This is a genomic window from Roseateles sp. P5_D6 (assembly GCF_054049415.1).
Genome location: NZ_JBFUMK010000029.1, coordinates 1 through 57,671, shown reverse-complemented (window position 1 = coordinate 57,671; position 57,671 = coordinate 1). Strand labels below are relative to the sequence as shown.

The following is a 57,671-nucleotide window of genomic DNA, read 5'->3' as shown; positions in this document are numbered from 1 at the left end:
GGTCAGCATCACCAGCACCGGCGCCACCCAGCTCAGCAATGCCAATGGCAACACCCTGACCCTGGGCACGCTGACCACCGGCGCGCTGACCGTCAGCGCCAACCATGCCGACCTGGTGCTGGGCAGCGGCACCGTCGGCGGCAACCTCAGCGCGACGACGAACAACGGCACGCTCACGCAGAGCGGCGCGCTGACGGTGACGGGCAGCAGCAGCCTCAGCAATGGCAGCGGCGACATCACGCTGACCTCGGTCAACGACCTGCAGGGGGCTGTCAGCGTCACGACGACCGGCACAACGCAGATCAGCAATGGCAGCGGCAAGGCCCTGACCCTGGGGACGCTGAGCGTGCGCGACCTGACGGTCAACACCAGCGGCGCCAACCTGGGCCTGGGCAGCGGCACCATCAGCGGCAACCTCGGCGCGACGACGACCGGCACCGGCGCCATCACGCAGAGCGGTGTGTTGACGGTGACCGGCACCAGCGGCCTCAGCAGCGGCAGCGGCGGCATCACGCTGGCGGCGGCCAACGACCTGCAGGGCGCGGTCAGCCTCACCAGCACGGGCAGCAGTCAGGTCGTCAACGGCAGCGGCAAGGCCTTGACCCTGGGCACGCTGAACACCGGCGCGCTGACGGTCAGCACCAGCAATGCCGACATCGACCTGGGCAGCGGCACGGTGGCCGGCACCCTGAGTGCCACGACGACGGGCAGCGGCACCCTCACCCAGAGCGGCGCGCTGACAGTGACCGGCAGCAGCGGCCTCAGCAACGGCAGCGGCAACGTCAACCTGACGTCGGGCAACAACCTGCAAGGTGCGGTCAGCGTCACGACGACGGGCACCACGCAGCTCAGCAATGCCAGCGGCAACGCGCTGACCCTGGGCACGCTCAGCACTCGCGCCCTGACGGTCAGCACCAGCAATGCCAATCTCGGCCTGGGCAGCGGCACCGTCACCGGCAACCTCAGCGCCACCACCACCGGCACCGGCGCCATCACGCAGGGCGGTGTGCTGACGGTGACCGGCACCACGGCCTTGAGCAATGGCAGCGGCAACATCACGCTGACCTCGGCCAACAACCTGCAGGGTGCCGTCGGCATCACCAGCACCGGCACGACGCAGATCGCCAATGGCAATGGCAACGCGCTGGTGCTGGGCACGTTGAACACCCACGCCCTGACCGTCTCCACCAGCAATGCCAACCTGAGCCTGGGCAGCGGCGCAGTCACCGGCAACCTCAGCGCGACGACGACGGGCGCCGGTGCCATCACGCAGGGCGGCGCGCTCACGATCAGCGGCACCACAGCCTTGAGCAACGGCAGCGGCAACATCACGCTGACGTCGGCCAACAACCTGCAAGGCGCGGTCAGCCTCACCACCAGCGGCACCACGACGCTGGGCAACGGCGGCGGCAACCCGTTGACGCTGGGCACGCTGAACACCGGCGACCTGACCGTCAGCACCACGGCCGGCGGCGCGCTGAACTTGGGGCAAGGCAGCATCAACGGCACGCTGAGTGCCAGCAGCCACGGCGGCGCCATCAGCCAGACGGGCGCGTTGTCGGTCAGCGACATCGCCACGCTGGATGCCACCACGGCCGGCAACATCAGCCTGCCCAACACCAGCAACCAGTGGCACGGCCTGAACCTGGTCGGCAACTCGCTGGACCTGCGCTCCGGCGGCGATCTTGAAATCCTCAGCCTGACCCAGCCCGCCAACCGCGCGCTGACGCTGTCGGCCGGCGCCAACCTCATCCTCGGTCCGGTGGCCAGCATCAACACCGGCACGGCCGACCTCACGCTGATCAGCGGCGGCAGTTTCACCATGGGCGGCGTGCTGGCCGGCCACAACGTCGAGCTTCAGGCCCAGACCGGCCTCAGCCTGGGCCAGAACATCACGGCCAGCGGCACGCTGAAGCTGACGACGGCCAGCGGCGACGTCAACCAGACCGGCGGCAGCCTGCTCGTCACCGGCACGACGGCGGTCTCGGCCGGTAGCTCGGTCATCAGCCTGAACCAGCCGGGCAACCATTTCAGCGGCGCCGTCAGCCTGAGCGGCGGCGTCACCGGCGTGACGGACAGTGCCGCGCTGGCGCTGAGCACGTTGAACACCGGCGACCTGACGGTCACCTCGACCGGCAACCTCGGCCTCGGCCAGGGCAGCGTCGCCGGCACGCTGAACGCGACGAGCAACGGCGGCGCGATCACGCAGACCGGTGGCCTGACGCTGACCGGTGCGACGACGCTGAACGCCGGCGCGGCGGACATCACGCTGAACCAGGCCAGCAACGATCTGCAGGGCGCCATCACCGCCACGGGCGGCGCGGTGTCACTGCGCAGCGCCAACAACCTCAACCTCTTCGCGCTGGCTCAGCAGCCCAACAAGGGCCTGGAGCTGGAGGCGGGCGGCACCCTCATCCTGCCTGCCGGCACGAGCAATATCGACACCGGCACCGAGGCCTTGACCCTGTCCAGCGGCGGCGTGTTCAGCACCTTCGGCACGCTCAAGGGCGGTGCCGTTACGCTCAAGGGCCAGTCGGCCACGCTGGCGCATGACATCACGGCCACCGGTGCCCTCGCCGTGACCAGCACCAGCGGTGTCATCAACCAGACCGGCGGCCGCATCAGCGCCGCGGGCACGAGCAGCTTCGATGCCGGCAGCCAGGCCATCACGCTGGACGCGGCGACCAACCAGTTCACTGGCTTGGTCTCGCTGACCGGCGGTACCACCCAGATCAGGAGCCAGGGCGCGCTGGGGCTGGGCAGCCTGGCGACCGGCTCGCTGCAGATCCTGGCTGGCGGCGCACTGGGCTTTGGCACGGGCAGCATCGGCGGCGCCCTCAGCGCCACCAGCAGCGGTGCCGTCACGCAGGCTGCTGGCGGCTTGAGCGTCACCGGCACCGCAACCCTCAACGCCGGCGGCGCCGACATCACGCTGGGCGATCTGGCCAACAGCTGGACCGGCGCGGTCGCGCTGACCGGCAGGAATGCCGTGCTCACCGGCAGCAGTGCTGTCACGCTGGGCCATGTCAATGCCACCTCGCTGACGCTGACGACGGGCGGCGCCGTCAGCCAGGGCGCGGGCACGACCATAGCCCTGACCGGCGCCCTGAGCGTGGACGCGGGCGCTTCGGCCATCACCCTGGCGAACACCGGCAACCAGCTGGGTGGCATGGTCACGCTGAAGGGTGGCGCCACGCAGCTGCGCACCACCAACGCGCTGACGCTGGGCACGCTGGACACCGGCGCGCTCACGGCCAACAGCGCTGGCGCCATGAACCTGGGCCACGGCACTGTTGCCGGCAATCTGGCCGCCACCAGCGGCAATGGCGCGATCACCCAGGCCGCTGGCGGCTTGAGCGTCAGTGGCACTTCCAGCATCAATGCGGGCACGGCCGACATCACGCTGGACGACGCGGCCAACAGCTGGACGGGCGCGGTGGCGCTGACCGGCCGCGACGTGCGCCTCACCGACACCAGTGCCGTCGACCTCGGCGCAGTCAGCATCCACTCCCTCGTGCTGAAAGCCGGTGGCGATGTGACCCAGAGCGCGCCGCTCAGCCTGACCGGCGCCTTGAACGTGGATGCGGGCAGCGCCGCCATCACCCTCAACAACACCAGCAACCAGCTCGGCGGCCTGGTCACGCTCAAGGGCGGCGTCACGCAGGTGAAAACCGCGGCCGGCCTGACCTTGGGGCCGTTGACCACCGGCGACCTCACGGTGGGCGCTGCCGGCCCGCTGAACCTGGGCCAGGGCAATGTCACGGGCAACCTCGTGGCCAACAGCGGCAATGGCGCCATCAGCCAGTCCGGCGCGCTGCACGTGACCGGCTCCGCCGCCTTCACCTCCGGCAGCGGCAACATCACGCTGGCCAACGCTGGCAACCAGTTCCTCGGCGCGCTGAGCCTGACCGGCAATGCGGTGACCCTCTTCAACCAGCCCAGCCTGAGCTTCGGCGCGCTGAGCTTCAACAGCCTGGACGCCACCAGCAACGGCAGCATCACGCTGGGTAGCGGCACGCTCAGCGGCGCGTTGACCGCGCGCGCCCTCGGCGGCGCCATCACGCAGATCGCCGGCGGCCTTACCGTCGCCGGCAACGCGACGCTGCAGGCGACGACAGGCATCACGCTGACCGATGCGGCCAATCACCTCAACGGCGTCGTCAGCCTGAGTGGCAGTGCCAGCGCGGTCACGAACGCCGGCGGCCTGCGCCTGGGCACGCTGGCCACTGCCGGCCTGACGCTGAATGCGGCCGGCACGCTGGACCTGGGCAGCGGCTCCGTCGGCGGGACCCTCACGGCAGTCAGCAGCGGCGCCATCAGCCAGTCGGGTGCCCTGTCAGTGAGCGGCGGCACCAGCCTGAATGCGGGCAGCGCCGGCATCTCGCTCGGCCAGGCCGGCAATGCCTTCGCCGGCAGCGTCGACCTGCGTGGCGGCACCACCGTCATCACGGGTGCCGGCGCGCTGAGCCTGGGCAGCCTCAATGTCGGCGGGCTGACGGCGTCGGCCTCCGGCGCGCTGCGCCTGGGGACAGGCACGGTGGGGGGCAACCTCAATGCCGGCGGTGCGGCCATCACCCAAGTCTCCGGCGGCCTGGCTGTCAGCGGGGCGTCCACGCTGAGTACCGGCAGCGGCAACATCGATCTTGCCGAGGCGGGCAATGCCTTTGCCGGCGCGGTCAGCCTGGTGGGGGGCGATGTGACCCTGGCCAACAGCGGCGCCCTGCACCTGGGCAGCTTCGCGGTGCATGACCTCAAGGCCAGCGCCGGTGGCGACCTCGACCTCGGTGGCGGCACCGTGAATGGCGAGCTCACGGCCACCACGCGTGGCAGCAGGATCAGCCAGTCCGCGGCGCTGACGGTCAACGGCGTGGCCAACTTCGTCGCCGATGGCGGCCTGGCCACTCTGGTGCTGGACCAGCCGGGCAACCAGTTGCTGGGCGGCATCGCCATGCGCGGAGTAAATGGCGGCAGCTTCGCCAGCGCCGACATCAGCAGCGCGCTGGACCTGAGCTTCAGCGGCGATGTTCAGACGCTGAAGCTCAGCAGCGGCGGCCTGCTGACCCTTGGCGGTGGCCGGAGCACGACGCTGACGGCCGCGGCCCACAGCGGCATCGTGCAAACCGGCGCGCTGCAGGTCAGCGGCCTGACGACCCTGATCGCCCAGGGCGGCACGGTCATGCCAGTCGACATGGTCCATGCTGGCAACGACCTGAACCGCGTGCAGTTGCAGACCCAGGCCGGCGGTAGTCTCGGCCGTGTGCAGCTGCGCGATGGCGACGGCAGCCGGCACGACGGCCTGCAGTTGCTGGGCGACGCGGCCAGCCTGGAGATCACCTCAGCCGGTGCGCTGGACTTGGGCGGCGGCCGCTACGGCAGTCTGATGGCTGACACGAGCGCCACCGGCGCAGCCTTCACGCAGAGCGGCGCTCTGGCGGTCAGCGGCCCGGCGACGCTGAAGGCTGGCGGCGGCGCGATCACGTTGATCCGCCCCGACAACGACTGGGGCGGCCTGGTGCAGCTCGGCGGCGGCACAGTGCAAATCACCGCCGCCGGCGCGCTGACCCTGGGCGATATCGCCACAGACAGCCTGAGCGTGAATTCGGCCGGCGCCCTCAACCTGGGCCAGGGCGTGATCGGCGGTGCCCTGCTCGCAAGCAGCGGCGGCAACGCCATCACGCAATCTGGCGCACTGCAGTTCGGTGGCATGGCCACGCTCAACGCCGGAGGCGCGGACATCGCGCTGCCCCACGCCGGCAATCAGTTCCTCGGCGTCATCAACCTCGCCGCCCGCGACGCGACGCTGTTCAGCCTGCCCGGCCTCAGCCTCGGCACATTGGCTCTGCGCAGCCTGGACGCGAGCAGCAACGGCGGCATCATCCTGGGCACCGGCAACCTGAGCGGCGCGCTGAGCGTACGAGGCGCCACGATCACTCAGATGGCGGGCGGCCTCGCCGTGGCGGGCGGCAGCACGCTGCAGGCAGCGGGCGACATTACGCTGACAGAAGCGGCCAACCAACTGGGCGGCCTCGTGAACCTTAGTGGTGGCACGACGGCCCTGAGCAATGCCGGCGACCTAAGTCTGGGCAGCATCGCGACCGGTCCCCTGACGCTGGAGGTGGCCGGCGCGCTGAACCTCGGCGGCGGCCAGATTGACGGCGAGCTGAAGGCGGTCAGCCGCGGGCTACTGACCCAGACCGGTTCGCTCGCGGTCAGCGGCGCAGTCACGCTGGACGCTGGCGCCGCGGCCATCAGCCTCGGCCAGGCCGGCAACGCCTTTGCCGGCACAGTCATCAACCTTACCGGCGGCAACACCCTGCTCATCAACAGTGGCCCGCTCAGCCTCGGCCTGCTGGACGTGGGCGACCTGACGGTCGCCTCGAATGGTGTGTTGCGGCTTGGTAGCGGCACGGTCCGCGGCGAACTGAAAGCGAGCAGCGGCGGGGGCGCGATCGGCCAGGTCGCTGGCGGCCTCAGCATCGCCGGCGCGTCGACACTGGACGCAGGCAGCGCCGCCATCCAGCTCAACGAGGCCGCCAATGCCTTCGGTGGCCCGATCCATCTGCTGGGCGGCGATGTGAGCCTCGTGGCCAGCGGCGCGTTGCGCCTGGGCAGCTTCACAACGCGCGATCTCAAGCTGAGCGCCGGCGGCGACATCTCGCTGGGCGGCGGCCGCGTCAGTGGCGATCTGACGGCACTGATCCGGGGAACGACCCTCACCCAGACCGGTGCGCTGTTTGTCGCAGGCTCGAGCGATTTCATCGCCGACGGCAGCCTCGTGAATCTCGTGCTGAACCAGCCCGGCAACCAGTTGCTCGGTACGGTCAGCATGCGCGGAGTGAACGGCGGCAGCTTCGCCAGCGCCGACATCAGCAGCGCGCTGGACCTGACGTTCAGCGGCGATGTGAAGACGCTTACGCTCAGCAGCGGCGGCCTGCTGACGCTGGGCGGCGGCCACAGCGACAGCCTCAGCGCCGCGGCGGCCAAGGGCATTCTGCTGACCGGGCCGCTGCAGGTGAGCGGCCTGACGACGCTGATCGCCAACGGCGCGGCCGTGCCCGTCGACCTGGCCACCCATGGCGCGGGCAACGACCTCAACCGTGTGGAGCTCAAGGCCCAGGCCGGCGCCAGCCTCGGACAGGTGCAACTGCGCGATGGTGATGCGGCACGCCATGACGGTCTCAAGGTCACGGGCGATGCCGCCCAGCTCGAGGTCACGTCGGCCGGCGCGCTGGACCTCGGTGGCGGCAGCTACGGCAGCTTGGGCGTGGACACCGCGGCGACCGGCGCTGCCGTCACGCAAAGCGGCGCGCTGACGGTCGCGGGCCTCGCGACCATCAAGGCTGGCAGCGGCAATGTCACGCTGACCCGGCCCGACAACAGCCTGGCGCACTTCGCGATCGACAGCGCCGGCATCGCCAGCCTTGTCAGCGCGGCCGACTACAGCGTCAACGCGAGCAATGTCTCGACCCGGCTCGAACTCGGCGGGCCCGGTGCCATCAGCCTGGTGGGCCCGCTGTCGGGTAGCGGCGAGCTCGTCATGAGCGGCAGCGGCAGCCTGACGACGACGACGGCCCAGAACTACAGCGGCGGCACGCGCATCAACTCGGGCACCGTGGTGCTGTCGGGGCCCTCGGCCCAGGCCGGCAGCGGTGCGGTGCAACTCGAAGGCACAGGCCAGCTCGATCTGCGCGACGGTGCCGTCATGAGCGCGGAGCTGGTGGCCAATGGCGGGCGCGTGATCAACACCGCGGGTGCCGGCACGCTGGCCGGTGCGGTGACACTGAAGGCGGCCGTGACGGAGTTCCTGCCCGGCACCGGCGGGCTGACGATCAGCGGCTCAGTAGCCGACGGCGGTGCCGGCTTCGGCCTGCGCCTGGCCAGCAGCGGCACACTGACGCTGGCCGGCAGCAATCACTACAGGGGCATGACCGACATCGCCTCGGGCACCCTGCGCGTCACCGGTGAGCTGCCCTCGGCAAGCGCGGTGCAGATCGCAAGCGGTGCGCTGTTGGCCCTGGGCAAGGATCAAGCCATCGGCTCGCTCGCCGGTGCGGGCCGCGTCGAGCTCGGCAGCTTCACACTGGGCACGGGCCTGGATGGCACGAACACGAGCTTTTCGGGCAGCCTCACCGGCAGCGGCGGCCTGACCAAGCTGGGCAGCGGCCGCTTCGTGCTGGGCGGCAGCGGCGCCCACACCGGCGCGACACGCGTGGCGGCGGGTGAACTGGTGCTGGCGAGCAGCACCGCGCTGAACGACGTCACGGCCGTGAGCGTGGAGGCGAACGCCACGCTGACGGTGCAGCAAAGCCTCAACCTCGGCTCGCTCGCCGGCGCCGGCACGGTGGACGTGCAGGCGGCGCTGCTCGGCGTCGGCAGCAATGGCGGCAGTACGCGCTGGGATGGCGCCATCATCGGCAGCGGCGGCCTGGCCAAGCTTGGCACCGGCGTCTTCACTCTGGCCGGTCACAACACGCTGGCGGGCGACCTGCAGGCCAATGCCGGCACGCTGCAGCTCGAAGGCGCCGGCGCTGTCAAACCCTTGGCTGCCGGCGCAGCAACAGCGCCGGTCGTGCCGACCTCGGCTGGCGTCAACGTGGCCGACGGCGCGACGCTGGAGTTGCTGACCGACGTCGACCTTGGTGCGCTGAGCGGTGCCGGCCAGGTGCAGCTCAATGCCAACACGCTGGTCCTGGGCGCCAGCGGCCGCAGCAGCCGCTTCGACGGCGTCATCGGCGGCGATGGCGGCCTGAGCAAGGCGGGCAGCGGCACGCTGACGCTGGGCGGCGCCAACCTCTACACCGGTGCCACGCGGGTCGACGGCGGCAGCCTGGTGCTGGATGCGGAACAAACCCTGGCGGTGGCCAGCGCTCTCGTCATCGAGGCGCCGGGGCAGGTGCAGGCCAATGCGCGCCAGACGGTGGCCTCTCTGAACGGTGGCGGCAACCTGGTGCTGAACGGCGCATCCCTGGCGGCCGGCGCCGATGGCGCCGACGGCCGCTTCGACGGTGTCGTCAGCGGCAGCGGTGGCCTGGTCAAGCAGGGCGCCGGCATGCTGACGCTGACGGCCGCGCACCGCAACAGCGGCGCCACCGTCATCGAGGCCGGCACGATCCTGCTGACCGGCAATGGCGCCCTGGGTTCGGGCGAGATCCAGAACCAGGGCGAGCTGCGGCTCTCGCGCAGCGACGCGCTGACGCTGGACCAGGCCATCAGCGGCCGCGGCAGTCTCGTCATCACCCAGGGCCAGGTGACGCTGGGCAGCGCCGCCAACAGCTACGGCGGCGCCACCCAGGTGCTGGGCGGCGGCCTCATCACGACGGCGGCCGAGCGCCTGTCCGACGCCAGCGCGGTGCAGGTCGCCGCAGGCGCCCAGCTGCAGCTCGGCGGCAACGAGACCATCGCCTCGCTGCAGGCCGCCGGCAGCGTGCGCCTGGCCGGCAACCTGACGACGCGGGCCGAGCAGGTCTACACCGGCAGCCTGACCCTGGCCAATGCGGCCGGGCTGACGCTCACCGGCACGCTGATCGACGCCAGCCGCAGCAGCAACCAGTTCGGCAGCGCGCCGCTGGGCCTGAGCGGCGGCCAGGCCCTGGTGGCCGCCAAGGACAGCCTGCAACTGGGCGACRTGACCCTGTCGAGCGGCGGCCGCATCGAGGCGGGGCGCCTGGCCATCAACGGCAAGCTGCAACTCACGGGCGGCAGCCTCGCGCTGGTGGCCCAGGCCGCGCCTGACGACGCCAAGGCCACACTGCAGGGCACGGCCCAGGTGCCGGTCGCCGGCCAGCCGCTGGCGGGGGCCGAGGCGACCGTGCAGCAGGGCAGCGCGAGCGCCATCACGGTCGCCGAGGGTGCCTCCCTGTCGGTGCAGGCCGCCGGTGGCGGCTCGGTGCTGCTGGCCCAGGATGCCAACAGCTTCAAGGGCCAGCTCTCGGCGCTCAGCGGCGCGAACTACAACTCCGCCTGGGCGCCGAATGCCAAGGGCGGCCAGGCCGTGCAGTCCGAGGTGCGCGTGTCCGGCCAGCAGGTGGGGGTGGGGGGCAGCGGCATCGAGGCCGACCTGATCTACATCCGCGCCGACCAGCTCGCCACGGCCGGCGACGCCAAGCTGGTGGCCCGCATGCCGTTCGACGAGATCGTGCTCGGCAGGGCCTTGTCGGCACCGGGCATGGTGCTGGAGCTGGCGCCCGGCGCCTTCGGCACGCCCGGCAGCTTTGGCGCCGTCAACGGCCAGCCCATCCGCATCGAGGTGGGTTCCACTGCAACGGGGAGCCGCACGACGGGACCGAACGCCGGCTATCTGACCGTGCTGCCCAAGGCCGGTGCGCAAGGCTCGACAGCGGTCGTGCTGATCGGCCCCGAGGTGGGCAGCCAGCCCACCACCGGCGGCACGGCCTATCGCTTCTTCCATGATGGGGCCAGTCAGGCAACGGAGATCCCGGTGGTCTATAACGGAGTCCTGCCGCTGACGCCGGCGGCCTCTGGAGCCCTGTCTTCCATCAATGGCGACGCCGAGGACGCCCGCCGTGCCCGCTTCCAGGAGACCGTGCGCACCGAGAACGTGACGGTGCGCCTGCGTTCCGGCGTCATCGCCGAGGTCGGCCCCGGCCGGCCGTCCACCCAAGGCAGCGAGGGCGCCAAGCCGCCCGAACTGTGCGACCCCGCCGCCCAGCCTGCGCTGAGCTGCAAGCCTGCGAGCCCATGACCGTGCAGTCCGAACCCCCCATGTCCCCCCGCCTCGCGCGCCGCCGCTTCCTGTGGGGCTCGTTGCTCGGCGCAGGACTGGCCGTGCGGCCCGTCGCGCGGGCCGCCGCGGACTCTCAGCTGCCGAGCACCGAGATCCGCCTGGCGCTGCTGCTGGGCAACCGCAACTATCCCCAGCCCTTCGACCTGCCGCCGATCCCGAAGAACCTGCGCGACCTGGAGGCCGTGCTGGAGCGGCGCGGCTTCAAGGTCACGTCGGCGCTGGACCTGGACCTGCCGGCAGCGCGCCGTGCGCTGGAAGTCTTCATCGCCGAGGCTGCAGCGAGCCCGGCGGATGCGACCGTGTTCTTCTACTTCAGCGGCCACGGCGTGCAGGTGGACGCGTCCAACCTGCTGCTGCCCGCCGGGCTCAACCCTTCGGCCAAGGGCGAGCTGCTGCAAAACAGCAGCATGCAGCTGCTCAGCGACGTCGTGCGCCGCCTGCCCGCGCGCCGCGAGGGCATGATCATCGCGGTCGTCGATGCCTGCCGCACCGGCCTGCGCGCCGGTGAGCTGGTTGGCCTGAACCAGGTCGAGGCGCCACCGGGCTGCCTCATCACCTTCTCCACCGGGGCCGGCAAGCCGGCCATCGCGCCGGCCGTCGAGACGCAGAACACCTTCTACACCGGGTCGCTGGTCAAGCTGATGGGCAGCGTGTCCGACCAGACGACCTTCCCCGAGCTGATGCAACTGGTGCGCAGCGACGTGCGCGAGACCATGCTCAACCACCCGGTGGCCGCCATCCGCCAGCTCGCGCAGGACCCCTTCATCGCCGACCACACCCGCGTGCGCCTGAACGTGGAGCCCAAGCGCGCAGGTGCCGTGGCGCCGGCGGCGCCCGACATCGACGAGGACGCGGTGCTGAAGAAGCTGGAGCAACTGGCCTGGCCCGCCGAAGTGGTGCAGGTGGCCGAGGACTTCCTGAAGGCCCGGCCCGAGAGTCCCTTCGCACCTGGCGTGCAGGTGGCACGTGACGGCGCGCGCAGTGCGCTCAAGGCACTGCAGCGCAGCGACGTGCGCTTGTACCGCTCGGCCTTTTCCTTCAACCCGGACATGCCGGCCGAGCAGCGCCAGGATCTGCTGCGCTGCGGCCGCGGCGACAAGGACGCCGCCGCGCGCATGGCCTGGCGCGTTCGTGGTCAGAACACTGGCGGCTATGGTTCCTCGGCCGCGCAATCGCGCTACGAGGGCTGGATGCAGTTCGCCGTGGCCCTGGGCAACGGCATTGCCAGCTACGAGCTGGCCCTGCATTTCCGCAACACCGGCCAGCCGCTGCTGGCGTCGCAGTTCGAGGCGCGTGCCCGCGACCTGGGCTATACGCCGCCGCCCGACCTGGACAACGTGCGCAAGTAGGGCCGGGGCAGCAGCCTTACTTCACGGCGCCCTTCAGGCCGGCCGCAGAGCCGCCGACCGAGCTGATCAGGTCGGCGCCATTGATCAGCGTGTCCATGTTGGCGTACTGCTTCACGGTCTCAAGGAGGGTGCGCGGGGCCAGGACCGGGATCTTCTCAAGGTCGCCGACGACGCCGCGGGCCTTGTCGATGAAGGCCTCGAACTCCTTGTCGCGCTGCTGGGCCTGTTCGATGGCGGTCTGCGCCTTGGTTTGCTCGTCGTGCAGCTTCTTCAGCACGGCAGCCTGCTTGGTGATGCCCTTGAAGTCGCCGGCCGCCTTGACCACCTCCATCTTGTCCTGGGCTTCCCGGGCCTTCACGGCGAGCTTGTCCAGCACGGCGCGGGTGGCCTGGATCATGCCGCGGCGCTCGGTGCACATGCGGGAAGCATCGTCCAGATGCTTGGGCAGGCCGGCCGTCTTGTTGGCGATGCTGCCCAGGTGGGTCTGGATGACCTTCAGATCGGCCTCCAGATTGGCCAGGGCGCGCTTTTCCAGGTCGTACTTGCCCTTGATGTCCCGGCCAACCTTGACCAGGGCGGTCAGCCCGCCGAGGCTGGCGAAGGCGACACCCAGCGCGGCAATGGCAGGCGCCGCGGCGCCAAAGGTGACGATGGTCAGTGCAATGGCGGCGGCGGCGGCGCCGAGGATCAGCACGCCCTTGATGACGGCGCCGGCCACGTGGCGGAACTTCTTCCAGCGGATGTCGCTCTTGATCTTCTTCTTGGCCTCGACCTCGGCATCTTTCTCGATCTTCTCGGCCCAGACCAGGATCTGCTGCTCGACGGTGTTCTTGACCGCGTCCTTGAGGTAGTCGTTGTATTCCTTGATCTTGGTGTCGAGCGACTTCTTGCTGCCCGACGCCGCCTTGATCTGCTCCACGAGCTTGAGCGGGTCGGTCTCCGTGGTCATGTCGTTGTAGGCCTTCTTCATCGCGTCGATTTCCTTTTGCATGGAACTCAACGGCAGCGCAAAGCCCTCGATCTGCTTCTTGAACTTCTTGCGCATCTCGGCTTCGAAGTTCTTGGCGATGTAGTCGAACTTGACTCGCTCATGGGCCTCGTCGCTGCCACTCTCGAATTCGTAGGTGGCCTCCAGCTTGGGCGGCTTGAGATCGTCCGTACCCGGGATGTCCTCGGTGATGGTGATCGTCTTCTTGACCATGGTGGTGTCTCAGTCGGAATGAAATGGCAGCGGCGATGCGCATGCAAGGCGCCGCCATGTGTGACTGCGCCGGTCCGGAAGTTCCCCGGCTGCTTACCGCGCGCGGCGCTGCACTTCGATGTTGGCCGCGATGACGATGCGCGGCCGGTCGCCCTGGTAGGGCTCCACCGAGTGCCTCAGCCAGCCGGGGAAGATGGCCAGCAAGCCGGTGCGCGGTGTGACGCTGAAGGTCGTCGGGATCAGCTCCGCGCCCGGCATGGAGCGGTGCGAGCCGATCGGATTGATCCAGCTGATGCGGCCCGAGGCGGCGTCGTCGCAGTCGCCCGCGTCGACGTAGTACACGGCCGACCAGTGCGCATCCACGTGATCGTGGACCTGCACATAGTGCCCGCGTTCGAGCACCGTCGCCCAAGCCTGCAGCATGAAGCGGGCTTCGTAGTCCACGCCGCTGCCGACGCGGGCATGGACGCCGCGCACCTGTTCGATGAGCGTGCCGAAGAAGGCGTCCAGGGGCTGCACGCGCCGTGCCGGCAGATCCGCCTGGGAATGCCAGCCGCCGACGACGCTGCGTTGCACACCTTCGCCGAGTTCGCGCTCCAGCAGGATCCATTCCGCCAGCTCGGCGTTGGCGGCCTCGTCCAGCACGCCTTCCACCAACGCCAGCGGCACGGCGAACAGCTGCAGCAGCTGGGCTGCTGGCCCCCGATCCGGTGCAGGCGTCATCGTCGATGTCCCGCCGGGCGCGGCTTCAATCCTTGTAGACCAGCATGCCCTTTTCCTGCATCCAGGAATAGGCGGCGGGGTAGGCTGACTTGCCCTTCTTGCGAACGTCGGCATTGCCGTTGTTCACGGTGGCATAGAACTCCGCAAACCATTCGCCGGGGGCGCGGTACTGGTACATCGAGACCATCTTCTTGCGCGTGGGGGCGGCGAAGCTCACCCAGCCGTCGTCGCCCAGGCCGGAATCCAGATAGACGCGGCCGTTGTGCGCCACGGGATCGGGGCCGAGGCTGAAGAAGGCGTTGGGCTGGATGCCCTGGCGGACGACCTTGAAGAAGGCCTGGCCCAGGTCGAGCGCGTCCTTCAACACCGTCATCTTCTGCCCGCGGGCCGCAACCTTCTTCATGGCCTCGGACTTGGGGCCGAAGAATTCGAAGGTGGCGGTCGCGAAGTCCTGCTTCAGGCCGACGTCATTGCCTTGCAGCTTGGTCGCCTGCACGGTGTTCAGCCAGCGCAGCAGCTCGGGCTTGGCGTCGTCGGCCATGTCGAGCCTGGACTTGAGTTCCGCAGCCAGGGACGTGACGAGGTCGTCCAGCTCCGTCACGACGGCGGCCAGCGTCTTGTGGCCACGCCACTGGCCGCCGTCCATGGAGTCGGTCAACGCCTTGCCGTTCTTGGTCGCGTGGACGGCGTGGCCGAGTTCATGGCGCACCATCACATCGAAGCACTTGGTCCCCTCCAGCGGATCGCCAGCCACCGCGTTGAGGTAGTCCTGATCGAAATTGGCATCGTCCTCGCCGAAGTCGAACTGGGCAAGCTGCGTCTCCGGGATGTAGGTGCCGGACGTTCCCTTTCCCGGTACAGCGTTGAGCTTCCACTTCTCGGGCAGATGCTCGGCAGGGAAGGTCGCCAGGATGTCCACGGCCTTGTCGAGGACGTGCGGTGGCACGGGTGCCGGCGCTTCCCCGTTGTCGTCGGTCTTGACGCTGTCCAGCGAGCAGGCGAAGGCCTTCTCGAACACCTTCTGGCGCAGCGCCGTGTCCGTCTTCGGCGCCGACCGCAGCGCGTTCAGCAGCTCCTTCTTCACGCCCTCGGTCGGCTTGCCCTTGACGGTCTCGAGGTAGTCCATCACCTCGCCGCGGAACTTGGGTTCAGCCAGCTTGCCCGCCAGTTCGCCCTTTTCCATGGCTTCCTGGACATTCTTGAGTGCCGGCGGCAGCACTTCCGGCACGGGAGCGTCCTTGCCTTTGGGCTCGCTGCCCTTGACGGGCGCCTGCGCCTTGGGGCCTTTCGGCGCCTCCTTTGGCGCCTCCTTCTGCAGCCGGTCGATCAGCCGCTCCAGCGGCGCCAGCGCTTGCACCAGCGGCTCGGCGTGCGAGCGGGCCAACTGGCTGTCGGTGCGCACCTTGAAGGTGATGTCCAGGGCGCGCTTGGCGCCGTCGCGCACCTTGACGAGGTCTTCCAGAGCGTCGGTGTGCTGGCAGCCCTGCACTTCCTTCAGGTGCATGTCCAGTAGCGCGACAGCATCCTTCTCCTCGGTCATCCCGTCCTTGGTCGAGCCGATGGCTTCGAGCACTTCGCGGAGATTGGTCTTTCCCATGACTGAGCTCCTGTGATCCGTTGGATGGAGGCGTTCAGGCCGTGATGGCCGTGCGCAGCTGGCTCAGGGCACCCAGCAGCGGCGTGCGGATGTCTTCGGCCAGTTCGCAGACATCGGCGACGACGTCGTCGTCGGCCAGCCACCGCTGCAGCTCGTTGACCTGCTGCAGCGTGGCCGGCTCGGCCGTCAGGTTCTTGATCACCGCCTGCAGCTCGATGATGGCCTTGGCGGAGCTGGCATGCTTGGCATTGGCCACCTTGGTGGCGACCGACTTGAGCGAGTTCACTGCGGCCGCGCGGCGGGTCTTCCATTCGTCCATGGCCTGGGCGGCACTCTTGCCAGAGCCTGGGCTGCCGCCGCTGCCCTTCTTCAGCAGCACTTCGATCGCGTCGAGCACCTTCTCCGAGTCGGCGAATTTGCCGGCCTTGGACAGCTGGGTGATGCCGGCCACCAGCTCCTTGAGGCGGGCGGCGTCTGCGCCGGCCAGCCCGGCCTTGATGCCCGCCTGCAGGCCAGCGAAGCGCTTCATGAAGCTGGCCTGCGCGCCGCCAGACGCCTTCTCGGTCGACGCGTCCGCGTCCTGCTCGTCCTCCTGCTCGTCGGCCCCGTCATCCTCGCCACCGGCAAGCAGGGCCTCGATCTCGTCGAGCTCGGCGTCGGCATCGCCATACTTGTCGGCCTTGGTCAGCTTGGCGATCTCGGCCATCAGCTCCTTGATGCGCGCCGCCGAGGGGCCGCGCAGGCCGGCCTTGATGTCGGCATCCAGCGCGGCCATGCGTTCCACGAACTCCTCGCGGCCGAGGTCGTCCGCGGCATCGGCCGGATCGGCCTTGAGCAGGTGTTCGGGGATGTCCTCGCCTTCGGTCTCCTCGACCTCGCCGGTCGACTTGCGCACCCGCATCTTCAAGTTGAGCTTGAGCAGCTTCTTGAGCCAGAGCTGCACCTTCTTGAGGGTGGTGCCGGCCAGGCGGTCACTGACGAAGGTGAGGGCGTTCTTCTCCCACACCACGACGGCCTTCATGTCCTTCAGGATCTTGAAGGGCGCTTCGCCGGGCATCAGGCCCTTGAGGAGCTTTTCCTGCGCGGGGCCGACCGCATAGGCCAGGGCCAGGCTGGCACTGGTCTTGCCCAGCACGATCACGAACCGCATCGGCCGTGCGTTGGGCTGGGGCTTGCGCAGCAGGGCGATGGCCGTCAGCAGCTTGCTCTTCAGCAGCTTGGTCTGCTTGGCGACCACGGCGCTGCTCGGGCCGCTGGCGGACTTCTGCGCGGCCAGCTCCTGCGTCTTGGCGTCCAGCGCCTTGCGGGCCGCCGTGACGGCCGTGTCCACGTCGGCACGGTACTCCTTGGCCGCCTTGACGATGGCCGCTGCCGCCGTGAGCGGCTCCTTGGGGAAGATCTTGTCCTTTTTCGCTTCGCTCTCGAAGCTGGTCGCCGCGGTCTCCACCGTCTGCGCCTGGCTCAGCAGCGCCTTGATCTTGCCCTTGACGGCCGCATCGAGCTCGGCGGCGCGGGCCTTGGCGTCATCGGCGGTCTTGAGCTTGTCGGTGCCGTAGGCATCCCAGTCGAGCGCGAGATGCTGCTTGGTGAGTTCCTTGAGCGCGTCCGGCAACTTGGTGGCCGGGGCTTTCGCGGCCTTGGCCAGCGCGGATTTCTGCTTGTCCCAGTAAGCGACGCCAAGCGTCTGCGGCAGATTGACCTGAGCCATCATTCCCCCTAGTAGGCGGTTGATTGAAAAGAGTGGCCGAGGCTCCCGGCATCGGCGTCATGCTGCACCGGGAGCTTCGATGAATGCGTTGCGGCGCGTGTCTGGCGTGCTGACTCCAAGCGTCGGGGTCATCACTGCCCTTGCGATCAACTCAGTGACTTCAACAGCGCTTCCAGTTCCGCATCCACGTCGGATTCGCTGTCTGCGGCGGCAGATTCGGCCGCCGGGCTGTCGTCGTTCAGGCTCGCGAGCAGCGCATCGAGGTCGTCGCTGTCCGATGCCGCTGGTTCGGGTGCGGGCGCGGCGTCATCCGAATTCAAGCCGGCGAGCAGAGCGTCCAGGTCGCTGCTGTCGTCCGGGCTGTCCGATGCGAGAGCGGTGGTGGTGGTATCGGCCTGGGCCTCGGCATCCGCAGCCGCTTCTTCCGATGCTTCTGGTTCGGCATTGGCGGCGCTCTTGCGCCCTGGCCGCTGGACGGGCTCGGCCAGCTTGCTGCGCACAGCCAGCTCCACGCCCATGCGCGCGCCCGGCTTGGCGGCGCCGGCGGCCGGCGGCGTGAAGACACCCGCCACGGTGTCCGGGCCGGTGAGCTGCACCAGCGGCTCGCCCTTGTGCGCCATCAGCGCCTTGATGCCGTAGCGACCCAGTTCGGTCGCCACCATCGAGGAAATGAAACGCTCGGTGCAGGGCAGGGCCGTGCTGTCGCCGTCGGCATCGACGAAGTGGTGGAAGGGCAGGTCGTTGACGTTGGGCGCGCCGTTCTGGCCGGCCAGCACTGTCAGTGCCAGCAGCGCCGGGTGACCCCACAGCAGCCCGCCCAGGCCGTCGGCCATCGTGAATTCCTCGAAGGCGAAGGATGAGATCGGATCGCTGCGCTTGCCGTAGGGGTGGCGCATCAGGAAGCGCGGGCCGAGCAGGGCCAGGCGCTTGGACTCCGGCAGGCCGCGCAGCGCGGCGAAGGCGTCCACCACCAGCGGGTGCGGCGGCACGCGCGGGTTGCTGAGCTCGTCCACGGCCATCGCGGTGAAGAAGGTCGCACCGGCCGCTGCGGCGACCTTGGCCATGCGGCCCAGCAGCTCGGTGTGCGGCGGCGTGGCCTCGAACTGGTAGAGGCCGGCGACGTAGGTGTAGCCGCCGTCCTTGGCCTCGGCGGGCTTGCTCACCAGCAGGCGGTACAGGCCGCTGTCGGTCAGGTCGTCGCTGGCGCTCAGGTCGGCGGCGAACTCCTCGGCGCTGATGTCGATGAGATGCACCTGCAGCATCGGCCCGGTCTCCAGGCGGCGAAGCAGGAAGTCGACGCCGCGCCACAGCGACTCGGTGGCCTGGAAGTCGGCCTGGTGCAGCACGGCACGCATGCCGTCGGCAATCGCGGCGTCCAACGTGTTCAACAGACCCGCCTTCTCGGGCTTGGCCGCCGGCACGACGAAGGGGCCGATGACGTTGCGCAGCAGCGTGTCGATGCCGCCGCCGCTGTCAGGGGCGCTCGCGCGGCCGGTCAGTCGCGCGAAATCGTCCAGCCGGGCGCCGGCCGACGGGCTGGCGCCGCGAGCGCGCGCGCCGCGGCCCGCGCGCGAGGCCTTCTGGGTGCTGCCGGCGAACTTGGCGACCTCGGCGGCGGCCTTGTCGAAGCTGGCGGTGTTGTTGAGGCGTTTGCGCAGGTCATTGAGCTTCTTGAACAGGTCGAGCTCGCGGAACAGCGTGTCGGGATGGAAGGAGTCCAGGTCGGCCAGCGGGATTTCGACCGGCGCGCCGTCGGTGCCCACCGGAAGGTTCAGCGTGATGTTCTGCTGGCCCAACCAGTCTTCGAGCGAATCGAATTCGACGGCGCGCGGCTTCCGGCGGGCCAGCTCGTCGCCGGTGTCCAGGCGGCCGGCGGCGGCGCCGGCACCAAAGTCGCCGAGCAGCGCAATGCGGATCGGCCGCTTGGCAGCCCAGGCAGGAGCGGGAGCCGAAAGTTGGCCGTAATTGGGGGTCCAGTCGCTCATGGCGTCCTCAGTCGGGTCTGAAAAGGGCGGCGAAGGCCGCGCCTTGGGGGAGGGCGGGCTGCACGCTCGGGCCGCCACCGGCATGCAGCCACAGGCTGCAGCCTTGCAGGCCGTCCCAGGCGGCCTGACTCAGCAGAGCGGCCAGGGCCGGCGGCAGGCCGTTGTCGGGCGGGGAGGTCGGAGACGGAACGTCGGCCAAGGCGGCGTCCAGCGTCTCGGCACTCCAGTCGTCATGAAGCGCGTTGACGGCGATCTCCTCGATCTGGCCGGCCCACTGCCACAGCGCGGCAACTTGTGCGCCGTCGTTCGGGCGTGGCAGAGGCGGGCTGATGACGACCAGGGGGAAGTAGCGGCCCACCCGGTCTACCGAAGGGATCATCACGCCGACACGCAGACCTTCACCCGAGCCATCAGGCAAGGCACCAGGCAGCAGCGCGAATCGCCAGGCCGGGCTGGCGAGGTAGTCGTTCAGCCAGGTATCGGGCGCGTCCAGGCGCAACTGGTGCAGGCCGGCGGCCAGCCAGCCATCCCACTGCGCGATCCATTCCGGAGTCAGCCGGCGCGACGCGAAATCGCCGAGCGCCGGCAACTTGCCATACCAACCGGCAACGCCGCTCACAACGCCCCCGGGCAGCGGAACTGCTGCAGCTCGCGCAACCGGAAGGGGTTGAAGACGCTGCTGGCCGTGACCTCCAGCCGGGCGCGGTGGCCGTCGAGGTTGATGACGACGATGAAGCGCTCCGGCTGCTGCGGCGAGCCCTGCACCTCGAAGCGGTCGAAGAGGCGGAACAGCGCCCAGGGGCCGTCGAAGGTGACCGGCGTGCCGCCCGGCTGGCCGCTGAGCTTGATCTGCGAACTCAGGCGCGCGCCCGGCCATTGCAGGCTGACCGCCTGGTTGCTGCCGGCGGTGAACTTGCTGACCTGGCCGTCGATGTCCAGCGTCAACTCCTTCAGGCCGTCGTTCAGCTCCAGCACGCGCACGTCGACGCGGAAGGCCGGGGCCTTGCCGCCGCCGCGGAAGAAGACCTCGCGCACGCGGGTGGCGCGCTGGAAGTCGGCCAGGGCCGCCGGCGACACCGGCTTCGCTCCATCTCCCGTGGGCCGGAAGCTCCAGGGGTTGGTGCCGACATCGACCAGGGGGCTGAGCTTGCGCGTGAAGAAGTCATCCATCATGCCGCCGGGGGCGAAGAACTGGCCGAAGTCCTCCGGCAGCACGTCGACCTTGGAGCCCTGTGCGACCGGATAGCGGCCGGCGATGGCGCGGCTGCAGAACTCGCTGACGGGCTGCAGTTCGCCGGTCAGGCTCTGGCGCTCCACCAGGCGGCTCTGGTTGTCGGCGGCCTCGGCCAGGGTCTCCAGCGCACCGCGCAGTGGCTCGGGCTGCTGGCCGGCGGCGGCCTTGAGCTTGCCGCCACCACCACCCGCGGGCGGCGGTGACTTGCTCTTCAAGGCCTCCTGCACGGCGCTGAGCTGCACATAGACCTCGTTGAACATCTTCATCACGTCGTCCAGCGGCGGCGGCGTACCGGTCACGAGGCGGCGCAGCGCGGCGAAGTGGTCGTCGACGATCTTCTCCAGCGGGCCGTCGCGCGAGATGGACGTCGGCGCCTTGGCCTGGTTCCCGGCCAGGCGGGCCAGTTCGCCGCCCTTGGCAAAGACGGCGTCATCGGCGCGCTTGTTCAGCTCCTTGTTGATGGTGTTGTCGTTGCTGACCGGGTCGATCAGCGTCGTCTCCTTGGACGCGGCGCGCAGGAAGGCGGCCAGCGGCGAATCCACCGCCGACACCAGGCGCGACACGGCAATGCCGCGGTCCAGGCCGTTGAGCTTCACGAGGCGCACGTCGGCCAGGTAGGCGTCCCAGACCTTGACGTATTCCTCCAGGTAGAGGCGGCGCACGCGCTCCACCAGGGTCTTGTCGGCCGCCTGCCGCTTGGCCGTGGCCGCGTTGGTGCCCAGCACCCAGGCCTCCTCGTCGGCGAGCTGCTTGGCCGTCTTGTCCACCGAGGTCTGGAAGGCCTTCTTGTAGCCGTCCTTGGTGAACATGCCCGGGATGCCCTGGGTCAGCGGCTGGCCGCTGGCACGCACGAAGACGTTAGGGCTCTGCGGGCCGGCCGCGGCCGCCACCGTGAAGGGCGGCAGGTCGCCGTCGATCTGGGCGCGGCGCAGGCGGCTGAAGATGCGGTACTCCAGCGGGTAGGCGCCCAGCATCTCGCGCACGCTGGACACCAGCGTCTTGTCCATGGGCTGGGCCACTTCGAAGGCGCCGCGCGACAGCAAGGCGTCGAGGTGGTTCTTCAGCAGCGCCACCTTCTCGGCGCCCAGGCTGCCTTCGAGGTTGGCGTCCCAGTCCAGGCCCACCCAGGCCTGCAGGCCTGGAGCGTCAAGATGCTCGGGTGTGTAGAGCATCAGGTAGGCCTTCAGCGACTCGTAGGCGAACTCGAGGTTGTCGCGGTTGGCGGTGCGCAGCCTCTCCTCCAGCCGGGCCGCGACGCGCGGCGCAAGGCCGCGCTGCAGCAGACGGTGGTAGGAGACCTGGGCGCCGGCGTCGAGCTTGTCGCCCTGGAAGAGGCCGAAGCCCAGGGACAGCGGCGGGTTGTCGAGTGCGAAGCCGGGCGGCTGGGCCGCGTCGCGGATGGCAGCCAAGGCCTCGGGCAGGGCCGAGGGGTCGCTGCCGCTGGTCGGCGGCAGGGCCTTGATGGTGTCCTGCAGGGCCGGCAGCTTGGCCTCGATGTCGGTGATGTAGCGCTGGTTGCCGAAGTAGCTGAAGCCCCAGCCGACCAGCAACGTCAGCGTGACGAGGCCCAGGGTCGCCAGGCCGGCCAGGCGCAGCCGCGCGCTGCGGCGCTCGACCTGGGCGTTCTGGCCCACCAGGCCTTGCTCGACGAACACGACCTTGCGCAGCAGGTGATTCAGGAAATAGCTGCGGCCCTTGGCCGCGGCGGGTGGCGTGAGGCGCCGTTCGACGCCAAAGGTGCGGGCCAGCGCGCCGAGCACGCGGTCGATGGGCGTGCCCTCCTGCGTGCCGCTGGTGAAGTAGACGCCGCGCAGGCGCGGGGCTTCGTCGAGCGCACCGCTGCCGCCGAAGACGGTCTCCAGGTAGCCGCCCAGCAGCCCCTTGAGCCCACCGAACTGCTGCGGGAAGGCGAACAGGGTGGCGCGCTTGAGGGTGTCGCTCTCGGCTTCCATGCGTTCGATGAGGCGCTCGCGCAGGCGCTTCTCCAGCGACGCGAACTCGCTGCCGAAGTTGGCCAGCGTCTCCTCGCCGGGCGCCATGGACACCGGGAAACTGAAGCCGAAGACCTGGTCGCGTTCCTCCTTGCCCATGGGGCCGAAGGTCTCGTTGAAGCCGGCCAGCAGGTCGCACTTGGTGACCATCACATAGACCGGCGCGCGCACGCCCAGGCGCTGCTGCAGCTCCTGCATGCGGCCGCGCACGCGCGAGGCCTGCTCCTTGCGCTGGTCCGGGGGCAGGGCCAGCAGGTCCTGCACGCTGACCGTCAGCAGCACGCCGTTGATGGGGCGGCGCGGGCGCGCCTTGCGCAGCAGGTCGAGGAAGGTGTTCCAGGCCGCGGCATCGGTCTCCTTGTCGGAGTCCTGCGTGGCGTAGCGGCCGGCGGTGTCGATGAGCACCGCCTCGTCGCTGAACCACCATTCGCAGTTGCGCGTGCCGCCCACGCCGCGCACGCTGGCCTGGCCGAGCTTCTCGGTCAGCGGGAAGTTCAGGCCTGCATTCAGCAGCGCCGTCGTCTTGCCCGAGCCCGGTGCGCCGACAAAGATGTACCAGGGCAGGTCATACAGCGAGCTGCCGCCGAACAGGCCCTTCTTGGCGCCCGGCGCCTTCTTCAGCAGGCCCAGCGCCTGCGTGAAGCGCTCCTGCAGCACCACCTCTTCCTTGGCTGCAGCCGAAGGCCCGGAGCCCATGCCTTTGACGAGGGCGGCGTTGATGCGGCGGCGGCGCATCTGCGTCCACACCAGGCGCAGGCCGCCCAGCAGCCAGACGATGGCCAGGGCAATCCAGCGCGAGAGGCTGGTGTCCAGCGGCCGGTGCTCGCCGAAGGCGATCAGTGGGCCGACCCACCAGACCAGGGCCGAGATGACGAGCAGGCCGAACACGCCGAGCGTGACGGGGTGGAACAGGAAGGACAGGACTTTTTTCATGATCAACGGTCCTGCACCATCAGCGTCACCTCGACGCGGCGGTTCTTGGCTCGACCGGCGGGAGTGGCGTTGTCGGCCACGGCCTCAGCATCGGCTCGCCCTTCGGCACGCAGCCGGCCGATCTCGACGCGCTCGGCCAGCAGGTTGCGGAAGGCCTCGGCGCGGGCCTGCGACAGATGCCAGTTGGACGGGAAGCGCAGCGAGCGGATGGGCTGGTTGTCGGTATGGCCGGTGATCTGCACCTGGCCCTTCATGCGCTGCAGCGCCTCGCCGATGCGCAGCACCAGCGGCCGCAGCTCCGACGACACCTCGGCGCTGCCGGGGTTGAACAGGCCGTCGCCCTTGATGATGACGATGGAGCGGTCGGCCAGGTCATTGACCTGCACCAGGCCGGCCTTGACGTCGAGGTCCAACAGGCCGGCCAGGCGCGGCGCTGCGGGTGGCGGCGTGGGCGCGGCGACCGCGGCGGTCTTGACGTCGAAGCCGCGCAGCGTGGCGAACACCGAATCCGAGGCGCCATTGATGCTGAAGCGCAGCCCGATGTAGACCAGCAGCAGCACCAGGGCCGTGGCGGCCCAGATGACCCAGAGCGGCAGCTTCTGGCGCAGGCCGCCCTCGCCGGGCTCGGCACCCTGCCAGCGTGGTGACAGCGCCGGGTCGGGGTTGAGGCCTTGCCGCAGCATCTGCGCCAGTCGGGCGCGCACGCCGTCGAGCTGGGCGCGGCCGTTGTCGACGACGCGGTAGCGGCCCTCGAAGCCGAAGGCCAGGCAGACGTAGAGCAGCTCCAGCAGGTTGCGGTTGGCCGGCACGTTCTCGGCCAGCTTGGCCATCAGCGCGAAGACCTTCTCACCGCCCCAGGACTCGTTGTGGAACTGCACCAAGAGGCTCTGCGCCGCCCAGGCGCCCGAGCCGCCCCAGGGCGTGCTGGCGGCCGATTCGTCGAGCAGGGTGCACAGGATGTAGCGGCCGGCAATGACCTGCTCGTTGGGCAGGCCTTCCGCACGCGCCTTGGCCTCGAAGGCGCGGATGCCTTCGGCCAGGGCCTCCTTCAGCCCGGCGGGGTTGGGATGCTGGGCGCTGTGGCGCACGCGCGGCGCTGCTGACAGCAGCGGCATGGCGGCGGCCACCAGCGGGTTGAGGCTGGCGGTGGTGAGTGCCTCCAGCGCCATCGGGGCCTCTTTCCCGATCGGGCCGGCGGGAATGCCGGCTRGCGCGTGGCCTGGGGCCGCGGCCGGCCGGACCGGCGGCTGGGGCGCCGTCGTCGCCGCCCGGCCCGCGCTGGGCTTGATGACGGTGCGGTCCTGCCCGAAGGCGGCGAAGGGGTCGTCGTTGTTGGGATCGCTCATGGGGCGGACCGATCAGGGATCAGGGTGAGAGGGGGTCAGGCACGGATGGCCCAGAACTCCAGCTCAAGGCCGGGGAACTCGCCGGCGATGTGCATGGCCAGGCCGCCCGAGCTTTCGAGCTGCTTCCACAGCTCGTTGCCGCGGGTCTCCAGCTCGAAGTAGTTGTGGCCCGCGTGATAGGGGATCTGGCGCGGCGCGACCGGCAGCGGGCGCAGCGTGACGCCGGGCAGCTGCAGGTTGACGAGGTCGCGGATGCGCTCGACCGGGCCGATCTTGACCTGGGTGGGGAAGCGCGCCCGCAGCGCGTCGCCGGGCAGCTGGGCCGACACGGCCAGCACGAAGGTGGCGCTGCGCTGCAATTGCACGTCGGGGATGAGGGCGACGCGCACGCCGTAGGCGCGGTCCTGCAGCTCGATGGGGATGGCGGTCTGCTCCATCACCATCGACAGCGACTGGCGCAGGTCGTCGATGACCGGGCGGAAGGTGGCGGCGAGGTCGTCGTGCACATACTCGGCGTATTGGGCCGGGCGGCGGCTGTCGCGGAAGGTGGCGAGGTCGCCGGCCAGCGTCAGGCAGTCGCTGTAAAGCCGCTCCGGGTGCAGCAGCGAGACTGAGCGCAGGTGGTTGAACAGGGCCTGGTTGCGGTTGACGGCTTCCAGCAGCAGGAAGTCCGAGATCTCGCCGACACCGCCGCGGCCGGGAGCGGCCAGGCGGGCGGCAAGCGCTTCACCGCGCTGGTTCAGCAGGCCGCAGAGTTCGCGCACATAACCGTCCAGCACCGGGTGGGCCGGCGCATGCAGCAGCGGCGGCACGAAGCTGGGGTCCAGCACGACGCGGTTGTCGGCACGGCGCTCGACGACGCGGGCCACGCCCAACGTGGCGTAGCCCTCACCGGCATCGCGTTGCAGCATCAGGCGCAGGTTGAGCCGGCCGATCTGCAAGGCGGCGTCGCGGTCGAGCTGGGAATTGCTGTCGCCGACATTGACCTCGGCGGCCATGAAGCGCGGGCCCATGGCGCCGGCGGCCTGTTCGGCATCGGTCTCGACGACGCCCGGGCGCTGCAGCGTGACGGCCAGCACGACGATCTCGTTGCGGGCATCGGCCGGGATGTCCAGGGCCGCGGGTGCGGCATCGCCGCCGGGGGCGGAGAAGGCCGTGCCGTCGGGCAGCAGGCCCTGTGCCGAAGCCAGGCCCACCTTCCCCAGTGTCAACGAGGCCTCGTCCAGGCTCAGGGCACCGAAGCCCCAGGCATAGGCCACGGCCTGCTGCAGGCGTTGGCGCCACTGGTGCTCCCAGTGGCGGTCGTGCTGCTGGAAGTGCTGCGGCTGGAGGAACATGCCCTCCGTCCAGATCACTCGGTCACGCCAGGTCATGGATGGGATCGCCTCAATGGAGCAGAAAAACAGACGGTAAGCAGCCACGGCGGCCTGCGATCAGGCACTGAGTGACTGTGGGGCGCGCTTGGTTCCCCGCTCCATCGGGAACCAATCGGCAGCGACGGTCACTCAGACAGCGGTTCATTCCGCCACACGAGTACCCGTCATGAAGAAGTTTCGCCCCCTCCTGATCCTTTCCTTGTGCGGTCTCACCCTGAGTGCGGCAGCCCAGACGCCGGAGATTCCCCCTCCGGCGGCGTCCGCTGCCGACGCGGTCGACCTGGGCAAGACCGTGCCCACGGCAGAGTCCATCGCCGAAGGCCTGTTCCCTGACGACAAGTGCAAGGAACTGGAGGCTTCGGGCTTCAAGTGCATGGGCTTCAAGCCGGCCATCAAGTACTCGCTGCCGGCCACGGCCTTCAAGGTGGGCTCGGCCGAACTGCCGCCTGTGCTGAAGAAACAGCTCGACGTCTTCGCCGACGTGCTCAAGACCAAGAAGAACAGCGACCGCAAGGTGCGCGTCATCGGCCACGCCGACGCCTCGGGCACGCCGCAGGCCAATCAGGCCCTGTCCATCAAGCGAGCCGAGTCGGTGCGCGACTATCTCGTCGCCAAGGGCACCGATCCGGCCCTGCTCGTCATCGAGGGCGTGGGCTCCAAGGACCCGAAGAACCCCGCCAAGCCCAATGCCGACGAAAACCGGCGCGTCGAAATTGGGCGTAAATAAGAAGCCCCTCGTCCGGTCTCGCCGCGCTGAACGCGGGCGTGCCCAACCGGTCCCCCGAGGGGACGGCGATGCTTGCGGCATTGAGCCGCAAGCACATCGCCACACGGGCCGGCTCGGGAGCGGCCCAGCGCTCGGCCCAAAAAGAGAAAGCCGCCCGCGGGCGGCTTTTGCCATCGCGGCGACAGGGCTACGGAACCATCTCGGTCATCTGACCGGGTGACACGATGCTGACGACGCCGGCATAGGCGCACATCAGCTTGGAGGTGTTGTTCAGCACCGGCATATTGGCCAGCATGACGGTCGGGGCGCCTGGCACCCAGGGCGCGGGAAAGACCGGCACGCAGGGCATGGGCGTCAGCGTGAACACGCCCTGCGCCGCCGCCGTGGCGGCCGCGGTGGCTGCGGCGACCGTCGGGTTGGCCATGCTCTTGCACGGGCCGAAGGGCTGGATGTTCACCATGGGCTTGTTGTCCATGATGTTGGCCGCAAACTGGTTGCTGGTCTTCATCTTGTTCAGCGGCAGCACTTCCAGCGCGCTGGGCTTGGAGCCGAAGGTGCACATCAGCTGGGCACCCTTGCAGACGTGTTGAGGCATGACGGTCTCCTCAATCGGGCCTGAGCCAGAGGGCCAGGCCGGTGAAGTTGTCGTGGTTGGGCTTGTCGGCCGCGGCCAGCCGCACGCGCTGGCCGAGGTCGTTCAGCCAGGCTTGCGGCTCTGCCGCAAAGGACAGCGCGATGGCGATCTCGTCGTCGGTCAGCCATTCCCACAGGCCGTCGGTGCACAGCATCAGGGCCTCGCGACCCTCCAACGGCCAGGGTTGGGGCGCGACGCTGATGTGCAGATCCTCGCCCTGGGTGCCCAGGGCCGAGTAGAGCTCGCTGCGCTTGGGATGTACCCGAGCACCGGCCTCGTCAAGCAGGCCGCCGTCGATGAGGGACTGCACCAGGCTGTGGTCGCGCGTGCGCTGGGCGAGAACGCCATCGCGGAAGGCATAGAAGCGCGAGTCGCCGCAGTGGCCCCACAGCGCGGTGCGCTCCTGCAGGTCGATGGACAGCACGACCACCGTGGAATGCATATTGCGCAGCTGCGGGTTGGCGGCGCGCTGGGCGAGCAGCTCGCGGTTGGTGTCCGCCAGCAGGGCTTCCAGCGCCTGCGGGTGGTGGGCGGGCAGGCTGGCATAGCCCTGCAGCACATGGCTGACGGCGAGCTTGGACGCGATGTCGCCGCCGCCATGGCCGCCAGCGCCATCGGCCAGCACACAGCACAGGTAGCGCTCGGAATGCCAGTGGCCGCAGGCGTCCTCGTTGTAGTCGCGGCCGCCCTGTTCCGACATCAATGCGAGCTCGATTTGCACGGGGCTCCTTCTATCGTTGTTCTTGCTCAAGCGCGTCGAGCTGCGCTTCATAGGCGCGCAGGAACTCGCGCCCGAAGACCTGGTGGAAGTCGTCCGACAGTTCACCGGCGATCTGCTGGTATTCGTTCTGGAACACCGACCAGAGCTGGGCCTTGCGCGCCGCGGGCAGCAGGCTGGACAGCACCGACTTCTGCGTCAGCCGCGATTCCAGCTGGGCGGGGTCGAAGCGCTGCAGCAGGCCTTCGAGCGCCGCGCGCATGCCTGCCAGGAAGGCGAGCTGGTGAGCGCGCAGGTCGTCGAAGGCGTCGCGCAGGGCGCGATGGGGTTCGATGAAGCCGCGCACCGACGGCCCAAGCAGGTGGCCGAGCGCCACCTCGGCCGTGGGTGAGAACTTCAGCGGGTTGTTCTCCTTGGCGACGATCATGGTGGCCTCGGCGCGTACTTCGCGCTTCAGGGCCGCACGAGCGACCAGCAGATCCACCGTGCCGCGCGCCGACTCGTGGACGAGCTGGCCCAGCAACCGCATGAACTCGGGCGTGAGACCACCGGCCGGCAGGTTGGGAATCCCCAGGCCTTCACGGAAGGCGGCCAACAGGGCGGCTTGATCGGCGGGCATGCCTGGAGCCATGGGTGTGGGCTGGGCGACCGGTGCTGCCATGGCCGGCGGAGGGGGCGGCGGCATCAGCGGTGCGGCGGGCGCGGCCACGGGCGCGGCGGCTTCGGGCTTCTTGCCCGCCCGGATGATGGTGCGGCCCTCGCCGGCGCTGTCGTTCCAGGACACGACGGCGCCCGACAGCGTGCCGGATGGATCCAGGGCATTCAGCGCAGCCATGGAGGCGGCCGGCGGCCGGGGCCGCTGGCCCGTCGCTGTCGACGATGCCGGCGCGTTGGGCGCAATGAAAGGCCGGTTCAGCTCCGAGGTCGTGTCCGGCAGCGCCTGCCCGGCCGCGGCGGGCAGCATGCCCAGGGCCTGCATCGGGTCGGCATGGCCCGCCATATTGGGCTGGGCGACGGCCTCGCCGAGCAGGGATTGGGCCAGCGGGTTGTTGCTGGCGGGCGTGGGCGCGCCCAGGCCGAACAGCATGTCCAGCGAATCGCCGGCGGCACCGCGGCCGCTGCTGGCACCGGGCAGGTCGGGGATCAACGGTGCGGGCGCGCCGGCGCCCAGGTCCAGGCCAAGGGCACGTGCGCCGGCCGAAGGCGCCGGGGCGGCTGCCTGCCTGGGTGCGGCCACCGGCGCGAAGGGGTCCCAATCGGCCGGGATGCCACCCATCGCCGCGGGCGGTGGCGGTGCGGTGAAAGACGGCGCAGGCGCGGGCGGGGCGGGAGGGTTGGGGCCGCCGAAAAGGCCGAGCGGGTCGGCGGCCGCCACGTCACGGCGAATGCCGGGCTGGGTCAGGGCCGTGGCCGGCGCCATGCCGAAGAAGTCGGCAAAGGGGTCGGCCGCGGCGCCGCTGGGGTTGCCGGCTTCGACGACGAGGACATAGCCGCCGATCTGGATCTGGTCGCCCGGCTTGATGGCCGCCTCGCGGCCCTTGCCGAGCTGGACGCCGTTCACGCTGATGGCATTGCTGCCCTGGTCGACGATGCCGAAACCGCTGCTGGCGCGGAACAGCACGCGGGCGTGCACGCGCGAGATCGTGCGCTCGGGGTCGGGCAGCACCAGCTGGTTGGTGTCCGCGCGGCCGATGTCGCCGCCGAGTTCGTCGAACTGGGCGGACAGCGGCTGGCTCACAGGCAGCCCGTTGAAGGTGGTGACGTTGAGGCGAATCATGGTGACTGATTCTCAGCGCGGCATGGGTCTGCGACGACCCCTGCAAAGCGGGTATGGATGCTCATCTGAGCACATAAACCTTGCCTTCGATCAGGGTCAGCCGCAGCGGCCATGCGATGTTGCCGAGCGTTGCATCGTCGTTCTGGCTGCTGAGCACTGGGGCGCCCAGGGGATTGAGGCATTCCAGCAGGCGCCCGCCGGCCACCACGCGCAGCAGCAGGTTCTCCGTCATGGGCGGCTGCAGCGTCGCCAGAGCTCCCGCCTGCCAAAGCTGCTGCACCTGCTCGCGCAAGGCGGTGACGCCCTGGCCGGCAGGGCGCTGGTAGGCCTGGTCGACCTCCTCCAGCTTGAGGCGGCAGGCGGCGAGAAAGCTGTCAGGGTAGCCGCGTGAAAGGTCGAAAGCGAGGCGCTGCACGGCGGCGAGCACGGTCTGGCGGTCCTGCGGGCCGGGGTTGAGCACGGGGGCGTCCAGCCAGCGCCAGCGCGGGAAGCCAACCGGCAGCTCCAGGTCCTGGTGCACGACGGTGGGCGCCTCGAAGCCCTGACCCTCCTCGATGCCCCAGGCCACCTCGGCCAGCACGCGCACGGCCTCGTCGGCCAGGCTCTTGCCTTGGCGCAACAGCACGAGGCGGGCACGCGCCTGGGCGGCGCGCGCGGCCATGCGGGGCTGGGCGGGTGCGTTCGGCGCGGCCACGGCCTGCGCGATGGGCGGTGGCGCGACGACCAGCGTGATGCGGTTGCTGCCGTTTTGCAGGTATTCGTGCACCGTGACCGACTGGCTGCCCGCGCCGGCCGGCAGGCTCAGCACGGGCACGCCGTTGACGTGGACCTCGACGGGCTCGCCGCTGGTCTGGGCGTGGAGGCACATCAGGCGGTCCATGTCAGCGCCGCCCGGCCGCCCGAAGGCGCTGACGCGCCCCCTCGGGGGGCAGTGAATGGAATGAGCGTGGGGGCCTCATATCAGCCTCCACTCCAGTCGATGAGGGTCAGAGCCGGGATCAGCTCGCGCTGCTGGCGCTGCGCGCCGCCGAGCGGATCCTGGCGCAGCAGGCAGACGTTCACCGGCTCGATCGCCAGGCGGTAGAACCATTGCTGGCCGCGGCCGTCCGGGCGCGGGCGCAGGCCGCATTCGCCGACGACGGCGCCGCGCAGCGGCTCGGCCAACGGACCGGCCGACAGCAGGGCCGGCTGGCCGTTGGCGATGGCGTCGATGCTCAGCGAGAAGGGGTGGCGCCAGGTCGTCTTGGCCTGCTCCAACGCGGCACCGTCAGCGAGGCTCATGCGCCACTCGCTGCGGCCCTGGGCGCGCAGGCTGACACGGGCTCGGCTGCCGAGCCAGTCGAGTTCGCCGCTCAGGCGCAGGTCCAGCACCAGGGCGGCAAAGTCGATGGCGCCCTGCACGCGCAGCGCGACGGCGCCGTCTTTTTCGTGTTGCCACCCCCAGGTGATGCCGGCCTGGCCGACGAGGGGCGCCAGTTCGGCCTCCATGCGGCCGCTGCTGCCGGCCATGTGGCGAGACCAGGCGATGAAGAGTTTTTCGAGCCCGGCGCGGCTCAACGGCTGGAGCGTCTGCCAGGCCTTCAGCCAGGCCGGTGCAGGTTCGGTATGGCCATCGGCTTCGAGATGGCAGGCGGTACCTGCCGCGTTCAGCAGCGGGGCTTCGCCTTCGACGGGCCAGGCCTGGGCGGGCAGGGCGCCATGCCTGACTTCGACAAGGCGCTGCGTGGCGGCATGCACCTGCAGGCCGAGCTCGATGCGGCCCAGTGGCGCGCCCGCGTTGCGGATGCCGCAGCTGCTGATGCTGACGCTCTGCACATCGGGCGGCTCGCCGTGGGCGATGCCGGCGGGGCCGAGCTTGGGGTCGGGCGGCGGGCTGGGCGGCGCATGCAGCGTCAGGCTCAGGCGGGCGGTGTCGGCACCGCGCCAGGTCAGGCGGCCGGCGCCGGTTGCGTGCAGCACCTCGGGGTGGTGGGCATCACAGGTGGCTTCGGTGCTGACCGCGAGCTGCAGCCGCGCGCTCGCGCCGGCGCCCACGGCGCGGCTGAGCACCGGCAGCAGACGAGGCTCGTCGAGTGGCGCGGACAAGGTTTCTGGCTGCGGCGCCCAGGGCGCCAGGTCGACGCGCCGCCAGCTGCCGTCCTGGCCCTGGTAGGCCTGCAGCGGTTTTGGCTCGGCGACGGCGAAGGTGATGGCGGCGAGATCGCAGGCCTTGGGCCGGGGCGGCGGCGGCTGGTCGAGAAAGATGGCTCGGCCACGCGCGACACGGCTGAGGCCGGCCTCGACGGCGGCGAGCGCCTTGTCGTAGCCTGCCGGCGTCATCGCGTCGCCGGTGGGCGCGGCCTTGGCGGCGCGGCGCAGCAGTTCCTCTCGCGAGCGGTGGGTGAGCTGGTGCAGCTTCAGCGTCGGGCTCAGCGTGGCGTCGGCAGCAATGGCCGCAGCCCATTCAAAGCGCGGCTTGGCCTCGAAGCCCGCGCCCCACAGGCAGCACAGCGAGGCATAACGGGCCAGCTCAGCGACATGGCGCAAGCCGATTTGCTGTCCGTGCTCCAGCGCCACGTCGATGAAGGCTGGCCAGCGGGCCTGGAGCTGTTCGGCGACCTCGGGCCAGGCGCTGCCCAGCAGTTGCAGCAGCTCGCGCGAGTCGCGCTTGAGCTGCAGGGCCTCGACTTTTTCCAGCTGATCCGCGTTGAGTTGGAGCATCAGTTCACCCGCTCCCGGACTTGGCTGTCCAGCACGCCGTTCAGGCGCTGCCACCAGGTCCAGCGCTTCGCGGCCGGGCAGACAAGCTGCTGCCCGGCCGCGAAGAAGGCGTCGAGCTGCGACGGCGCGAGGCCGGGCAGCAGCAGGGCCAGCAGCTCGGGGTCCCACCAGCGCCAGGGCCGGCGGCGGCCCTCGGGCGTGCGCACCTCCGCGAGGTCACGGCTGTGCTCGCGCATGGCGAGCAGCGGCCGGTTGGACGTCATCAGCACACCCCATCCCTCGAAGGCGGTGCAGGCTTCACCGAGCAACCAACGGGTGAGATCGGCCTCGGGTTGCAGCTCGACGATGTAGGCCGCCTGCGCGGCGGCCTCGGGCTTGAGGGCGCCGCGCTGCAGGCAGTCCCAGCCGACGGACTGCCCGGCCTGCAGCCGTTCCAGCAGGCCGGGGATGACACCACCGTCGACGACGGCATGCACGCGCCCGTCCGGCCGGTCCCACAGTGCTGATCGGATCTGGGCCGTGGCCAGAGCGGCAGCGTTCAAGCCGGCCCTCCGCCGCCCTCGGGACCTGCGGCGTCGTCGGGAGGTGGGGCGGCTGCGTCGGCGTTTTTAGCGTCGTCCTCGTTGTCCTCCGCCCCGCCTCCGCCGCCGGCCGCGGCCGCGGCCAAGGCGGCCGCTGCGGCGCCTCCTGCAGCGAGGGCGGCGGCAGCGCCGGCGAGGGCGGCAGCGCGGATCTTGGCCGCACGGGCCGCAGCGGCGGCGGCGGCCGCGGCGGCTTCAGCGGCGGCCTTGGCCGCTGCTGCGGCGTCCGCGCTCGCATTGGCCGCGGCGGCGGTGTTTGGCGCCTCTTGGCCGACGGTCAAGGGGTCTTCAAAAAGCTTGTCGTAGTCCGTGGCCTTGGCGGACGTCAGCAGTTCCTGGTTCATGGCGTCTTCCGGCGCCTTGGGCTCGGCCGCGGCCGCGCTCTCGGCTGCGCCGGCGGAGCCGCCGCCACCGCCACAGTTGACCTTGACGAGGGGGCCGTCGATGGTGACGCCCGCCGGGCCCAGCGTGATGACCGAGCCGCCGCAGACGATCTTGATGCCGGCCGTGGCCTCCAGCACGATCTCGGCGCTGCCCTTGGCCTTGATGTTGACGGCTTGCATCAACAGGTCGGCTGTGGCCTTCAGCGACAGCTTGGCACCGGCCTCGCCGACCAGGTTGCCGGTCGTCTTGAAGTTGCCCGCGCCGCCGCTTTGCAGGTTGATGTCGCCGCCGGCCTTGACGGCCGTCTTGCCGGTGACGTCAAGCCCGTAGTCGGCACCGACCTTGGCGTTGAAGTCTTTCTCAAGCTTGAGCTGGTAGGTGGCCGCACCCGTGGTGAAGATGTCACCGGCGACCTTGGTGTGCAGGTCCTTGCCGAGGTCGTGCATGACGTCCTTGCCGACGTTGACATACCAGTTCTCGCCGACGACCTCCTTGCGCGTGAGCTTGACCTTCTTGGTCTCGTTCATCTCGATCCAGTCGAAGGCGTCTTCCTTCACGTGGCGATGGAAGTTCTTCTGCGATTGCAGCCAGACGTATTCCTTGCCCGTCTTGTCGTCGAAACGCAGTTCGTGGCGGGCGTCGGCCGCGCCGTTCTTGGTCGAGTGGGTGCGCCAGCCGCTGATGTCGGAATTGGCGGGCAGGGGATAGATGGGCGTGTTGATGTCGTTGTGCACCGAGCCCGTGATGAGGGGTCGGTCGGGGTCGCCGCCGATGAAGCTGACGACCACTTCGTGGCCGACGCGCGGGATCATCCACAGCCCCATGCCCTTGCCTGCCCAGGGCTGGGACAGGCGCACGAAGCAGGAGCTGTTTTCGTTGTTCTCGCCCAGGCGGTCCCAGTGGAACTGCACCTTGATGCGGCCGTGCTTGTCGGTCTCCACCTCGTTGCCCGAGGCGCCGACGACGATGGCCGTCTGCGGCCCGTACATGATGGGCCGCGGCGTGCGGCGCTGCGGGCGGAAGGCATTGCCGCCCGTGCTGATGCACATGAGATTGGCGATCACGCCGTCGCGGCGGCGCGGCAGGGACCTGAGATCGTCGATGGCCTCGTGGTCGGCGAACTCGGCGTGGAAGTTCATGCCGACGATCAGGTAGCTGTCGTCGTCGGCCGCATTCAGGGCGTCTTCGAGATCGAAGGTGGCGCCCACCGTGATGTCGTTGCAGTTGGTGGTGCCGGTGTAGATCTGCTGCAGCGACTGCAGCTCTTCCAGCCGCATCTTGGCGACGCGAATGGCGGCCGCCGCGGTCGGCTGCGCGTCGGGCTTGACCTGGTTTTGCACCGCACGCGCCGGGAACTCATAGACCTCGGCGTCACCGAGCTTGGCGGTCGCCGCCGTGGGCAGCGCGCTGTGCTCCTGCTGGATGGCAGACGCCGTCGCGAGGTAGTCGTAGTCGCGCACCACGGCCTTGACCGAATGCACTTCCTCGACCATCTTCCAGTCGACGAGGGTGGGCTTGGTGGCATCGAGCTTGTGGGACCATTTGACGGTCTTGTCGCCCGTCTTGGCCTTGTGCTTGCCCATCGAGTCGATCAGCACCAGGGTGTGGGTGGTGCTGGTGTGCTCGAAGAAATAGTAGATGCCGAACTCTTCCAGCAAACGGCTGACGAAGTCGAAGTCCGACTCCTGGTACTGCACGCAGTACTCGAGCGGCTTGTAGACCGCGGCGTCCTGCAGCCGCCAGGCGAAGTCGGCGCTGTAGGGCGTGAGGACGGCGGTGACGATGTCCTTCACGCTCTTGTTCTGGAACACCTTGGAGTTGCGCGTGCGCGTGGCGAACCAGGTCCAGGGCCGCATGGTGATGCGGAAGGAGTCAAAGCGGCCATGGCGTTCACCGCGCTGGACTTCGGTGATGAAGCCATTGAAGTGACGCTTGGCACCATGCTCGATGCTGACATTGGCACGCGAGCCCAGCAGGGCGTGCAGGTCGATGGACTCGCGCACGCCCAGCAGGCTGACGTTTCCGACCAGGTCGACCTGCCACTCGGGCAGCGCGCCGAGCTGCTCCCGACCCTCCATGCGCAAGACCAGCAACTTTTCACCACCCAGCTTGGTGGTGATGGACATCACACTAGACATGTGTCGGCCCCTCGTCCGATGAGTACATCGACCGGTCCCCCGAGGGGACGGCGATGCTTGCGGCGTTGAGCCGCAAGCACATCGCCCAGCGGGCCGGCTTGGGAGCGGCCCGGCGCTCGGCCCGGTAAGTCACTACGGCCACCATCTGCTCGTCTCAATCAAAGGCGTAGGAGAAGTCGCCATCGGCCACGCCGAGGCTGACCTTCTGCAGCGGCTGGCCCGACGCCGTGCGCGACAGGTACTCAATGGACACCTTAGGCAGCACCGTGTTGGTCAGGATGGCGTCGATGATGCGGCCGCCCGACTCCGCGTTGTTGCAGCGCTTGACGATGAGCTCCACCGCTGCGTCGCTGTACTCGAACGGGATGCGGTGGTTCTCGGCGACGCGCTTGACGATGCGGCCGAGCTGCAGGCGCACGATGCGGGCCAGCATCTCGTCGCTCAGCGGGTAGTACGGGATCGTGACGATGCGGCCCAGCAGTGCCGGCGGGAAAACCTTCTGCAGCGGTTCGGTCAGTGCCGTGGCCAGCGACTCGGGGTCGGGCAGCAGCTCGGGGTCGCGGCACATGTTCATGATGAGCTCGGAACCCACATTGCTGGTCAGCAGGATGATGGTGTTCTTGAAGTCGATCATGCGGCCTTCGCCGTCCTCCATCCAGCCCTTGTCGAAGACCTGGAAGAAGAGTTCGTGCACGTCGGGGTGGGCCTTCTCGACCTCGTCCAGCAGCACGACGCTGTAGGGCCGGCGGCGCACGGCCTCGGTCAGCACACCGCCCTCGCCGTAGCCCACATAGCCCGGAGGCGCGCCTTTGAGCGTGGAGACGGTGTGCGACTCCTGGTACTCGCTCATGTTGATGGTGATGACGTTCTGCTCGCCGCCGTACAGCGACTCGGCCAGCGCCAGTGCCGTCTCGGTCTTGCCCACGCCCGAGGTGCCGCACAGCATGAAGACGCCGATGGGCTTGTTGGGGTTGTCGAGCTTGGCGCGCGAGGTCTGGATGCGGCGGGCGATCATGTCCAGGCCATGCTGCTGGCCGATGACGCGCTGGCCCAGCGTGGCGCCCAGGCGCAGCACGGCTTCCAGCTCGTTCTTGACCATGCGGCCGACGGGGATGCCCGTCCAGTCCGCGACGACGCTGGCCACGGCCTGGGCGTCGACCGACGGCAGGATCAGTGGCGCGTCGCCCTGCAATTCGGCGAGCTGGGCCTTGGCGGCCTGCATGTCGGCGAGCAGCGCGTCGCGATCAGGCGCGGAGGACGCTGCTTCATCGACCGGCTGGCCGTCGCCGCGCAGCTTGGCGCGCAGCTCCAGGATCTTGGCGACAACGTCCTTCTCCTGCTGCCAGCGCACTTCCAGCGTCGCGAGGCGCGCGCGTTCCTTGGCCAGTGACTCCTCGACCGTGGTGCCGCGGTCGCCGATGTGCACGCCCACCTGGGCCTCGCGGCCGATGATGCCCTGCTCGATCTCCAGCGATTCGATGCGGCGCTTGCAGTCCTCCACCTCGGCCGGCATGGCGTGCTGGCTGACGGCCACGCGGGCGCAGGCGGTGTCCAGCAGGCTGACGGCCTTGTCGGGCAGCTGGCGGGCCGGGATGTAGCGGTGGGACAGCTTGACGGCGGCCTCGATGGCCTCGTCGAGCAGCTGGACCTGGTGGTGCTTCTCCAGCACGGTGGCCACACCGCGCAGCATCAGGATGGCCTTCTTCTCGTCCGGCTCCTCGACCTGCACGGTCTGGAAGCGGCGGGTCAGGGCCGGGTCCTTCTCGATGTACTTCTTGTACTCGGCCCAGGTCGTTGCGCCCACGGTGCGCAGATTGCCGCGCGCCAGGGCCGGCTTCAGCAGGTTGGCTGCATCGCCCGTGCCGGCCGCACCGCCAGCGCCAACGAGGGTGTGGATCTCGTCGATGAACAGGATGATGGGCGTGGGGCTTTGTTGCACCTCGTCGATGACCTGGCGCAGGCGCTGCTCGAACTCGCCCTTCATGGACGCGCCGGCCTGCAGCAGGCCGATGTCCAGCGTCAGCAGCGTCACGCCCTGCATGGGCGGAGGCACGTCGCCGCGCGCCAGGCGCAGCGCAAAGCCTTCCACCACGGCCGTCTTGCCGACACCGGCCTCGCCGGTCAGCAGCGGGTTGTTCTGGCGGCGGCGCATCAGGATGTCGACGATCTGGCGGATCTCGTCGTCGCGGCCGGTGACCGGGTCGATCTCCCCCTTGCGCGCCTTCTCGGTCAGGTCGACGGTGAACTTCTTCAGCGCCTCCTGGCGGCCCATGGCGGCGGGAGCCATCGCGCCCTCGGCTTGGCCGGGTTGCGCGCTGTTCAACGCGCTGCCGTCGGTGGCGCCCAGGCCCGCTTCGCCGGTCTTGCCGATCAGGCTTTGCAGCTTGTCGGCCAGGTCATCGGCCTTGATCTTCTCGAACTGGCGCGAGATGCCGAACAGCGCTTCACGCAGCGTGCGCGTGGACAGCAGCGCCAGCAGCAGGTGGCCGCTGCGCACCTGGGCATCGCCGTACATCAGCGTCGAATAGACCCAGCCCTGCTGGATGGCGTGGGTGATGTGCTCGGAGAAGTCGCTGATGGCCGTCGACCCGCGCGGCAGGCGGTCCAGCGCCGTCGTCACGTCACGCGCAAGCGCGGCGGCGTCCAGGCCGTAGTGGCGCACGATGGCGCTGACGTCGGACTCGTTGTTCTCCAGCAGCTGGGTGATCCAGTGCACCAGCTCGACATAAGGGTTGCCCCTGAGCTTGCAGAAGACGGTGGCGCCTTCGATGGATTTGTAGGCCAGCGGGTTGAGCTTGCCGAACAGGGCTTGGCGGCTGATGTCAGTCATTTCCAGTTCTCCTCGGTGCTAAGTGACCGAGGCCGCCGTTCAGTTCCGCTGCGCGGAGCTAGATCTGGTGCTTGGGCGCGAGCGAGGCTTTCAAGGGCCCGCGGCAGATGCTTTCGACGTTCATCAACAGCTGATCCGCTCGCTTGCGCGGGCGCTGGCTGTTCAGCCAGGCGCTGCGCCCCAGCATGCCAACGCCGGGTTTTTTGCCCAGCGGCCAGGCCGGCACCTCGGCGGGCTTGAGGCGCAGGCGCACATCCCAGGCGAACTCCTGGCCGACGTATTGCCTCACCATGGCCTGCAGGGCCGGCAGATGCGGGCCCGACGGCAGGAAGGCCTGGAATGCCTCCCAGCCCAGGGGGCCGATCTCGATGCGGAACTTGTGCTGCACATCCCAGACCTGGCGGCCCAGCACGGCGCCGCGCCCCAGGGCCACGCCGTCGTGCTTGACGAGTCGGGTGCGTTCTTCAGGCCCCAACGGCATCCAGTGGCCGCTGAACTGCTGTACCAGGGCGGGCACACGGAAGCGCAGCGCGATCCAGCTTTGCAGGCCATCGGCATCGCGCGCCGAGCGAGCCAGGCGGCCGGCGAAATAGAGCTTGGGAAAATCCCCCAGGGCGTCGCGCTCGCGCAGCGACGGCTCGGCCAGGCCGATGAGGGCGCCCACATGGCGCACGATGGGCGCGTCGCGGCTGCGATCCATGCCCACCACCGGGTTGGCGCGCGCCCAGGCCCGGTAGAAGAGCAGGCCGAAGCGATGCAGCAGCATGTCGGCAAAGGCCGCGAAGGTGCGGTCGCCGTGGTGCATGGCCCGCTCGCGGGCGTATTCGGTCAGGTGCGTGGGCAGGGCACCGTTGGGGCCGAACAGGCTCAGCACCCGCTGCACGAGGCGTGGCGGGCCCTGGTCGTTGGCTGCCAGTTTGGTGATGGCCGTGGGCGCGAAGTTCAGCGCCGGTTCGCTGGCGAAGCGGACCGGCTCGTCGCCTGGGCGCAGCGCGTCGCCCAGGCGCGGCTTGTCGGCGTGGGCGGCCTCGATGCGGCGCAGGGCCTGGAAGAGGTCGAAGCGGCCCGGGCGCGCGGTCAGCGCGTCGAAGATCGAGGGCTCAGGCTTTGCGCTCACAACACTGCCCTGGCGCCCGGCAGCGGTTGCCAGCGCTTCAACTCGCCGCGGGTGCGCGAGACCAGCAGCGTCTGGACAAAACTGTTCATCGACACATGGCGGCTGAAGTAGTGGTGCAGCACGGCGCCCAGCAGCGTCGCGCTGCCACCTTCGAAGGAGAGTTCGTCCACCGTCAGCTGCACCTCCAACCCGCGGCCGAAGGCGATGGGGCCTGGCGCCGGATGGCGGCGCACGATGGGCAGCGTGGTGACGGAGCGCACGCCTTCGATCTGCCGCAGCAGGCCGGCGCCGGAGCTTTGGCCGAACAGGCCGAGCAGTTCGCGCAGGGCCAGCGCACCGCGTTCGGGGTCCTCGTCGACAAGGGACAGGTAGTTCAGCGATAGCAGGGACAGCAGCCGCCAGGCCAGTGCGCCTTCGCGCGCCGCGCTGCCGGGCCGCGACGGGCCGGCCACGACGGCGACATGGTCGACGGGCGCACGGGTCTCCAGCGTCAGGCCACCATGATCGCGGCCGGCGGGCATGAAGAGCGGCAGGTCGCGGTTGGTGCAGCGGATCTTGGCGGCAAGCTGGCGCAGGTCGGCCCGGTAGGGCGCGCGCTGCAGGTCGACCAGGGACAAAAAGACCTCGCTGCCGACATAGGCCGAGCGCGGCCCCTCGCGCTTGGCGCGGTCGCTGGCCAGACGCGGCTCGCGCAGCAGGCTGAAATAGCCGGAGGCGCCGGCCGGGTCGGCGTGGGGCACGTCGAACAGCGGCAGGAACTGCAGCTCGTCGGTGTCGCTGGAGAAGCCGGTGACCGAGGCGACGTCGAACACCTCGAAGTCGGCGCCGGCCAGCCGGTCGGGGATGACCTGGAAGGCGGTGGCGCTGTCGTCGACCGTGATGCGCTCGGCGCGGCGCTCGAAGAGGTTGATGGCCGGCACGCAATTCAGGCTGAAGTTGGCCGGTTCGCCGCCACCCTCCAGGCTGGCTTCGTAGCGGTCGAACAGCAGCACCAGCTCGAAGCTGTTGCCCGTGCAGGCGGCGAAGCTGGGCTTGAGGCCGGCCACGTCGATGAACAGGAAGCGCTGCGGGAAGGCGAAGTACTCCTGCATCAGCCGCGTGCCGGACAGGCCGCGCAGCGTCACCGGCAGCATGGCCTCGTCATCGGCCAGGCCGACGTGGTGCACGCGGCTGGCCGGGATGAACTGGCGCTTGGCCGCAGCCTCCTTGCCGCCAGGCCCGGCCAGCACGCCGACGCAGCGGCAGGTGGCAAGTTCATGCAGCTTCAGCGCCACGTCCTGAAGGCCACCCATGAAGAAGCGCAGGCTGTCCAGCGGCAGCCGCGCGAAGCTCATGCCGCTGGGCAGCTCCATGCGCACACGCACGCCGCTCTTGGGGCGGTCGCGCAGCGGCAGGCCGCTGAAGTTGATGTCGGTGGCGCTGAGGAAGTACTCGACCTGGCTGACCCGGATGGGCGTCAGCGTGACCGGCTGGGCGGTGCGGAACTCGCAGCGCGTTGGCCCCAGCGGCGTGCGCGCGCCCATCAGCGCGCTGCCGCGCGGCAGCGTGAAGCCGGCAATCAGGTTGGGGTCCTGAGCCGGCTCGAGCTGGGCCACCAGCATGGACGGGATCGGCGCGCCGAGGTTGGGGCAGACCATGTCCAGCAGCGCCTGGGCAAGCTGGGGGAATTCGGCGTCCTGCTTGAGCTGCACGCGGGCTGCGAGGAAGGCCGTGCCTTCGAGCAGGCGCTCGACATAGGGGTCGGCGACTTCCAGGCCTTCCATGCCCAGGCGGCCAGCGATCTTCGGGAACTCGCGCGCGAACTCGCCGCCCATCTCGCGGAGATAGCGCAGTTCCTGGTTGTAGTAGCGAAGGAGGCGGGGGTCCATCAGGGGTTCCGACGCAGCCGGGAAACACAGCCACAGAGGCACAGAGGCACGGAGGAATACGAGACTCTTCCTTCAGTTTCTCTGTGCCTCTGTGTCTCTGTGGCCATGTTCATTGTTTCAGCCGCGCATATCACGCACGGCGGCTTGACCAGTATCCACGTCTACGTCAGCGCTGAGCAGCAACTCCAGCGGCACTGGCTGGTTCCACATCTGGCCCTTGATGGTCAGGCGCAGGCTGGTGGGGCGCAGGCCGGTGCTCATGTCGTTGGCGATGCGCACCTCCACCGTGTCCGGGTCCAGTCGCGGCTCGAAGCGGATGATGGCCTGGCGCACCTGGGCCTCGATGAGGGGGAACTGGTGGATGGTCATGGTCTGCCCGGTCAGGGGCAGGATGCCGAAATTCAGCACCGAGTCGCGGGCATGCGGCAGGCTCTTCCATAGCGCCGTGCGTTCGGGGTCGTTGCGGTTGCCGATGTCCGGCTCTTCACACACCGCGTTGAACAGCCAGGAGAGGTCGCGCAGCACGGCCTCACGCAGCTGCTTGCGGCTCAGTACGCGGGCCTCGAGGGCCTCGACCTTGGAGCTGGCATCGTTGTCGGTGAGCCGGTCCAGCAGCGAGGGTTGGAGGCGGTCCTGGGCACCGAAGCTGGCCATCAGTTGCCTTCGGTCTGCGTGGCCTCGCTGGCGTCGAAGAGAATTTCTCTGACGGCCATCAGGTCGTGGTCGCCGATGTCGCTGGTCAGCACGCGCTGGCCCAGGCCGGCATAGCGGTCCTCGCCTGGCAGTGCTTGCCATTCGGTCTTGCGCGCCAGGTTGATGAGGCCATCCTCGCTCTTCTCGGAGCCCGGGTAGCGCGTGGGCACCAGGGCGACGCTGTTGCCGCCATTGGTGAAGCTCAGCTGCGCCGGCATCCAGACGCAGTCGCGCAGGTCCTCGGGCGCGTCGAAATGGATCTTGGCCAGGTGCTGGAAGGGCACCCAGGTGTAGTGGCCGTTGAGGCAGACCTCGAGCACCGGGCCGAGGCGTGAATCGGCGTCGGCGAGCCACTCGAAGCGCTGGCCGTCGATGCTGCCCGCACTCGTCGGCGCGGCCTCGAAGGCCTTGGTGGCGAGGTCAGCCGCAAGCTGGTGGTTGCCCTCGGCCTGCTGCTTGAGGGACTCGATCAACTGGGCCACCCAGGCCTCGGGCTGGYCGAAGACAACCGGCGTGCGCTTGCCAGCAAACACCTGGGCGCGCAGCAGCTCGCAACGGATGGCGTGGCCGACGGTCTCGCGCATCGGGATGGCCAGCTTGTCCATGTCGGCGACGACATTGAGCTGGGTGTGGGCGCGTTCCCACTGGCCGAGCACGCTGAGCAGCTGGGACATGAAGGTGCGCAGCTTGGGGTCGGCCGGCTTGGCGCGCACGGCCTCGGTCAGCTTGGCGAGTGCGGTGCGTGGGTCGCCGGCGCGCAAGGCTTCTTCGGCAGCTTGTTGGGGCGTCATGTCGATGGGATCAGAAGCCATGGCCGCAGTCCGTGCAGAAGCGGGCTTGCCGCGAGAGGGTGATGCCGCAGGCCGGGCAGCTCTTGTGCGTGCTGGCCATGTCGAAGCCGCATTCGTGGCAGAAGCGCCCGCCCTGGCTGGGCGTCTGGCAGTTGGGGCAGGCCGAGCCACCCCCGCTGGCGGCGCCCTGGCTGGCCGAACCCGCGTCCAGCGCGGAACRGGCGGCGCAGTCGCGGCAGCTGTTGCTGCTGCTGTTCCAGCATTCGCGGCCTACCCATTTGCGGCAGCCGGTGCATTTCTCGTACAGCGGTGCTGCGGCGGCCATGGCTTCGGCCAGGGCCTCGGCCTTGGCACTGCCACCACCGGCTTCGGCAAACGCGCCGGTGGCGCGGCTGGCCTTGTTCAGGTCGTAGAACATGAAGGCGAAACGGCTCAGCCAGCCCGTGATCTGGCCCTTGCGATAGGGCCTGAAGGCCGAGCGTGAGCTCTCGCCGCATTTCTCGCAGAAGAACTCGAACTGGAAGCCGGCCGACACGTCGCTCATCGACGTGCTGACGTCCCGGTAATTGGTCAGGGCCATGGGGGCTTAGATTGGAGAACCGATGTTCTTCATCGTGAAGGCGCGCGTCGTGTTCTGCGACGCGGTCTTGGCGACGGCCTGGCCGGTGTTGCTGTGCGAGTAGTGCGACGGCGGGTTCTTGTAGACGTAGGCGAGCGAGCCGAACTCGCAGGTCCACTTCTCCATCATCTCCGTCATGGTCTCGTTCACGACCACGTCCAACTCGTATTCCAGCAGGCGGATCTTCTGGATGGTGAAGATCAGCGAAGTACCGTCCAAAAACGTCGCCGAGCGCCGGTGGATGGTCAGCGTGCCCGAGGGGAAGATGTTGCCCGCCTTCATCGAGTTCAGCATCTGTGTGCTGGCGATGTCGACCCGCTTGGTGAACGTGAACTCGAAATTGCGGTTGCGTTCGAGGTCCGCGTACTGCTTTTCCCGCTCGCCTTGCAGCGTGGCCGTCTTTTCGGCTTTTTGCGGGTCGGCAGGCGCGAAGGTGTTCGGATCCCTGGCGATGCTTTCGAGCTTCTTGTTGAAGGCCGCGCCGAGGGCATCGCGCTGGTCCTGGTGGGCTTTCCAGTCCGCCTCGGAAAAATTGCCGCCACGCTGGGCTTTCGCGAAAGACTCCTGCAGCCTCTTGTCGCGCTTTTGGTAGTCGTCGCTGGCCGCATGCATGGCGCGCAGCTCGTTGCTGCCTTGCTTGTCTGCTCTGCCGCTCGCGAGGGTGAAGGCCGCTGCCGCCTTGCTGGCGTTCTTGCGCTCGTCCTCGTTGTGCAGCTTCCAGTTGAGCGTCTCCACCAGGATCTGCCCCTGGAAGCCTTCGGACGCTGCTTCGCCCACGACCGGCACGCGGGTGGGGCGCAGCAGAACCAGGAAGATGTCGGCGCCGTTGTTGGACATCAGAGGGCCAATGGGTGGAAGAAGGGGGCCGTGGGCAGGTTGTCCTTGCCGAGGGTCTTCAAGTACATCATCTTGATGTTCTTGAAGTTGAGGGTCCAGCTTTCCCTCACCTCCTTGGACAGGCCATCGTCTGACACCTCCAGGGTGCAGTCGGCAAAGTAGCCCTGGGTGCAGACGACGGTGAAGCCAGGTTGATGGATGGCCCGGCCTTGCTGCTTGATGTGCAGCACCGTGATGGACGCACTGAGCACGGGCAGGTGGTTGTCCAGGCAGAAATGCATCTGCGAGGAGCCGACGTCAAACCGCTTCTTGAAGGTCAGCGGCTGCATCTTGATGCTGACGGGCGTACCCAGCCCCGCCATCGAGGCCGCAGCGGCAGCAGCCGCGGCGGCCAGGCCGCTGGCTTTGCTCTTGGGGTCCTTGAGGGCCTGCATGCCCCAGCCGAACTCCAGCAGCTCGATCGAGCCTTCCCAACCTTCGAGCAGGCCCTCGCCCACCACCGGCCCGGCGCCGGTGATGAGTTGCATAAAAATATTTGAACGGCTCATGGTGCCGGGCGCCGCTCAGGGGATCACGCCGACGGCGAAGCCGTGCCGGCCGGGATGTCCCAGTTGTAGGTCTTGGGCGCGCCGAGCTTGCCGGTCTTGTTGTCCTGCGGCTTGTATTCGATCTTGACGGTCTTGAAGACCATTTCGACCTTCTGCGTGACGTTGCCTTCCTCGGTGCCGCTCTGGTTGACCTTGGTGATGAAGCAACCTTCCATCGTCATCGTGAAGTAGGTCTCGGGCGTGGCACTGCCCGTGGTCTTCATCATCTGCAGCTCGACCTTGGGGAAGGCCTTGCCGGTGCAGATATAGCCCAGGATCACGGTCGACGAGGTGTCGAAGTAGTGCTCCCAGTTCATCTTGCCGGGGTTGGGCTTGCCGACGGAAGCGCCGCCGCCCTTGGTCCAGCTGGTCTCGGCTTCGACTTCCCAGTCCCAGCCCTGGATCTCGATCCACTTTTCCTTGCCCTTCTGGATGGACTCGCCATCGGCCTTGTCGAAGAAGGTGAGGAATGCATTGACTGCCATGTTGATATCTCCTTAGGGGTTCAAAGCGCGGGTGTTGTGGTGGTGGTGAGAGATGACCCGTCCTGCTCCCGCGCCGGCGAGTTCTCCCAACTGTCTTAGGCGGATTTTTCGGACGGCAGCTTGGACACCAGCCGCAGCGACACGGTCAGGCCTTCGAGCTGGTAGTGCGGCTTCAGGTAGAACTTGGACTGGTAGTAGCCCGGTGCGCCTTCCACTTCCGAGACCTCGACCTGGGCGGCCGCGAGCGGGCGGCTGGCCTTGGTCTCTTCCGACGAGTTCATCGGGTCACCGTCGACGTAGTTCAGGATCCAGCTGTTGAGCCAATCCTCCATCGCGTCGCGCGACTTGAAGGAGCCGACCTTGTCGCGCACGATGCACTTCAGGTAGTGGGCGAAGCGGTTGCAGGCGAACAGATAGGGCAGGCGGGCCGCGAGTGCGGCATTGGCGGTCGCGTCGGCGTCGTCGTACTCGGCGGGCTTTTGCAGCGACTGGCCGCTGATGAAGGCCGCGAAGTCACTGTTCTTGCGGTGCACCATCGACAGGAAGCCGTTCTTGCTCAGCTCGGCCTCGCGGCGGTCGGAGATGGCGATCTCGGTCGGGCACTTCATGTCCACGCCGCCGTCGTCGGTCGGGAAGGTGTGGGTGGGCAGGCCGGTCACCGCGCCGCCGGATTCGATGCCGCGGATGCGCGAGCACCAGCCGTACTGCTTGAACGAACTGTTGATGTTCACCGCCATCGCATAGGCGGCGTTGGACCAGGTGTACTTGCTGTGGTCGGCGCCCTCGGTGTCTTCCTCGAAGGCAAACTCGTCGACCGGGCTGGTCTTGGCGCCATAGGGCACGCGCGACAGGAAGCGCGGCATGCACAGGGCCAGGTAGCGGGCGTCGTCGGACTCGCGCAGGGACCGCCAGGCGGCGTACTCCGGCGTTGTGAAGATCTTGGTCAGGTCGCGCGGGTTGGCGAGTTCCTGCCAGCTTTCCATCTGCATGACGCTCGGCGCGGCACCGGTCACCAGCGGCGCGTGGGCGGCGGCGGCGATCTTGGACAGTTCGCCGAGCAGCTCGACGTCGGGGGGCGTGTGGTCGAAGTGGTAGTCGCCCACCAGGCAGCCATAGGGCTCGCCGCCGAACTGGCCGTATTCCTCTTCGTACAGGCGCTTGAACAGCGGCGACTGGTCCCAGGCCGTGCCCTTGAAGCGCTTGAGCGTCTTGCCAAGGTCGGTCTTGGAGACATTCATCACGCGGATCTTGAGCTGCTCGTCGGTCTCGGTGTTGTTGACGAGGTAGTGCAGGCCGCGCCAGGCGGATTCCAGCTTCTGGAAGTCCTCGTGGTGCATGATCTTGTTGATCTGCTCGGTGAGCTTGCTGTCGATGGCCGCGATCATGGCCTCGATGGTCTTGACGGCGTCGTCGCTGAGCAGCGTGGTGTTGCTCAGCGCCTGCTGGGCCAGCGTCTGCACGGCCTGCGCCACGGCGCCGCGCGCCTCCTCGGTCTTGGGCTTGAATTCCTTGTTCAGCAGTGCCGCGAAGTCATTGCCTTCGAAGGTCACGCCCGCCAGGGCCGATGCTGACTGTTCCGCTTGGGTCATGTTTGAAACTCCGGTCGTTTCAGTGTCTTGGGATGAACTGCGGCTTATTCCGACTTGGGCGCGTCGGTCAGCGTCTTGAGCAGCGTCGGGTCGGCCAGCACCTTGGCGATCAGGTCGCCGGCGCCGCTCTTGCCGTCCATGTAGGTGATCAGGTTGGACAGTTGCTGGCGGGCCTCGAGCAGCTTGTTCAGGCCTTCGACCTTGCGCGCCACGGCGGCGGGCGAGAAGTCGTCCATGCTCTCGAAGGTGATGTCCACCGGCAGGTTGCCCTCGCCGGTCAGCGTGTTCTCGACCTGGAAGGCGACGCGCGGCTTCATGGACTTCATGCGCGAGTCGAAGTTGTCGACATCGATCTCGAGGAACTTGCGGTCGGCCACCGGCGGCAGCGGATCTTCGGGCTTGCCGGACAGGTCGGCCATCACGCCCATCACGAAGGGCAGCTGCACCTTCTTCTCGGCGCCGTAGAGCTCGACGTCGTACTCGATCTGCACCCGCGGGGCCCGGTTGCGGGCGATGAATTTCTGGCTGCTCTTGCTCATGTCATTGCTCCTTGCGGATGGGATTCAGGGATTCAAAAGGCGGTGCGCCACGACGGACTGCAGGAGGGGCTTTGATGAAGACGACATCGCGGCGTTCCTTGCGACTACTGCAGGCTTTCAGGGTCCACACCCAGCATACGGGCCACCTCGCCGACGGCCTCGGGGGCAAACTCTCGTACCAGCTGCAGGAAGTTGCGGTCGATGAGACGTTGCGCACGGCGCAGCAGGTCAGCCGCGGGGTTGGTGGGCTCGTTCTTCTCGAGGTAGGCGCAGACCAGGTCAATGGCACGCACGGCATCGGCGCGGCTCTCGATCGCGCCCAGGCCGCCACCACCGCCACCGCTGCGGCCGCGGCGGGCGGGCGGGGGCGAGTCGCCACCGCCGTCCTGGCCCTGGGCGATGCCCAGGTCGTTGAGCATGCCGGCGAGGTCGTCCGCGGAAGCGTCGATGCTGACCGGGCGCGGCGAGACGGCGATGACGGCGTCCAGCATCGCGCGCAGCGCCGAGAAGTCGGGCACGTCGCCATAGTTGAGGCGCACGGACAGGCAGGCCACCAGTGAATCCAGCGCCGCAACGGCGGCGGGCGCCTGGGTGGCGAGCAGCGGATAGCCGGCCACGGCGTCGGCCAGCATGTTCTCGATCTGGCTGCGCGAGGGTGTCGATTCGTCGTCGCGCGCCGCCAGGTCACCCATGGCGATCTCGATGTCGCGCACGCTGATCTGGCCGATGCCGCGGTCGTTCAGCACCAGGCTGGCACGGACGTCGCCCAGCGTGGTGTCCAGGCTGGCCAGCTCGTTGAGGACATTGACCCGCGCAAACGCGTCGCCATCCTCGGGGCGGGGGTGGAGTTCGTCCCACCAGCGCGTCAGCAGCTCTTCGAACAGGCGCAGGCCCGGCGCCAGCGTCGCGAAGCCTTCCAGGCGCAGCCGGGCGCGCAGCAGCAGGTTGGCTACGCGCAGGTCGCGGGTGCGGGCGTTGATGTCGTCGGCCAGGCTGCGCACGGTTCGCCAGTCGGGTGGCTCGGCGGACGCGAACTGGGTTTCGGGTTTGCCCGCAGCCGCCTGGGTCAAGGCCAGGAAGTCGTTGTCGTATTCCAGGTCGGGGCCGCAGACCTCATCCTCGGACACGGGCTGCAGCCACGGCGCCAGCGCGGGGTCGCTGCTGAGCGACGGTGCGGTGTCGGGCGACGGGTCGAAGGGATTGCTGTCCATGGTGGTCCGGGTGAGCTTGCCGATCAGGGCAGGCAGGAGTTCGGGCGGTAAGTAACTGGGGCCGCCGCTTAGTTCCCTGCGGCAGCTCTGTCTGCCGGCAAGGGGAACGGAATGGCGTGTGGCGTCACTCAGCAGGTTGGACGTCCCGCCTGAACGATGAACTCCTCCAGCGACCCGGAAGACAACGACGCGACCATCATCCGGCCCAGTGCCGCCACCGGCCCCGTCGCCGCGGCGCCTGTTCCTGACGAAGCCGTGCCCGCCGTGATGGCAGGCGGCCCGGCTACGCCCGGGGCACCACCTGCGAGCCTCGACCGGCTGGACGGCGGCAACGCCTTGCCCGTCGGCAGCCGCCAGGGCGAGTTCGAGGTCATCCGCGTGCTCGGCGAGGGCGGTTTCGGCATCGTCTACCTGGCCCGCGACCACGCGCTGGAGCGCACGGTGGCGCTCAAGGAATACATGCCCGCCGCCCTGGCCCTGCGCGGCGACAGTTCGCAGGTACGGGTGCGCTCGGAACGCCACCGCGACACCTTCGAGGCCGGCCTGAAGAGCTTCATCAACGAGGCGAAGCTGCTGGCGCAGTTCGACCACCCGTCCCTCGTCAAGGTCTACCGTTTCTGGGAGGCCAACGGCACCGCCTTCATGGTCATGCCCTTCATCGAAGGCAAGACACTGAAGGAGACGCTGAAGGAAATGCCCGAGCCACCCGGCGAAGCCTGGCTGATGGACATGCTGGCCTCGCTGACCGAGGCCCTGCTGGTGCTGCACGGCGAGCATTGCTACCACCGCGACATCGCACCCGACAACATCATCCTGGTGGCCGGCAGCGGCCGCCCCCTGTTGCTGGACTTCGGTGCCGCGCGCCGCGTCATCGGCGACATGACGCAGGCGCTGACCGTCATCCTCAAGCCCGGCTACGCGCCCATCGAGCAGTACGCCGAGGTGCCCAGCATGAAGCAGGGGCCGTGGACCGATGTCTACGCCCTGGCCGCCGTCGTCTACTGCGCCATCACCGGCCGCACGCCGCCACCCAGCGTCGGCCGCATCGTCAAGGACGACTACGTGCCGCTGGCCCGGCAGGGTGAACTCACGAAGGGCCGCTACAGCGAGCGCCTCGTCAAGGCCGTGGACCGCGCCTTGCAGGTGTTGCCCGACCAGCGCACCCAGTCCATGGCCGAGTTCCGTGAGGACCTGGGCCTGGCAGGCCACTACGCGCCCAAGCCGGGCCAGATGGCGACGCTGATCCAGGCGCCCGCTGCAGCGGCGCCGGCTCCAGCCGCCGTCAAGCGGGCCGCGAGCCGCGGGCCACTGTGGCTTGGCCTGGGCTTGGCCGGCCTGGCGGCTGCCGGTGCAGCGGCCTGGTTCGCGACGCGGCCTGCAGGGCCGGCCGAACCGGTTGCCGCGGCGCCGGTGTCGGTCCCGGCAGTCGCTTCGGCTCCAGCTCCTGCACCAGCGCTGGCAGAACCCGTCGCGCGAGATCTGCCCAGCCAGTTCCGGTCCCTCGTGGCGCGGCACAGCGACGGCTTCGACGTGCAGGCGCAGGCGGAGCGCACCAGCCTGCGCATCGACCATGACGAGCTGCGCTTCAGCGTCAGTGCCTCGCGCGAGGGCTATGTCTATGTGCTGCTTGCCGGCCCCGACGGCAGCCTCGTCCAGCTCTACCCCAACGACAAGGCCAAGAACAACCACATCGGTGCTGGCGAGACGCTGCGCCTGCCCGGTGCCAGCTGGCCGCTCAAGGCCAGCGACCCGCCGGGCCCGGAGCACTTCTTCGTCCTCGTTGCCGCCGAGCCGCGCAGCTTCGCGCCCTGGTCCACCGAGAAGGAGCCGAGCTACGGCTTCCTGACATTGCCGGCCCAGGGCCCGGCCGGCGGCGTGGCGCCAGGCGCATCGAGCTGGCTGCTGGGCCAGCCGGATTGCGGCCACCCGAATTGCGCAGCTGAGTACGGCGCCGCGGTCTTCAGCGTGGAAGCCGTCAGGTAGCCGATGTTGCGGAACCCGGCCGCGCTCGCGGTTACCTATGGCATGCCGGCCGCTTCTGCTGCCGACGCCCTTCGTCGACCTCCGGACCGTGTTCTGAACCCCACCCAAGCCCAGGTCGCCCAGCTGCTGGCGACGCCTCAAGCCCCCCAGTTGGGCGCGTTCGTGAGCGCTGCGGCTGCCGGGCAACTGCTTTGGGCCAGCCCGGTGGAAGGCCGGCTCGAAGTCTGCAGTGGCGCCACGCCGGCGGGCGCGGTTTGCGCTGACATCGGCCGCCTCTTCGTCGCCGCGCTGCGCGAGCATTTCGGCGACGCGGCCAGCGCCATCGCTGAGCGCGAATGGCGCCTCAGCCAGCGATCACGCCGCCTGCTGCCGGCGCGCACCGTCAAACGGGCCGTGGCTTGCGCGGAGTCAGCCCTGGGCCTGCTGATGGCCCAGTCCTATCTTTTGCAGATCGAGTTCTCGGCCGTCATGCTGGGCTGGCGCTTTCGTCGCGTCGCCGACGGCCTGGGCCTGGATCCGGCCAGTCTCGCCATCGAGCGCCGGCGAGCTTTGGACCAGGCCCTGGCCCCCGACTTCAGCCTGCCGCCACCCGCCGATGCCGAGGCGCTCGCCGCGCGGCTGCGAACGCTGCTCAACCAGCTTTCGCATTGACTTCGTGATGTAGTTCACGGCCTCGGGGGTTAACCCATGCCCATAAATGTGGGGTGGGGCGGGTCTGCCTTGTCGCAAGCTTTGCCGCGACGGCGTCTGATCAGACAGGGCGGCCACTTCGGCCGCTTCATCCGCTCGGAGCCCGTCATGCAGCCCCAGTGTCAACCGATTCGCCACCCCGCAGCAGCCGACCCCAACGTCATCTTCTCGGAGCTGTTCGGCGAACACCGTGACCGCCTCTACCGCTTCGTGCTGCGCCATATCGGTGACAGCACCGAAGCCGAGGAACTGGCCCAGCAGGCGTTTGTCGAGGCGGCGCGCACCTACGAGCACTTCCGCGGCGAGTCGCAGTTGTCGACCTGGCTCTACGGCATTGCGATGAACCTGGTGCGCAACCACCTGTCTCGTGCGCCGTCGCGGCTCTACCGCTTTGAGGACGAGTCTGCGTTGGAGGCCACAGCCTGCCTGCACGCCAACCCGGAGCAGCAATGCCATCTGAACCAGTTGATGGCCTTGCTGCAGATCGAACTGGACGGCCTCATGCCCGAGATGCGCGAGGTATTGCTGCTCGTCGCCATGGACGACATGAGCTACGAAGACGCCGCTGCCCTGCTGTCCGTGCCCATCGGCACCGTGCGCAGCCGCGTGTCGCGCGCCCGCTCTCACCTGCGCACCCGGCTGCAGGCCCGCGGCGCCCAGCTGCCCTTCTGATTGCGGGTCATTTCATCGATCGCGGGTGACGTGCCGCTACGGTTCGCTACGAGCACGGCCACGAGATTTGCCTCAACGGCCGAATCTCGTATATACTGCTAGCTTCAGTCGCGRGGTGGAGCAGTCTGGTAGCTCGTTGGGCTCATAACCCAAAGGTCGYAGGTTCAAATCCTGCCCYCGCAACCAAGAAATAAGAGTCCTGTGAAGGACTTAGCAAAGCCCGCCAAGTGCGGGCTTTGTCGTTTCTGGGCTTTCGTGCCCATCCTGTGCCCGCTTTGTGCCCAGACCGTGCCCTGCTGTTTCGTCGGGCAGGAAAAACGACCATTAGGCCCGCCCCCACACGCTGACCATTGGGTCGATATCCGACCGCTAAGCCACGGCACTAACCGTCATTGCTTGTCCTGACCGGGACGACGACCGTTGTTGAAATCCGGCTTGGCAGCGGCTGCCGCTTTTCGATCTGCTGGACTCGACGACCGAGTCCAGTCGTTCAACGATCGAACTAAGCTCCGCCCGATGATTTGGCTGACCGGGGGCTATGGAAGTGTCCATTGCTCCACCATAGGTTAAGTGGAGAAGAGCATCCTTTGCCGTTCGCGGAATGCAAGGTGGGCGGACCGGACGCTCGCGCTTCAGGTGCCGTAGCTCGCCAACCGAGCTGACTGCGATCTTCAGCGAGCGTGGCGGCAAGTCCTTCGGACGGCGCGAGGGCGCTAGTGCTGTTTGTCCTTTGGCGCTCCCACTCAGCTGGGGGTGCCTTTTCGCGCGACAAGTTTGATAGAGTCCCGCAAAACGACAGAGTTCCGGCAGTAGCCACGGCTAGCCTGTTAGTGGGACTCGCGTCCACAGGGAGTTGATATGCCTAAGCTGTGCTTGGCGCGCGTCTTGCGCGTCGGTCTGACCGCGCTTTGCGTTGTTTCGTCGGCTGTGTTGATGCCACGATTGGCGATGGCGCAGGTCTCCGTCGGTGACGGCGGCATTCCGAGCTACAGCCAAGCCATCGCTGTGCCGCCCGGCATCGCAGGCATGTCCCCGAAGCTGAGCCTGTTGTATGCCGGTGGCGGCGTCAATGGCCCGCTGGGCCATGGCTGGAGCGTTCAAGGCCTGTCGATGATTACACGCTGTACGGCTACGCTGGCGCAAGATGGCCGCAAGGTCGGTGTGGCGTATGTGGCAAGCGACAAACTCTGCCTGGACGGGCAGCGACTGATTCAGACGGATGAAAGCGGCAACGCGACCCCCAGCGGCGGCAACAATGCCGCGGGCATCCCAGTGACGTCGCAGTTGAACGATGCACAAGGCCTGGGGGCCAACCTCTATCGAGAGTTCCGCACTGAGAAGGACATCTACGCGCGCATCCGCGCGTACGGCTACGCCAATGGTGATTCCACGGGCGTCAGTGGTCCAGCATATTTCAGAGTGTGGACCAAGGCAGGGCAGATCTATGAATACGGACAAGGGCCTGCCAGCAACGCAACGACATTTGCGCTGATCGCTGCGCCGGGCAAGGCGCCGATTGCATGGGCCGTGGCACGCATCAGCGACACGCTCGGCAACGCCATCGACTTCAAGTACGAGCAAAGAGACGTGCCATGGGGTAGTGGGCCAACCGCTGGATCACCCACAACGGGTCACGAATGGAACATCAGTGAAGTCCAATACAGCGGTAACAAAGTCATCTTCAACTACGACATTGATGGGCTAGGCAACGATGTTCGGACGGACAAGTCCGAGGCCTACCAGCAAGGCCGCAAGAACGTCAGCCTGCGCCGCCTGAAGTCGATCACCACCTACGTCAATAGCCCGGCCACGGCTCTCGGGGTCAATGGCGGCACGCCCGTTCGGACGACCAAACTGACGTATGACTACGGGGCAGTCAGCAAGCGCAGCCGGATCGTCAAAATTCAGGAATGCGCAGGCGGGCCTGGCAGCACAAGGTGCCTGCCCTTCACCGCGCTGAGCTACGCCTCTGGTGGCAATGATGCCTACCAAGCAAACTCGGCGTTCACGTCGGAAGCCCTCGCGTCACTTGACTTGATCGGCAATGGCACCGCTGGCGCCCTAGTCGGCGACTTCAATGGCGATGGCAAGACCGACATCATTTATTGGTCTGACACGCCGGCGAACAACAAGCTCTACACCAGCAATGGAAATGGCAGCTTCGCGTTGGCCAGTGCGTTCAACATCACATCGGACAACCTCTTCAAGAGCGACGGCTGCTACTTCTCCATCGCAGCTGACTTCAATGGGGACGGCGCCACGGACATTCTCCGCGTCAAGCGCGCACGGTCGACGAACGGTCTCAACACATCCTGCGGCGCAGCAGCCAATGTGCTGTACCTGGGTAGTGCAAGTGGCAATTTCTCCGCTTACACGTTGCCTAGCTCCATCGATTTGACTCAGACGACGAGCAGTAGCACCGACCAGAGGTCCTGCGTCAATCCTCCTTCCTCTGAGTACGACCCGACATGTACCGAGCCCGGTGATTACCTGGGAACTGTGCAGTCGCCAGGCGCGAACTTCCATCTGCTCGATGTTGACGGGGATGGCTATTTGGACATCGTCACGACCATCCTTCCTGGCTTTGCGCGAACGACGACACCGCCAAATGAGGCGAGCCTGTGCGCGTCAATTGTGTGCACGCGAGTGTTTCGGGGGCAGCCGGCAGGAGTTTTTCAAGAGGCTTCGATCGGTGCGTTCGCCAATCGAAGCGTGTATGCAGCTCCACCGGCGAAGTACCAGTTTGAGACAAAGCCCTACGTGGTCGATTTCAACGGGGACGGTTTTCAGGATTTATCCGTTGCCACCGGTTTGTGGCTCTCTTCGGGTAACGGCACGTTCGTGCGTGACCCGCAGGCCCCTTCCACTGTGGGTTGCGTATACAGCATCGACTTCAACGGTGATGGCCGCTCGGATTGCATCTACCCTGATAGCCAAGCAGCCACTCAATTTCTGGCCGTGGGCGACGGCACAACCAAGCTGGTGTCGACCGCTAATTTCAACCTCGTCAACGCCGGTCAGGAACTTGGGCGCCCAAGCATCTTTTCGCCGCAGGAACCGATGGGCATGCTTGCCGTGGACATCAACGGCGATGGACGACAAGACATCCTTCGCTGGAAAGATGATGCTTCCCAGAACGCGGTCTACCTGAGCAACGGCGACGGGACCTTTACAGCATCTTCGAGCTTCAGCCTGGCCGGTACGCAATTGCAGAAGAGTAACGGCACAGCCAGCGTCATTCTGGGTGACTTCACCGGGCGCGGGAACGCGGAGTTCCTGCGGCTACAAACAGTGGGGGGCACAGTAACCAATCGACTCTTCATCAAGACAGACTCGATTCCACCCGATCTGTTGGTGAGTGTCACCAGTCCCTCGGGGTTGACGTCCAAGTTGTACTACGTGTCGCTGAGCAATTCGTCGCCAGCGTATTCAGTGCCGGCGAACTTGGCGAGCGACGCAAGTCTTGGCGCCCGCTATCAGAGTGATCTGGGTCAGTCGTCGTATGCCGTCCCAGATGCTGTTGATCTGAGCATGCCCATGTATGTTGTGGTCACGCAAGTGGATGACACAGGCGTGGGCAGCAACGTGGTCACGACCGAGCTGAGCTACCGGGGCCTGAAGGCTGACCGCAAAGGCCGCGGCATGCTGGGATTTCGCGAGGTGCTGCGACAGCGCCCCGGCGCGGACGGCAATCCAATGACCGTCGATACGCAATACTTGCAGACGTACCCGTACACCGGCGTCGCCGCGAGCACTTCCACATATCGGACCAAGCTGAACGCAACCTCCGCATCGGCGTTGCTCAGCACAACCAGCAACTTCTACTGCGATCAGACTAATGCTGCGGCAGCCTCGGTCAATGCCAACTGTCCGGTAACGGCCAAGGTCGCTCGCCCCTACTTGTATCAGAGTTCGGAAAGTGGCCAGGACCTGGCGGGCGCGGTCTTGCCGTCGGTGTCCACTCAGAACGTCTTCAACGGAACGGGTGATCCATCATCCGTCAATGTCACCACCGCCGGAGTGTTCGCTGGAGTAGCAGGGCTCTTCTTCAAGACAGTAAGCAACACCTACTACCCAAACAACACCAGTTGCAGCGATTTCCAGACCTGCTACTGGATCCTGGGGCGGCTGAATCAAGCCACGGTGACCAATACGGTACCCAACACCCTGGCGAGCATCCCGAGTAGTTCTGGCACGGGGGCAAATGCCACAGCGATTGCCGGTTCCGGTCCCGCAGTAAGCAGTCCTCTGAATTTTGTGCTTAGCAACTGCACCCCCACCTCGCCAACACTCAGCCCCGCAGTTGCCACCTACAAGTGCCAATTGGGCAACTCGGGGACGTCCAGTGCATCAAGCATGAGCTATGGGACGAGCTCGGGTTTGCTTGCGGTCAACGGCCCATCCAGCTGTGCGGCCAACACGCCCAACTGCGGCATGGTTTCGATGCAGACGCCGTCCGTTGCCGGCAGCTACACGGGCTATTTCACGGTATCTAGCGCTGGGGCGACCGCAACCAGCAACAGTGTCACCCTGACAGTGAGTGCACCGAATGGACTGGGCGTGAATGCGACCAGCTTCAGTCCGGCATCAGTCGCCGCAGGCACCAGCAGCAGTTTCAGCTGGAGCACGACCGGCGCCACCTCTGCAAGCGTCACTTGCTCCGGCGCCGGCGTCAGCGTAACCGGCACCAATACCGGCACTGCCGGCAATGTGACGGTGGGGACCACGGCTGCCACCACTACTGCCACCTGCACGGTCACAGCCACCGGGGCCGGCGGCGCGATCGTCTCCGGCAGCGCGGACCTGACTGTGACGTCAGCGGGCAACGTCAGCGTCACCTCGGCGAGCTTCAATCCCACCAACGTTCCGGCCGGCACCAGCAGCAACTTCAGCTGGAATACCGCCAATGCCGCGTCAGCGACGGTCAGCTGCTCGGGGGCGGGTTCGACCGCTACCGGTTCAGGCACCAGCGGCACCATCAGCGTGTCTACTGCAAGCGTTGGCACTGCGACTTGCACGGTGTCGGCTCAAGATGCAACCGGAACAGCTGTGACGGGCTCGGCCAATCTCACGGTGACTGCGCCCACCGCGCCAGTCATTGGCAGCAAGGCGTTTAGCGCTGCGAATGTCACAACGGGCGGCACTTCGACCTTCAGCTGGAGTGTGAGCAACGCAACCAGCAGCTCGGCTGCCTGCACCGGCGCGATCAGCGGTAGTGCCACTGGGACTGCGACGGGAGGCAGTCTCACCGCGACGGCAGGCACGAGCGCGGGGACGGGGACCTGCACCGTCACGACGACCGGCGACGACCGGT

Annotated in this window: 35 protein-coding genes and 1 tRNA gene (1 of these 36 running past the window's edge); 8 read left to right on the top strand and 28 right to left on the bottom strand. The window is 68.2% G+C overall.

The window, feature by feature from the left end; genetic code table 11:
• Together ACXJKM_RS27440 and ACXJKM_RS27435 are read left to right on the top strand one after the other, a co-directional pair.
• A protein-coding gene (locus ACXJKM_RS27440; protein ID WP_457356295.1) for a two-partner secretion domain-containing protein crosses the window boundary here: on the top strand, positions 1–10,702 show its 3' portion. It extends 2,906 nt beyond the left edge of the window; only the last 10,702 of its 13,608 coding nucleotides appear in the window; the start codon falls outside the window, past its left edge; its stop codon occupies positions 10,700–10,702.
• A gap of 20 nt (positions 10,703–10,722) precedes the next feature.
• The gene (locus tag ACXJKM_RS27435; protein WP_457322324.1) at positions 10,723–12,093 is read left to right on the top strand and encodes a caspase family protein; all 1,371 of its coding nucleotides are present in this window, start codon (positions 10,723–10,725) and stop codon (positions 12,091–12,093) included.
• 16 nt (positions 12,094–12,109) lie between these two features.
• Here ACXJKM_RS27435 and ACXJKM_RS27430 read toward each other — a convergent pair whose 3' ends face one another.
• The 9 genes from ACXJKM_RS27430 to tssK all read right to left on the bottom strand — a co-directional run bounded on the left by ACXJKM_RS27430 (position 12,110) and on the right by tssK (position 26,184).
• Positions 12,110–13,294 (bottom strand): hypothetical protein, encoded by a 1,185-nt coding sequence (locus ACXJKM_RS27430; protein ID WP_457356294.1) that lies wholly within the window; start codon positions 13,292–13,294, stop codon positions 12,110–12,112.
• 93 nt (positions 13,295–13,387) lie between these two features.
• Positions 13,388–14,017: a putative 2OG-Fe(II) oxygenase gene (locus ACXJKM_RS27425; RefSeq protein WP_457356293.1), complete on the bottom strand. Its 630-nt coding sequence runs from the start codon at positions 14,015–14,017 to the stop codon at positions 13,388–13,390.
• A 25-nt stretch (positions 14,018–14,042) separates the two neighbouring features.
• The gene (locus tag ACXJKM_RS27420; protein ID WP_457356292.1) at positions 14,043–15,614 is read right to left on the bottom strand and encodes a hypothetical protein; all 1,572 of its coding nucleotides are present in this window, start codon (positions 15,612–15,614) and stop codon (positions 14,043–14,045) included.
• 34 nt (positions 15,615–15,648) lie between these two features.
• Entirely contained in the window at positions 15,649–17,322 is a 1,674-nt protein-coding gene (locus ACXJKM_RS27415) for a hypothetical protein (RefSeq protein ID WP_457356291.1), read from the bottom strand.
• 146 nt (positions 17,323–17,468) lie between these two features.
• Complete coding sequence (locus tag ACXJKM_RS27410) at positions 17,469–19,307, bottom strand: type VI secretion system contractile sheath domain-containing protein (RefSeq protein WP_457356290.1); 1,839 nt, start codon at positions 19,305–19,307, stop codon at positions 17,469–17,471.
• Between the two features lie 7 nt (positions 19,308–19,314).
• Positions 19,315–19,926, bottom strand: a complete 612-nt coding sequence (gene tagF / locus ACXJKM_RS27405; RefSeq protein ID WP_457356289.1) for a type VI secretion system-associated protein TagF — start codon at positions 19,924–19,926, stop codon at positions 19,315–19,317.
• Positions 19,923–23,465 (bottom strand): type VI secretion system membrane subunit TssM, encoded by a 3,543-nt coding sequence (gene tssM, locus ACXJKM_RS27400; RefSeq protein ID WP_457356288.1) that lies wholly within the window; start codon positions 23,463–23,465, stop codon positions 19,923–19,925. The genes tagF and tssM overlap by 4 nt, the downstream gene beginning before the upstream one ends.
• A 2-nt stretch (positions 23,466–23,467) precedes the next feature.
• Positions 23,468–24,811, bottom strand: coding sequence for a DotU family type VI secretion system protein (locus ACXJKM_RS27395; protein WP_457356287.1), 1,344 nt, complete (start codon positions 24,809–24,811; stop codon positions 23,468–23,470).
• A gap of 35 nt (positions 24,812–24,846) precedes the next feature.
• Complete coding sequence (gene tssK, locus ACXJKM_RS27390) at positions 24,847–26,184, bottom strand: type VI secretion system baseplate subunit TssK (RefSeq protein ID WP_056194134.1); 1,338 nt, start codon at positions 26,182–26,184, stop codon at positions 24,847–24,849.
• A gap of 169 nt (positions 26,185–26,353) precedes the next feature.
• Between tssK and ACXJKM_RS27385 the strand changes: the two genes are divergently transcribed.
• A complete protein-coding gene (locus tag ACXJKM_RS27385) occupies positions 26,354–26,914 on the top strand; it encodes an OmpA family protein (RefSeq protein ID WP_457356286.1) in 561 nt (186 codons plus the stop codon).
• Positions 26,915–27,101: 187 nt separating this feature from the next.
• On the opposite strand, the gene ACXJKM_RS27380 is transcribed toward ACXJKM_RS27385, so the two are convergent.
• The 19 genes from ACXJKM_RS27380 to tssA form a co-directional block, all read right to left on the bottom strand.
• Positions 27,102–27,509: a DUF4280 domain-containing protein gene (locus ACXJKM_RS27380; protein WP_057297205.1), complete on the bottom strand. Its 408-nt coding sequence runs from the start codon at positions 27,507–27,509 to the stop codon at positions 27,102–27,104.
• Positions 27,510–27,519: 10 nt separating this feature from the next.
• On the bottom strand, positions 27,520–28,269 hold the full coding sequence (locus tag ACXJKM_RS27375) for a PP2C family protein-serine/threonine phosphatase (protein ID WP_457356284.1): 750 nt from the start codon (positions 28,267–28,269) through the stop codon (positions 27,520–27,522).
• A 10-nt stretch (positions 28,270–28,279) separates the two neighbouring features.
• Complete coding sequence (tagH, locus tag ACXJKM_RS27370; protein ID WP_457356283.1) at positions 28,280–30,043, bottom strand: type VI secretion system-associated FHA domain protein TagH; 1,764 nt, start codon at positions 30,041–30,043, stop codon at positions 28,280–28,282.
• Between the two features lie 61 nt (positions 30,044–30,104).
• Entirely contained in the window at positions 30,105–30,911 is an 807-nt protein-coding gene (locus ACXJKM_RS27365; protein ID WP_457356282.1) for a hypothetical protein, read from the bottom strand.
• A 92-nt stretch (positions 30,912–31,003) separates the two neighbouring features.
• Positions 31,004–32,743: a hypothetical protein gene (locus ACXJKM_RS27360; protein ID WP_457356281.1), complete on the bottom strand. Its 1,740-nt coding sequence runs from the start codon at positions 32,741–32,743 to the stop codon at positions 31,004–31,006.
• Positions 32,743–33,285: a DUF4123 domain-containing protein gene (locus ACXJKM_RS27355; RefSeq protein ID WP_457356280.1), complete on the bottom strand. Its 543-nt coding sequence runs from the start codon at positions 33,283–33,285 to the stop codon at positions 32,743–32,745. Before ACXJKM_RS27355 ends, ACXJKM_RS27360 begins: the two co-directional genes overlap by 1 nt.
• Positions 33,282–35,834, bottom strand: coding sequence for a type VI secretion system Vgr family protein (locus ACXJKM_RS27350; protein WP_457356279.1), 2,553 nt, complete (start codon positions 35,832–35,834; stop codon positions 33,282–33,284). Before ACXJKM_RS27350 ends, ACXJKM_RS27355 begins: the two co-directional genes overlap by 4 nt.
• A gap of 166 nt (positions 35,835–36,000) precedes the next feature.
• Complete coding sequence (gene tssH / locus ACXJKM_RS27345; RefSeq protein ID WP_457356278.1) at positions 36,001–38,676, bottom strand: type VI secretion system ATPase TssH; 2,676 nt, start codon at positions 38,674–38,676, stop codon at positions 36,001–36,003.
• A 58-nt stretch (positions 38,677–38,734) separates the two neighbouring features.
• Positions 38,735–39,793, bottom strand: a complete 1,059-nt coding sequence (tssG, locus tag ACXJKM_RS27340) for a type VI secretion system baseplate subunit TssG (protein WP_457356277.1) — start codon at positions 39,791–39,793, stop codon at positions 38,735–38,737.
• Entirely contained in the window at positions 39,790–41,661 is a 1,872-nt protein-coding gene (gene tssF, locus ACXJKM_RS27335) for a type VI secretion system baseplate subunit TssF (protein WP_457356276.1), read from the bottom strand. The genes tssG and tssF overlap by 4 nt, the downstream gene beginning before the upstream one ends.
• Positions 41,662–41,778: 117 nt before the next feature.
• Positions 41,779–42,315, bottom strand: a complete 537-nt coding sequence (gene tssE, locus ACXJKM_RS27330) for a type VI secretion system baseplate subunit TssE (protein ID WP_056194104.1) — start codon at positions 42,313–42,315, stop codon at positions 41,779–41,781.
• Positions 42,315–43,166, bottom strand: a complete 852-nt coding sequence (locus ACXJKM_RS27325) for a type VI secretion system accessory protein TagJ (RefSeq protein ID WP_457356275.1) — start codon at positions 43,164–43,166, stop codon at positions 42,315–42,317. The genes tssE and ACXJKM_RS27325 overlap by 1 nt, the downstream gene beginning before the upstream one ends.
• On the bottom strand, positions 43,156–43,725 hold the full coding sequence (locus ACXJKM_RS27320; RefSeq protein WP_457356274.1) for a double zinc ribbon domain-containing protein: 570 nt from the start codon (positions 43,723–43,725) through the stop codon (positions 43,156–43,158). The genes ACXJKM_RS27325 and ACXJKM_RS27320 overlap by 11 nt, the downstream gene beginning before the upstream one ends.
• Positions 43,726–43,731: 6 nt before the next feature.
• Entirely contained in the window at positions 43,732–44,601 is an 870-nt protein-coding gene (locus ACXJKM_RS27315) for a hypothetical protein (RefSeq protein ID WP_457356273.1), read from the bottom strand.
• The gene (locus ACXJKM_RS27310) at positions 44,601–45,128 is read right to left on the bottom strand and encodes a hypothetical protein (protein WP_457356272.1); all 528 of its coding nucleotides are present in this window, start codon (positions 45,126–45,128) and stop codon (positions 44,601–44,603) included. Before ACXJKM_RS27310 ends, ACXJKM_RS27315 begins: the two co-directional genes overlap by 1 nt.
• 44 nt (positions 45,129–45,172) lie before the next feature.
• The gene (locus ACXJKM_RS27305; RefSeq protein WP_056194090.1) at positions 45,173–45,673 is read right to left on the bottom strand and encodes an Hcp family type VI secretion system effector; all 501 of its coding nucleotides are present in this window, start codon (positions 45,671–45,673) and stop codon (positions 45,173–45,175) included.
• Positions 45,674–45,768: 95 nt separating this feature from the next.
• Complete coding sequence (gene tssC / locus ACXJKM_RS27300) at positions 45,769–47,262, bottom strand: type VI secretion system contractile sheath large subunit (RefSeq protein ID WP_056194087.1); 1,494 nt, start codon at positions 47,260–47,262, stop codon at positions 45,769–45,771.
• 44 nt (positions 47,263–47,306) lie between these two features.
• Positions 47,307–47,801 (bottom strand): type VI secretion system contractile sheath small subunit, encoded by a 495-nt coding sequence (tssB, locus tag ACXJKM_RS27295; RefSeq protein WP_056194084.1) that lies wholly within the window; start codon positions 47,799–47,801, stop codon positions 47,307–47,309.
• 104 nt (positions 47,802–47,905) lie between these two features.
• Entirely contained in the window at positions 47,906–49,012 is a 1,107-nt protein-coding gene (tssA, locus tag ACXJKM_RS27290; RefSeq protein WP_457356271.1) for a type VI secretion system protein TssA, read from the bottom strand.
• A gap of 156 nt (positions 49,013–49,168) precedes the next feature.
• Here tssA and ACXJKM_RS27285 point away from each other — a divergent pair, with 156 nt between their 5' ends.
• The 5 genes from ACXJKM_RS27285 to ACXJKM_RS27265 all read left to right on the top strand — a co-directional run.
• Complete coding sequence (locus tag ACXJKM_RS27285) at positions 49,169–50,995, top strand: protein kinase domain-containing protein (protein ID WP_457356270.1); 1,827 nt, start codon at positions 49,169–49,171, stop codon at positions 50,993–50,995.
• A gap of 162 nt (positions 50,996–51,157) precedes the next feature.
• Complete coding sequence (locus ACXJKM_RS27280) at positions 51,158–51,646, top strand: hypothetical protein (protein WP_157281230.1); 489 nt, start codon at positions 51,158–51,160, stop codon at positions 51,644–51,646.
• A 147-nt stretch (positions 51,647–51,793) separates the two neighbouring features.
• Entirely contained in the window at positions 51,794–52,357 is a 564-nt protein-coding gene (locus tag ACXJKM_RS27275; RefSeq protein ID WP_056194288.1) for an RNA polymerase sigma factor, read from the top strand.
• Positions 52,358–52,466: 109 nt separating this feature from the next.
• Positions 52,467–52,543 (top strand) — tRNA-Met (locus ACXJKM_RS27270).
• Positions 52,544–53,215: 672 nt separating this feature from the next.
• A partial coding sequence (locus tag ACXJKM_RS27265) for an FG-GAP-like repeat-containing protein (RefSeq protein WP_457356269.1) occupies positions 53,216–57,671 on the top strand: 4,456 nt, incomplete at its 3' end.

What these genes read in the sequence shown, in the direction of transcription:
- ACXJKM_RS27315 (WP_457356273.1), bottom strand. Translation starts at nt 44,601, where the DNA reads ATGTCCAACAACGGCGCCGACATCTTCCTGGTTCTGCTGCGCCCCACC.
- ACXJKM_RS27420 (WP_457356292.1), bottom strand. Translation starts at nt 15,614, where the DNA reads ATGGGAAAGACCAATCTCCGCGAAGTGCTCGAAGCCATCGGCTCGACC.
- ACXJKM_RS27305 (WP_056194090.1), bottom strand. Translation starts at nt 45,673, where the DNA reads ATGGCAGTCAATGCATTCCTCACCTTCTTCGACAAGGCCGATGGCGAG.
- tssB (WP_056194084.1), bottom strand. Translation starts at nt 47,801, where the DNA reads ATGAGCAAGAGCAGCCAGAAATTCATCGCCCGCAACCGGGCCCCGCGG.
- ACXJKM_RS27360 (WP_457356281.1), bottom strand. Translation starts at nt 32,743, where the DNA reads ATGCTCCAACTCAACGCGGATCAGCTGGAAAAAGTCGAGGCCCTGCAG.
- ACXJKM_RS27365 (WP_457356282.1), bottom strand. Translation starts at nt 30,911, where the DNA reads ATGTGCCTCCACGCCCAGACCAGCGGCGAGCCCGTCGAGGTCCACGTC.
- ACXJKM_RS27410 (WP_457356290.1), bottom strand. Translation starts at nt 19,307, where the DNA reads ATGAGCGACTGGACCCCCAATTACGGCCAACTTTCGGCTCCCGCTCCT.
- ACXJKM_RS27380 (WP_057297205.1), bottom strand. Translation starts at nt 27,509, where the DNA reads ATGCCTCAACACGTCTGCAAGGGTGCCCAGCTGATGTGCACCTTCGGC.
- tssF (WP_457356276.1), bottom strand. Translation starts at nt 41,661, where the DNA reads ATGGACCCCCGCCTCCTTCGCTACTACAACCAGGAACTGCGCTATCTC.
- tssH (WP_457356278.1), bottom strand. Translation starts at nt 38,676, where the DNA reads ATGACTGACATCAGCCGCCAAGCCCTGTTCGGCAAGCTCAACCCGCTG.
- tssE (WP_056194104.1), bottom strand. Translation starts at nt 42,315, where the DNA reads ATGGCCAGCTTCGGTGCCCAGGACCGCCTCCAACCCTCGCTGCTGGAC.
- ACXJKM_RS27415 (WP_457356291.1), bottom strand. Translation starts at nt 17,322, where the DNA reads ATGGCTCAGGTCAATCTGCCGCAGACGCTTGGCGTCGCTTACTGGGAC.
- tssA (WP_457356271.1), bottom strand. Translation starts at nt 49,012, where the DNA reads ATGGACAGCAATCCCTTCGACCCGTCGCCCGACACCGCACCGTCGCTC.
- ACXJKM_RS27385 (WP_457356286.1), top strand. Translation starts at nt 26,354, where the DNA reads ATGAAGAAGTTTCGCCCCCTCCTGATCCTTTCCTTGTGCGGTCTCACC.
- tssK (WP_056194134.1), bottom strand. Translation starts at nt 26,184, where the DNA reads ATGACCTGGCGTGACCGAGTGATCTGGACGGAGGGCATGTTCCTCCAG.
- ACXJKM_RS27430 (WP_457356294.1), bottom strand. Translation starts at nt 13,294, where the DNA reads ATGGTCAAGAAGACGATCACCATCACCGAGGACATCCCGGGTACGGAC.
- tssC (WP_056194087.1), bottom strand. Translation starts at nt 47,262, where the DNA reads ATGACCCAAGCGGAACAGTCAGCATCGGCCCTGGCGGGCGTGACCTTC.
- ACXJKM_RS27350 (WP_457356279.1), bottom strand. Translation starts at nt 35,834, where the DNA reads ATGTCCATCACCACCAAGCTGGGTGGTGAAAAGTTGCTGGTCTTGCGC.
- ACXJKM_RS27310 (WP_457356272.1), bottom strand. Translation starts at nt 45,128, where the DNA reads ATGCAACTCATCACCGGCGCCGGGCCGGTGGTGGGCGAGGGCCTGCTC.
- tagH (WP_457356283.1), bottom strand. Translation starts at nt 30,043, where the DNA reads ATGATTCGCCTCAACGTCACCACCTTCAACGGGCTGCCTGTGAGCCAG.
- ACXJKM_RS27275 (WP_056194288.1), top strand. Translation starts at nt 51,794, where the DNA reads ATGCAGCCCCAGTGTCAACCGATTCGCCACCCCGCAGCAGCCGACCCC.
- ACXJKM_RS27285 (WP_457356270.1), top strand. Translation starts at nt 49,169, where the DNA reads ATGAACTCCTCCAGCGACCCGGAAGACAACGACGCGACCATCATCCGG.
- ACXJKM_RS27435 (WP_457322324.1), top strand. Translation starts at nt 10,723, where the DNA reads ATGTCCCCCCGCCTCGCGCGCCGCCGCTTCCTGTGGGGCTCGTTGCTC.
- tssM (WP_457356288.1), bottom strand. Translation starts at nt 23,465, where the DNA reads ATGAAAAAAGTCCTGTCCTTCCTGTTCCACCCCGTCACGCTCGGCGTG.
- ACXJKM_RS27425 (WP_457356293.1), bottom strand. Translation starts at nt 14,017, where the DNA reads ATGACGCCTGCACCGGATCGGGGGCCAGCAGCCCAGCTGCTGCAGCTG.